Genomic DNA, 41,907 nt, shown 5'->3' on the forward strand with positions numbered 1-41,907 from the left:
CGAGGAATTTGCCGTCCTCATCGTGGACGATTCGGTGCTGGAAAAGGCGCATACCGACGCCAACGAGCTGATTTGCCCGCACTGGGACCATAGCCAGCAGCGCTACGTCAAGGGCCTCAACTTCGTCAGCCTGCTCTACCAGGCGGGTGATTTGGCCCTGCCCATCGCCGTGGAATTGGTCCGCAAAACCGTGCCCGTCTACCATCCCAAGACCCAACAAACCAGCTACCAAAGCCCCTTCACCAAGAACGAATACGTGCAACAAATGCTGCGCGTGGCCCAGCAGCAGGTAGCCTATCGCTACCTGCTGGCCGACAGCTGGTACGCCTCGGCCGAGAATATGACCCTGGTGCGGACCCTGGGCCATCACTTTATTTTCGCCCTGGAAAGCAGCCGCACCGTCGCCTTGAGCGAGGCGGCGCGGGCCCAGGGCCGGTTCCAAGCCGTGCAGACGCTGGTCTTTCCCGATACGCAGCCCCTGCGCGTCTATTTGCGCTCGGTCCAAGAGGCGGTGCTCGTAAGCAGACAAGTCTTGACAAACCAGGACGGGAGCCAGGGCGTGTTGTATCTGGTCAGCAGCGACACTGATCTGGATCAGGCCCGTCTGACCACAATTTATCAGAGACGGTGGAAAGTGGAAGAATACCATAAATCGCTCAAACAGAACGCTTCGATGGGCAAAGCGCCGACCAAAACCCTGACCACGCAAGCCACCCACTTCCTGGCCGCCGTACTGGCCTACACCAAGCTCGAAGTGCTCAAGGTCAAGTGCGGCATCGGCCATTTTCGCCTCAAAGCCCAACTCTACACCATCGGCCTCAAAGCCATGTATCAGCAACTCCGTCTACTTAGTGCGTAACATCAGTTTATAACTGCGCAGAGCTTCAACGAAGTGTCTCTACAGCCTCATCACAATGATGACTATTGCTGTTGTATAAACTGTGTAAAGACGCAGCACTTTGCACCTCGTTGTTGCCGAAGCTTTCAGCAAAGAGAAGCCTCAATCATTCAACAACGAGACGTGAAGTGTTTTTACACCGTCCCGCAACTAGCCTTGCAAGGGAAGGCTCAACAAGGTCAGCATGACCTTTTAGCAGACTTTGAGGACTCCGGTAGAGCGGCTACAATCACGTCCAAAAAGACATGTACCAATACAAGTCAACTCCGTGTAGCACGAGCCGACTAAATCTTAAAGCCTTATAACCAGCAGCTTCTTATTCTTTAACAAATTTCCTTATGCTGCGAACACCTGATGAAATAACTTCTATCTGATATAGACCTAATGGTAGGTTAGCGACACTCAGCGTTGTTGAACCCGTGGAAGCGACTCCCTCTAATATCAATTCACCAAGCATATTCAGCACCCGATAACGAGCATCTTTGGTCGAGGTAACTAGTTGTAATATAGTCTGAACCGGGTTAGGGTAAAGTATCAACACTTGTTTTGAGCTAACTGCCACTACAGGCGAAAAGGAATCCTTATCATCGTGGTCGAGCTGGCGCAGGCGGTAGTAGCTCAGGCCTGCCAGCGGCTGCGAGTCGAGGTGAGTATAGTGACGAGCACCAGTGCTTTGCCCTTGCCCCTCGACTGTAGCTAGCGTAGTGAAATGCTGACCGTTGGTGGAGCGTTGCACCTCAAAGCCTTCATTGGCTTGTTCACTTGCTGTTGTCCAGTGCAATAGCACCCCATCGGTATTTGGCTTGGCCGTAAAGCCAGTAAGCGTAACAGGCAACGGGTTCAGTGCGGGGTCAGGATCGGTGCTAGCCAGAACAAAGTCACTGAAGGATGTAAATGGGGCAGAGGTGAGAGTACCGGCTACAAACGCACCATTCATAGGAACACCAGTATTTGCTGAATGCCCAATATTTTCCCATACACTACCATTACTTTTCCCTATAACAAATGAAGCAGTTCTAGGATCTGTCACTTCATCATCTGGGCCGAAGCTCAACGTGATTTGGCCTGAAAAACCGGTCGGGGCTGCATTAGGCGTGAGCGTGTAATAACGAACCCGCGACACTCGCTTAATATTGCCCGAGAAGGTTTGAGCTACCAGACGGCCATTAACTTGCTCGGCTGTATAAGTGGTAGCACCAGTACCAAGGGCACTTATATTCAAGGTTAGCGGCCGATAAGCAGTGCCCTTGCCAATTGGAAAAACAATGGGAACAGCAGCATTGACTTCGCGAGTCAGTGGACCATTTACGAAGCTACTACTACTGCCACCGGTTATAACAGCAGTGGGCGCTAACGTCAATGAGTTAGTACTAGTTGTAGTAAGTGCTCCGTTCGTCAGAGTTAACCCACCGACTACACGTACCGGGCGAGCCAGTCTGACGCTAGTAGCATTGCTTATTTCAACTACACGATCAATAGCTACACTACCACCTGTGCCGTTTATACTTTGCACGCTCGTTCCTTCAAACTTGATAAGGGAAGTGGTTCCATTAAGTGCTATGCTACCTCCATTAACCGTTAAATTACCTCGAAGCACTATACTCGCCACATTGAGATTGATAGCGCCAGATGTAACAACTAAGTCATTGAGGACGGTTAACTCGCCAGTGCCAGTACCAGTAATGTTGTTGGTCGCAAATTCAAGAATACCGTACGTGCGATTGTTGACCGCGACCGTTGAAGCACCAGCAATAAATCGGCTGCCACTGTCGAACCTGGCTACGGACGAGGTGGCATCGCCAAATGGGCTTGCTCCGGATTGCTGCGCATAAGTTGAACCGCTTCGAAAAATAACTGAATTGATCGTACCCGTGCCAAACGCATTGCCAGCAAAGTTTGCGCCTGCAGTAAACAGACTGCCAGAAGCGAATTCCACTGTTTCGAAGCTGGTAGCTACCAAGCGGTGTACTCCGCCAGCAAAACCAAGATTGCCAGTTATCCTCCCTTGATTGTTGGCGGCCAAAGTAACAGTCAGCGGGTTTGCACCAGCAAACTGCACACTAGTTGGTGTACCACCAGCATTAACTCCTGAAACTTCGAACTCCGCACCAGCTAAGCTACCACTGAGCGCTAGCGTACTGCCACTAGCAATTGAAGAACTAAATACGACAGATACTCCATTCAGAAACCGGAGCTGCGCGACCGTCTGAGTAGTAAAATCTATTGTGACGGAAACGACGGGTGACGTGGCTGTTAGTAGAGCGGAAGGATCGAACACTAAAACGTCTGTGGTAGCAGGTAACGCACGGGCAGGTGTCCAATTAAGGGCATTAGACCAATTTGAGTTGGTGCCGCCGCCGGTCCAGGTATAGGTGATATTATTTTGTCCCTGTCCTACTACCGGAAGAAAGAGCAACACCAGAACGTAAATGGCTGCTAGTCGAAAAAGGTGAAAAGTGAATAGTGAGGTAGATTTTCTGTCCATAACAATGAGCATTACTTTCGTAAGTTAAATTCACTCATTGAATAATCAATATGCAATCAGATAAGTACAAATAAAAAAGCCCCCATCGTTTGGATGGGAGCTTTTAAATCAGAGAGATTAAGATAGTCCCTAGTTCTTTACTATCCGGCGCGTGACTTGCTGGTCACCAGCACCTACTGTGAGTAAGTAGGTTCCTGCTTTCAAGTCACTCAAATCAATTTCCCCATTTGCTGGCAAAGCAACTGCCTTAACTTCACGACCGCTCAAATCAGTTACACGAACTTTAGCAACAGTCGTTTGCTGTGTCTGAGGCAAATTGATGGTTAGCTTACCTGAAGTTGGGTTAGGGTAGAAAGTAGCCTCTGCCAAAGCAGCATTGGTAACAATCACTACAGGCGAATAAGCAAACTTACCATCGGCGTCGTTCTGCTTGAGGCGATAGTAGCTAACACCTGTTAGAGGCCGGGAATCGACAGCATCATAAGTAGAACGGCTGGTAGTACTGCCTTTACCTTCGCGCGTCAGAATGGTCTGGAATTCTTGCCCATTCTGGCTGCGCTGCACTTCGAATCCTTTATTATTCGACTCTGAAGCGGTTACCCAATTCAAAGCAACCTGGCCTTTGCGCAAAGCGGCGGTGAATGACACCAGTGATACTGGCAGCGGTCCACCCGGCGACTCAATGCCGTTGATAACATTGGGTACTGGCGGCGAGAGGTAATTTTCGGCACCCTGAACACTGATATTGAAGCTATTATCAATATTGTTGTATTCAAACGTGTAGAAATAATACGTTACTGTCGAGCTCAGGCCTTCTACCGTAGCTGTCTGGTTGGAACCAGAGTAGACCACAAAGTAACCAGGAGCAATTTGTGGGCCTTGGCCATAAGTTTGGTTACCAGTGGCATAAGCACTGCCATCCTGTGGCTGGCTGCCAGCGGGTAGGGTTGGGTTGGTACTAGCCACAATGATACGAGCCTCCCCAAAGCCTAGTGCAGCATAGTCTGGCGGCAGGTTGAAGCTCACCGTAGCGGTACTACCACTGCGCGTTACCGTGGCTGCACTGCGCAGTGTAGGTTCCGTATCGATGGAGTTAGCGGAAAGCTGATCGTTGACCCCGAACGACTGCGTTGCCGTATTAGTGAAGTCGTTGCTTTGGAACTGCAACGTTGCTTGTGCACTACCTAAATAGGTAGGCCTGTAACGAAAATAAATGGTTTGGTTTATGTCGTATGTTCCTTGGTTAGGCACCAGCATCAACGTATTGGTAAAATTTACATTGTCCAAAGAAAGCTCATACTGGCTGGTATTGCTTGGGTTGAGCGGGTTAGGTGCCAGCGCTTTCGAGATAGTGATGTTTTGTTGTACCCGTTCAGCTTTGATACTAAGTGCCTGAGATGCAGAAGTGGTACTGATAACGGTGTTGCTGATTACTTGAGGCGCTGTTAGTATCTGAATTGAAGGCTCACTAGTACCAGACACGGGTTTACCAACGGAAGTGGCAGGGTTACTAGCTATAAAAATCAAGGAGGACATTGTGAGAGCAGATGGCGGCAAGAAGCGCACATATATCGTTACAGGCGGATTTATATCGTTGCCTCCTGCGTTACGAGGTACCGTAATAGTATTGCCAGTACCTATAACGCCAGCGAAAGAGGCATCCAGCGAAACCTGAATATACTGAGGCGCTGTCACTGTTGCGTTTTGCAGTAAGTTGCTGGCAGATAACTGAAAAGATTGCACGGCCGAGGCAAGACCAGGCACGGTGGAGAACTGTGTAAGGTTGCCGGACGTGTTGAACGTGGATTCGCCGCCTACCGAGTTGTTGGCCGTGATGGCAACTACTTTGGCCGCGGCACCCGTGCTAGTTAGGGTGATATTCTCGTTGAATGTGCCATTGGAGACTGGCCCTACTAAGCGCACTTCGATGGTACGCAATGACACCGACCCGGCAACGGGATTGATAGTCAGAGGACCGGCTGTGAGGCTACCGCCAGCGGAGGCATCGCGGAAACGGATGGCTCCATTAGAGCCGGTCAGCACCAGTGGAGTTGTCAAGTTACCGGCACTAATCTCGAAAGTAAGTGTTTGAGCCGAACCACTGGTCGAAACGGTTTGGAAATCCAGAGAAGTTGGATTGGCCGTGATGTAAGGCCCCGTGGGTGGCGGCGTACCGGTGCCACCTACGTCTACCCCGGATGAGCTGGCACCTGAAGAAACTATCGGCATCGTGTCGTCATAGCGAACCGCTTGAGTGGGCACGAAGCGAACATCAATAGTTGCGCTTACTGAACCGTTCGAGGGCGTCAGCGTGATGCTGGCAGTACTAAACTGGTTTGTACCCTGGCGAATCTGGAAGCCCGCGGGAGGGGTGATAATGACTGGATTAGTCAGGTTACTACCCGATACGGTAAATGACTGAACGCTGGAAGTCAGGCCTACCTGCACTGAACCAAAATCAGCTAAGGCGGTAGGGGTAGCTGTCAGTACTGGCGCCGGCGCCTCGCCGTTGCCGGATACTGCTACAGTACGGGTTTGCGCATTCGTACTGGTAAGGGTAATAGTAGGATTATACTGCTGAACGGCTGTGGGGGCAAATACCACATCAATAGTAGTTGACGGAACCGAGCCACTAGTTTGCGCCAGGGCCAAGGACGAAGCATATGCATTGCTACCTGTGCGGATCAGAAAGCCGCTCGGTGCTGTCACAATAATGTTGTTGGTTAGGTTCTGCCCGCTTACGGTGATAGGCTGCGAGGCACTCTGAGTACCAACAGTAGTATTGCTAAAGATGAGTGTGGTAGGAGCTACCGTAATGGTAGGCGCCGCCGCCGCCGTCAACACTACATCGTCCAGACGGAACTGAGGAGGAAGCGTAGTACCCGCTTGGCGAGTGAAACGCATCCGCAGGTTGTTGACACGTGGAATATTCGACGTGATGGTGTATTGGTTGAATGCTAGACCTGAGTTAGCAGGATTCTGGGTGGTATTATTCGTAACTGCGGCGTAAGTTGCCGTAACATAGTTGGTACCATCGGTGCTGAATTCCACAGTGAACTGCGCGTTGAGCGTACTAATGGAGGATCCTGTTCGTGCATAAAGACCAAAAGTTATAGCGGGCGAAGTCAAAGCCGCCGTGTTGATAGTTCCAATCTGGAAATTATAGGGCGGTATATCGTTGCCAGTCGTAGTGGCGGGACCAAAAAATATCGTGCTTGCTCCGCTAGCCCCCGGGTATACATTGCCGTTGTTAGGTACTACGAAAGTGCTATTGGCTAGAACAGCAGTTCCAGAGTAAACAAACCCTCTTTCGATATCGTTGTTGAAGCCTCCTCTGTTGTAATAGGAGCTTATAGTTTCACGCGAGTTGGCTGTACTGCCCATATTCTCGGTGAAAGTTTGTGCCATGCCATTCGTTGCCACGGCGAGCAAAAAAAGCAGCAGCGTCAAAAGACGCTTACTCAACATTGAGCACAGCGGCCTTACCTGCTTAAGGTAGGGTTGTTTACCCCGGCGTGTGTACGAGTTTTTCATAAGATTATGGAAAGTTGAAAGTTGCGAGTGAAGTAAGAAACTTGAGCTAGGAAAAGTTCGATTATGGCGTCAGCATTAAATCATGTGGCCACATACGAGCTAATTGAATGATAGTAAGAATATAATTCTAATTTAAATTTGCATCTTTCTTATACTAATCAAACAGGCCTTGTTATACACAATGAGCACATACCATATATTGTGCCAACAGGATTACCGATTTTGGAGCATATAAGCTCTTTTTCAGGCATTACATTCTCTATGCGCTCCAAAGGACCAACAAATTTACACATATCCCATTCCTCCTAAGTGCCCTCTATACGGCACAAATTTGCATTTAAATTCTCGATAAACAATTATATAATAACAAGAAAAACATTCAAAAATATTTATCTATTAAAAGCCACGATAATACAATTAAAAATCAATGTTTAGTTTTCACTATGCGATGTTAGCTTACGTAAATGATCGGCGTGAACCTTGTAGACAAATTCAGGCTATATGCTATCCAAACATACAAGTCCATAGTGCTGCAAATCATGCAGTTACTGTATTACTTAGCATAGAGATTACAGCCAATCAGACTGTCAAAGCAGACTCTACCAACTAGAGTACTTATCTATTTGACCATTGTGCTTATTGACTGCTATTGCTCACAAGTTCTTAGCAGCTGTACATATAGCAGAACAGTAGATTTTCAACACACATGCAACTGGTATTCTAAGCACATCATGCTTAAAATACCAGTTTTACATTATCAGCATTATAATGCAAAAGGAAGTTACCATTACCCTATACCATCGCTAGCCATGAACATGCGGCTCTGTCAATCCTACTCTATTAAGTCCTATTCAATAGGCATGAGTAACTAGAGATGTTATAGCTGTAACCTTATTATAGCCGCTCTGTCAAATCCTGCTCATAACTACTTATTCCACAAATACATACGACCCTATTCAGTTATAAAAACCCGTCAAGAATTCTTATAAAATAACATGAGGTACAAATTCTGAGAGATTCGTGATGAACCCGGCTTCTCTACGGAAGCCGATGGCACAGGCAGCTCCGGCCCAAAATACCCCGGCTTGATAGCGGCGTCCTTGTGCGTCTTGTGGTAGCTCGGCAAAGCGCTGTCGTACTTGAGGTTGATGAGCAAAATCTCCACCTATTGACTGCCCGGTGCGTCCTTCGTTTACTTCTATTACATTTTGACCTTCTCGGCCTAGTAGGGGTTTGCGAACAAAGTGTCCGGGGAGGTCTTGCAGAGAAGCTTCGAGTAACAGCGGATGATGCGGGAAATTCTGCCACAGCCAAGCCAATATGCCTTTGCTTTGGAATAGAAGCGCATAGGGCGGATTGGCAATAACTAGGTCGCGGCTTTGTAGCAATTCTGTAAGGTCGGCGGTTAGTTCGGGTTCTTCGTCGGCCAATATTTCCCATGGAACTAGCTTGAACACGAAGGCGAAGCGCTGCCACTGGCCCGGTTCTATTTCCACCCAAGCGCCTCGCTCCTCCCCTTGTACCGATACCCGCATAGTGTCGACGGAACAGATATGCACCAACTCGAAACCCGCTTCGGTGGCGGCTTCGGCTACTACAGCGCAATTGGCTTCGTCTTCACTGCTGTCGGGAAGATGCACCAGGAGCAAGGTGGGTTCTAGGTCTTCGTTGAGTTCCAGCCAATGAATGAGTTGGTTGCGCAAACCTTCGAAGAGGCCATTGGCTTGCCGCTCGTCTTGGCCCTGGCCGGCGGCTACCAGGCTGGCCCACTGCACCACGGCGGTTTCGGGCAGGCTGGTGGCGGTGTCGGCGTTGAACTCGATGAATTTGGGACCATCGGGGGTGTCGGCCAGGTCGAAGCGGCCGTAGAGGTGCCAGTGCCGGTCATCGTTCCAGGAGTGGCGGATGGCGGCCCACAAGTTCTCGGGGATGGCCAGCAGGCGCAGCAGGTCGTCGGGAATGGCGTCAGGGATAGACTGCACCAGCATATCGTAGAGCGTGTCGGCGGCTTGCAACAGGGCATCGGCGGCAGCTTCGGGGAGTTGCACGGCTTCGCGGGCTACATAGTTTTGGCAGGCGTCTTCGATGGCCCAATCCCACCCGAGGCTGCGCACGGCGGGGCTGACGTCGCCGGAAAGCGGCAATAGATTTATCATCTTCAGTGAGTAGTAAGCAACGCGGAATGACCCATGAAGAACGTCCTGCCGAGGAAGCAAAGTCTCTCTACCACCAAACTAACATTTGACGCCAGCAACGAAGCAGGCAAGATATTCTCTCTTGTAAGCATGACAGCTAGTTTGGCAACGTCAGCACGCCAGGTCCATCGACAAGCGGACGCCAGATCAAGCAGAATGGCTTTTACTGCTTATCCTTCATTGCTCTTTCAAATAAAAATTACCCGCCGAAACCTCGGCTCCCCCCCCGGCTACCAAAACCCGAGCTACGCCCCGATGGCGCCGTGCTGCGCACACTGCTGCGGCCGAAGCCGGTGGTACGCGTAACGCTGGTACTTGGCCGGATACCTGCCGAGGGCGACGTGCGGCTGCCCGCAAAGCCTCGCCCGAAGAAGCCCCTACCTCGGCCCCGTTCCTGCGCGACGCGGCTGCGCCAGCCATTGTTCTGCTGCACCAAGCCTGGGTTGGCGTAGGCTCCTACGTTGGGCGTGAGGAAGCGGCCGGCCATGTAGCCGATGCCGCCCCACATCAGAATATCCATCATACCAGTGCCATTGGCGCGGTTTTCGGGGTAGGTGCGGCTGTAGTCCTGCATCTGCTTTTGCAGGGCCTGGCCTTGCAGGGTGTCTACTTTGCCATCGAAGTGCTTCAGCACGGCGGCTACTTGCTCTTTGCCCGCGGGGCGCTCGGCCGTGATTTTCCACTGGCCAGGCTGCACTTCGGTCATTTCGGTGATAACGCCCTCGGAATACGAATCGGAAGTATCGTTGCCGCTGGTCCAGTCGCCTTCCGCAGTGGCAGTTTCAGATTCGGAGTTGCTGGAACAGGCGGGCAGGCCGATGCCCAAGCTAGCCGCCGCGGCGACCATCAGCACGTTGCGACGCCAGTCGCCGATGCGGAAGTACGGTTTGTTCATGGCTGAGGGAGTGGTGGTTGCGGGTGGATGTTGTTGGCACTAACGAGAAATACAGGAATTTCAACTAAGCGGTTGAGGCATAAGCGAAAATTCCTTGCCGAACCTCGACGTAAATGTAGTCTTATAGCCGTTTCCAATTAGACGTAGCGCGAAGCTTTTGCTTCGCGTGTCGAGGAGAATAAGCATTGCTAGGTAGGAGCAACCACTCGTTCAACGATGTGCGAAGCGCATGCCTCGCGCTACACCTAACGGGTGACCGGCAATGACAATTTACGCTGCTGCCTTTCACTGCTACTCTGTGCCGCAGTAACATTAGGTGTGCTTATGAAATATGGTGCTTCAACAGGAGCAACAATGGTTGAGTACTTCGGTGCAGCAAATTTATGCCTCGGCCCAAACCGAAGAGCGCATTCCCGAAGCCAAGGCAGCCATCGTGCAGCTGCTTCGCCACCGCCACCGCCTGGCCACCGCCGCCGATGAAGACTTCCTGGTACGCACTCAGGCTGATATCAGCAACACCGCCAGCACGGTCACGAGCGCGCTTACCTCGCTGCTGGCCAGCATTGCGGGTATCCCGCTGTTGGTAGGCGGCATCGGCATTATGAACATCATGCTGGTTTCGGTGACGGAGCGCACCCGCGAAATCGGTATCCGGCTGGCCACCGGGGCCAAAGGCGGGGATGTGCTGCTGCAGTTCCTAATCGAAGCTGTGTTGCTGAGTGTAACTGGCGGGCTGTTTAGGTAGGCTTGGGTACGGCGGTGGCTCAATTAACTGGTAAGATGCTGGATTGGGAAATAACCGTTTCCGCTTCTTCTATGGCACTGGCTTTTGTATTTAGCTCGGCCATCAGTGTGTTTTTTGGCTGGTATCCGGCCCGCAAAGTCGCCCGCCTGAACCCCATTGATGCACTATGCTACGAGTAGGTTTTGAATGGTGGTACTTCATTCAGGCATGACAGCAGTCGAGTACTGCATAGCAAGGCCATGCGCTACCATGTCAGCCTTCTGTGCAGACTGCTACTCATTTACTTACCGATCCTCATGCCGCCGAAAGGGCGTAATGGTCTTACGAAGCCCTGCGGGCAATTTCAAGAACCTGACTGCCCCTGCGTTGTCTCCTTACTACAAACAACATTTAAAGTAACCGCTTGACGTTACCGTCTGCACCGATAGACAAGCGCTTCTGCTTGTCTTACTTTTTCCATGGGCTTACTTGATTCTTTGGCCAAGCAAGTGCTCAAGCGCGCCACTATCACCTGCGTAGCACCCATTGCCCAGCACACCTACCATCTCACGTTCCAAGGCCCCGACCTCGCTGATGTGCAGTATACGCCCGGCCAAACGCTGAATGTATTCTTCGACCTGAGCGGCCCGGAAGCCGCTTTGCGCAAGCGCACCTACTCCATTTGGCAGTACAATGCCGAAGCCCTGACCCTGGAGCTAGCCGTATGCACGTTCTCGAATGGACCCGGCGCCCGGTGGGCCCAACAGTGCCGCCCCGGCGACGACGTGTACTTCCATGGCCCCGGCGGCAAATTCATACTCGACACCCCCACAGCTTTCAGCTACTGCTTGCTCGGTGATGTTTCCGCGTTGTCGCACCTGTACGCTTTGCGGCGGCAGTTGCCTCAGGCACAGTCGGTTTTCAGCCTAGTACACGCCCGCACCGAGGCCGACTGTTTCCCCGACCTCGATGGCACGTACCCGCTACACTTCGCCATAGCCGACCAGCTGCCCGCCACCGAGGTTCTGGCCGAGGTGGCCGCACAAGGCTTGAGTTCGGCGACAAGTTGTTTGTTCTACATCGGCGGGGCACAGACGCTTTGCGTCGAAACCCGTCAGCTACTCCGCAAGCAGTGGCAGGTGTCAGCCAACCACCTCAAAGCAAAGCCCTTCTGGAAATAAGGAATGAGCCATAACGAACCGGGCCGGGTTGATCGTGGTGGTTGCCCCCCCAATTACCACTTGTTCGGGGCTACTAAGGGCGGGTGGAGCCAGCAGTAGTCCGTTGTTATCAATTTGCCGGCTAAGCACCGCGGTGCAGTACGATGTTAAAGAAAACGCATACGCCCCTTGGTCGAGGTTGGTGCGGGCGGACTGGCCGCGTTGGTAGGGAGCTATAATCTGCGTGCCGTCGGCGGTAGCCAGGGAGCCTAGGTTTTGATTACCGCGCCCGGCCAGGTAAATCGTGAGGCTGGACGGAGGTGAGAAATACGGGTTTTCGGCAGCTGAAACCGTTTCCAGCGTCATACGACGCGTGTACCGCCTAGCTCGCTCAGGTCCAGCAAATGCGGGATTTCTACTTTCGTTTGCAAGCCCAGGCCTCCTTGTATGTACGCCTCAGCAGCAGTCTGAGCGCTTGGCAGGGCTTTCGACGCCCATAATACGCCCGTTTCTTACTCCCACAGCAAGTAACTACACACTAAGCACAAGTAGTATAAACACACTTATTACCAGCAACATACAAAAACCGACCAAGATCGGCTCATAAGTAGTGGGGCGCTGAGTGGGGCGATTCTGAAAAGAGTATCTGCCGCCAGTCAGCGCCGCCCCACTCCTACCCCGCGTCCGTATTGTGTTCCTCCAGGTAGCGGCGCACCTCCATCCGGTCATGCCCAAGCAGCTCGATGACTTCCCAAAGCCGCTCTGATGTAATGTCAGGTCTGGTCGGAATGTAGGTTGACACGTAGCCGCGCACCATCCACAACTCTGTAATATCGACAGCATCCACGCTGTAAGGTCGGCGGTGCGGATTGTCGGAGAGCAACTGCACCGGCTTATTCATATCGACGATGCGGTGAGGAATGCGTTTGAGCAGCACGTTTTCGCTGGTCACCACTACATAGATTTCATCGGGCTTAAGCAAGCTCCATTTGTCCACGAACGAAGCCACCACGATGTCGCGGTGGTTTATCGTCGGCTCCATACTGTCGCCGCTGACCTCGAAAGCCCGGTAGGTGCCATGCTCAAAGCCCGGAATCCGGTAGGGCTTCATGTCTTGCAGAAACACCGCCTCGTTATGAGCCACTGAATACCCTGCCTGAGCTGGTATGGGAATGAGTACGGTGTTTTCCTTGCCCTTGTCATCTACCGTCACCACGATGACCCGGTCCCCGTCTACGACCTGGCGCAGCGCGCCCGATGGTTTGGCATCAGTGGCTGTGGTCCGTAACATATGGCCATTCCCAAGCATGAGCCAATCAGGGGAAACTTCAGGAAATTCCTTTAAAAAGTCTACCAGAGTAGGATAGCTAGGCTCGGCACCTTGTAAAATTTTGTACATTTTACTCGTTGTCGAGTATCCCAACTTATTTGTTACACTGTTGGCATTCAAGTCGTAATGCTGCAAAAGCAGCTTTATCCTGCCTGTGATGTTAGAATCGGAGTCCATAACAAAGTGTACTAAGGTGCAACAGTTGTTGTTTGGTGCGTGTATATTTGTGCTACTGGCATTTCAGTGTCAGAACAAATATAATAAACTACCACCAAAGTACACATGGATATGGAACAAAATACCAAAGAGCCTACCGAGCTGCAAAAGGTGCTCGATAAGCTAGGTCCCCGCCAGACCGTTGTGAAGGACGCCATTGCGGCCCTTGCTACTCAGGGAATCAAGGTTAGCAAGTCGGCCATGTACCAGGTTGTTACGGGCCGAAGTGCGCGCCGTGAACTGGTAGAGGCCTTTCTGGTAGCCGCCGAGGCAGAAGCCGAACGCCGGGAACTCGTCAAGCAACGCGCCGCCAAGCTCGCCTCCTAGCTGCCATGCAAGCCGTCCTCATCATCCCCGAAACCGAGTGGCGCGCAGTCGTTGGCCGGCTCGAACGGTTGGAGGCTCAGCAGCAAGCCGCGGCCGGACCCGCCCCTGCCCCCGACGACATCCTGACCACCGACCAGGCCGCCGAGCTCTTGGGTATCACGCCCGAAGCCGTGCGCTGCGCCCGCCGTGCCGGCCGTCTGCCCGGCGTACGCCGCAACGAGAAGGCCTTCGGCTTCCGCCGCTCCGTGGTCGAGGCCTACCCGCTACGCTACCAGCGCCCTGCCCTCTGATCTATGCAGACGAACCTAACCCACGGGGCCCTGTGCAACGGCATCGGCGGCTTCGCGCTGGCGGCCCGGCGCGCCGGCATCCGCACCGCCTGGACCTGCGAGATAGACCCGTTCTGCAACGCCGTCAGCCGCCGCCATTTTCCCGACGCCCACCAGTACCTGAACATCTACGATGTCTGCCATCCGCCCCGAGTTGACGTTATTTCCGCCGGCTACCCCTGCCAGCCGGCCAGCTACGCCGGGAAGCGCCGAGGCCCGGCAGACAACCGCTGGCTCTGGCCGGAAGTGCTTCGGCTTCTTGCACAGTGCCGGCCCCGCTGGTTTCTTGGTGAAAACGTTGCTGGACACCTCACGTTGGGGCTCGAAAGTGTGCTGGCTGACCTGGAAGCCGAAGGTTATGAAGTCTGGCCGCTTGTACTTCCAGCTTGCGCCGTCGACGCCCCGCACCGGCGCGACCGGGTTTGGATTGTTGCCCACGCCCACCACCGACAGCCAGTACAGCCGCCGCAAGCCTTATGCCCAGGGCGGGATGCCCCTGTCGCTGGCGGTGAAGCTGCTCCCTACTCCGATAGCCAACGATGCGGCCAACCCAGCTGCCTACTCGTCCCGCCTGCGGAAGGCGAAAGCCCCCGGCCTCGCGGCCGAGATTACGAACCGGCTTTCAACGGACCAGACCACGGAATGGGATGGGTATTTACTCAACCCCCGCTTTGTCCTGGAGATGATGGGCTTTCCCGCCACCTGGTGCGACCTGACGGAAGCGGAGATGCAGCAGGTGCGCCGACAGATTCGGGCTACCGGCAAAAAGACCCGCGCCATTGGGCCCGCAACACGCTTAAAGCCGCTGGCAACCGAAGGACAGCGCAAGCTAACGCCTTAGTACCTGACATCCCGCAACTCTTTTTTCAGTTTATCGCCGACTACGAAGCCGGCCGCCTCACCAGCACCACGGAAGCCGGGCACCCATGAATTTCATCCAGCACACCCGCGCCGCCCACGACCACCTGACCCGCCAGCCGGACGCCACGCCGCTTCACGTCAGCCTGTATTGGGCGCTGTTCTTCGCGTGGAACGCCCGCCGCTTCCCCGTGTCGCTGGACCTCGACCATGAGCAGTTGATGCACGCCGCCCACATCGGTAACCGCAAGACCTACCGCGCCACCCTCTACGACCTCGAAAATTGGGGCCTGCTCACCTACCAGCCCAGCCAGTCGCGCCACCAGCCCAGCCGCTGTTTCCTAGCCGATTTACCGGGGGCACTTCTGCCCCCGATAACCTCCCCTACCGAGGGCACAAGTGCCCCAGGTAAAACCGGGTTTACCGGGGGCAGAAGTGCCACAGGTAACCACGACTTACCGGGGCCAGAAGTGCCCCAGGTAAAAGTTTTATCGGGGGCAGAAGTGCCCCAACCACTCCTTATAGGTACTAAACCTTTCACTATGAGTAAACCTCATGTAGTAGTAAACAGCGCCGCCGCCACTGCAAAAAAAAAGGAAGGGCCTGCGGTGCTTCCCGACGAAGGGTTTTCAAAGGCGGAAGTGTTTAACCCCGACTTGCCAGCCGACGACCCAGGAGCATCCCCACAAAAGACGCCGCGAATCAAGCGGGGCGCGCCAAAGACAATGCGCATCAAGCATTCCGAAGGGGTACACGCCGAAACCATCCGCACAGCTGCTACCGCCGCCCTCAACGAGCCACGCCGGCGCGGCCCGCTCCCTGAGCTGCCATTCAGTGAGTCGGCTATTGCCACGCCCGAGGCCTTCGCCGCCGCTTTCGAGGGTACCGATTACGCCCTGGCCGACCTGCGCCACTACCACCAGTTAGTCGCCACCTGGCGCGATAAGAAAACCGGCCTCCCGCCCACCCGCAAAGATTGGATTGCCACTGCCTCACGCTTCATGCTCAACGATGCTCACGATAACCGCCTCAAACTTGCCCCCGGCACCCGCCGCGCCACCGCTACCGATGCCGGCTACCAGGACGCCGGAATCCCAACTACTGGCTACCGTTCAAGCCGCTACGACTAGCGCCCTGGCCCGCAGCTCCACCCCCGAGCTGCGCGAGATGCTGGCTGATATATCAGTCGGACTAACCAAACAGATAGCCCTGGCCGCTCCCAAAATCTTCCAGCTCAACCGCCGCCTCGGTTCGCGCGAAGTGGTAAAGCTGCTGGTCGTGGTGCTGAGAAGCTTCGTCGACTCGCTCCGCGTCAAGGACAAGCCCGATGCCGCCGACCTGATCGAGCTGGCCGACACCCTGGCCCAAACCTACACCCACGACAGTATCAAGGATATAATTCTGGCCCTGAAAGAAGCCCGCATGAACGGCACCAACTTCTTCCAGGCCCTCGACAGCAGTACCCTCTACCGGCTGATCCGGGACTACTTCGACCAGAAAGCCAGGTACCTGGAAAACCAGCACCTCGATCAGAAAGCCACCGGCGCCAGCTCCGACGCCGTGGGCATGCAGCAGTTGGGCGAGGCCGCCCCCAAACTGCTCGAAACCGTCACGCAACGCATCCCCGACGACCACCCCAACGCCGCTGGTATCCGCCGCAAGCTCAGCCTCATCAAGGCCCGCGCCAAGCGCGGCCTCATCACCCCCGAGCAAGCCGAGCAGCAACGAGCCGAAGCCCGCCAAGTCACGCACCGCAACCCGCGCCCCGACTGGCAGCCCAGCCCCGAAGCCCAAAAACAAATTAACCGCCGCCACCAGCTGGCCGAGCGCCGGGCCGCCCAGCAGGACGGCAGCCACAGTACCATCATTCAACTTGTCCCCGCCCCATGACTTCCACCACCTACTACCGCAACCCCGACGGCAGCATTCTGCGCGTGACCAGCACCGAGCACCGCCCCGGCAAGCCCCAGACCTACACTATTGCGCGCCGACTGCTCAGCAAAAAACTGTTCAGCCCCGACCGCCCCATCAGCGCCGACGACCTAAGCAAGCTGCTGAGGCCCGAGCCGCTACCCGAAATTCAGTGGCCCCTACCATGAGCAGCGTAGCCTACTACCGCGCCTTGTGTGGCAGCCTCTACCGCGTCACCACCACTGCCTCAACCCGCAGCACGCCCGCCAGCACCCGGCAAGCCCGCCGCAGCCTCTACGCCGCCGACTTCGGGCCTGAATATGCCACTCACCCCGAAGAAGTAGCCCGCCTGATTCGTATCGGCTCTTTCGTGCCCGAGCCCGCCCCCGAGCTGCAACCGCCAGCCGCTCCTATAACCTTACCACCAGCTTCGTTATGATAGCCAAGAAGCACGACCAGCTACCCCTGGACTTGGGCACCCTCAAAGCTGGCGAGATAACCAGCGCCATCATTGCCTACCTGCAACACCACGGCTACAGCGTCTGGCGCCAGAACACCAGCGGCATTTACGATCCGCAAACCGGCCGCTGGAAGGTAAACCCCCAAGGCAGAAGAGGCGTGCCCGACATTATCGGCTTCCGGAAGTCGGACGGTGTGTTTGTCGGAGTCGAAGTTAAAGCCGGCCGGGACGTGCTGCGGGACGAGCAAAGAGAATTCCTGAACGAGTTGAAGCAAGCCGGCGGCGTGGCCTTCGTCGCCTACGATTTCGCTCAGTTCCAACAATCATTCGAGGGCCGCGGCCTTCACCTACCGTCCACTCCTGCCTAAAATCCATTGCCCTTCCCCTCAAATTAATAAATAATCCCACACTGGCCGCCGGCCCTTTGCTCAGCTTCCGTACCTTCGCAAGCCTCGTTACTTTTAGCAAGGTTTTATAGTCCGGCCGCTGCTAGGATGCCCTGTTTGCCTATCGAAACAACAGTATAATGGCTAAAGAAGCGCAAGCCCGCCTTAAAATAAACTCCTTATTAGAAACAGCTGGCTGGCGCTTTTTCCCCTCCAGCGCTGGCGCGGCCACCATCAGTTGTGAGTACCGCGTTGGCCGGCGCAAAGTCAAATCCGAAGTGTTGGGCAACGACTTCGAGCACGCGCCAGAAGGTTACGTTGACTACTTGTTGCTCAATCCAGAAGGCCGTCCCGTGGCCCTGGTCGAAGCCAAGCGCGAAACCATTGACCCGCTGAGTGCCAAGGAGCAGGCCCGCATCTACGCCCGTCAACTGGCCATTCGCTACGTCTTCCTCTCCAATGGCAACCTGCATTATTTTTGGGATTTAGAAGAGGGCAACCCCACCCGCATATCGCATTTCCTCAGTCCCACCGAACTCGGCAAGGCCCAGGTTTGGCAGCCCAATCCCAAGGCACTGACCGCCGTTGTGCTGGACGACGCCTACATCGCTGTTTCCCAGGAGCCCCGCTGGCCGTCGCTCACGCCTGCCGAGCGCCTGGCGGCCCAGGAAGACAAAAACGTGCGCGTCCTGCGCGACTACCAGCTCGAAGCCGTACAGGCACTGCAAACCGCTTTTGGCAAAGGCAAGCGGCGATTTCTGTTCGAGCTGGCCACTGGCACCGGCAAAACCTTGTTGAGCGCTGCCGTAGCCAAGCTGTTCATTCGCTCCGGCAACGCCGACCGCATCCTGTTTCTGGTCGACCGCATCGAGCTGGAGCAGCAGGCCTGGAAGAATTTCAAGGCCTACCTCGAAGCCGACGCCATTCGTACCGTCATCTACAAGGAAAGCCGCGACAACTGGCAGGGTGCCCAGGTGGTCGTCACCACCATCCAGAGCCTCACCCGCGACAACCGCTACCTAACCCGTTTCTCACCCAGCGACTTCCAGCTGATTATTTCCGACGAGGCCCACCGCACCATCGGCGGCAACAACCGCGTCATTTTCGAGTACTTCATCGGCTCCAAGCTTGGCCTCACCGCCACGCCCCGCAACTACCTGCGCGGCATTGCCGATGACCTTGCCGATACCGACCCCCGCCAGTTCGAGCGGCGGATGCTGCTCGATACCTACCGCACCTTCGGCAGCGACGACGGCCAGCCCACTTACCAGTTCAACCTGCTGAACGCGGTGCAGCACCAGCCACCCTACTTAGTCAACCCGCGCACCTTCGACGCCCGTACCACTGTCACCACTGAGCTGCTTTCCCTGCAAGGCTGGCACCAAGTGCTGGCCAGCGAAGACGGCGAAGAGCAGGAAGACACCTACTTCAAGCGCGACTTCGAGAAGAAGTTTTTCTCGCCGGAAACCAACCTAGCGTTCATCCGCACTTTCATGCGGCATGCCCAGCGTGACCCGCTCACCGGCGAAATCGGCAAAACCATTCTGTTCGCCGTCAGTCGTCGCCACGCCACCAAGCTCACCCAGCTGCTGAACGAGGAGGCCCACCAGCTATTTCCCGGCAAGTACCAGTCCGACTTTGCCCAGCAGATAACCTCCGACCTGCCCGGTGCCCAGGCTGCCACCACCGGCTTTGCCAATAACAACCTCGGCGGCACCTCGCGCTTTGCGCCTACCATGCTCGGCTACGAAACCTCTCGTACCCGCGTTTGCGTCACTGTGGCCATGATGACCACCGGCTACGACTGCACCGACCTACTCAACGTGGTGCTGGCCCGCCCCATCTTTTCGCCCATCGATTTCATCCAAATCAAAGGCCGCGGCACCCGCTTGCACACCTTCCGCCACCGTGGCGCCGACGGGCAGGAGCGGAAAGTCAGCAAGCAAACCTTCTACCTGTTCGACTTTTTTGCCAACTGCGCCTACTTCGAGCACGAGCACGATTACGACGAGCGCATCAACCTGCCCCAGCCCGGCCAGCCCCGGCCCGCCGGCCCGCCACCTCCGCCGCCCATCGGCGGCTATTCCTTCACCGGCCCCGACGACCTGCACGACCTGGTCGAGGAGCAAATCGGCGAGTACGGCATGCGCGTGGACCGCGAGTATGCCAGGGGCTTCGAAAACGCCACCCGCGAGCGAGTGCAGCAGGACGCCGCCGCCGCTGCCGCCGTCACCCGCAAAGATTGGGACATTGTCGAGGAATTCGTGAAGCGCAACCTCTTCAACATGCCCACCGAGTACTGGACTACCGACAAGCTGCGCGAGGCCTATAATGTCAACCGCCGCATCTCCCTCACCGAAATCCTACAAAAGATATTCGGCGACATCACAGACTTCAAAACCCGCGAGCAGCTGGCCGACGAGTATTTTAACCAGTTCCTCAGCGTCGAGGGCGTCGACGGCTCCAAAGTAGAGGAACTCCGTGCCCTCTTCCTCTGCTACCTCTTCGACCCCGAGCTGCGCGCCATTCTAACCCGCAAGCAATACAGCCTGCTCAACACTAGTAACTGCATCACCACCCACGAGCTAAAAATTCTCAAAGAGCCCCAAATCAACTTTACCATTAATTATATCAACGACTACATCAGCCTGAACCAGTTCCAGGCCTAGCCCCACCAGTCGCCCACAATTAGAAGTAGCCTAACACGCCTCCGTGGCTCCCATCTCCCTTGGAGAGGGTTCGGGGGTGAGGCCCCCGCCAGCCCAACCCACTATGCTGACCAAAGAAATAAAACAACGCATCGACCGCGCCCGCGACATTCTCGTGGGCCAGCTGCCGCTGCCCTCCGACCAGATTGAGCTGATTACCATCGCCATGATTTACAAATTCATGGACGATATGGACGAGGATGCCCGCTCCCTCGGCGGCGTGCCCTCCTTCTTCATCGACGACCTCCGACCCTTCGCCTGGCCGGCCCTGCTTTCCAACCAGCTCAGCAGCGCCGACCGGGTCCTGCGCTTCACCCAGGCCATCGAGCACCTGCAGAAAGCCCAGCACATTCCGGCACTGTTCCGCAGCATCTTCCAAAACACCTTCCTGAAGTTTCGCGACGGCCGCATCCTCAAGATGTTCTTGGACGAAATCAACGGCTTCACCTACGACAACTCCGAAGACCTCGGCAACGCCTTCGAGTACCTGCTCATGAGCATGGGCACCCAGGCCGAAAACGGGCAGTTCCGTACTCCGCGCCACCTTATAGATTTCGTGGTCGAAGTCGTAGAGCCCGAGCTGACTGACTCGATTTTGGACCCAGCCTGCGGCACCGCCGGCTTCCTAATTTCGGCCTTCCAGTACCTCATCCGCCTCCACACCCGCGGCCTCGAAGACTACCGCGTCAGCCTCGGCAACCGCACCGATGCCGAGCTGGCCCGCGTCAAGCGCGGCGACAAGCTCCGGCCCGAGGACCGCGACAAGAAAGGCCTCAACCCTGTGGGCTACGACATCACGCCCATGATGGTGCGCCTCTCCCGCGTGAATCTCTACCTGCACCGCGTCGCCAACCCCCAGATTCACGAGTACGACACCCTCAGCAACGACCACCGCTGGAACGATAAGTTCGACTGCATTCTGGCCAACCCGCCCTTCATGACGCCCACCGGCGGGGTGCAGCCGCATTCGCGCTTCCGCCTCAAAGCCAACAAGGCCGAAGTTCTCTTCGCCGACTACATCCTCGAACACCTCGACCCCTACCGCGGCAAGGCCGGCATCATTGTGCCCGAGGGTATTATCTTCCAGAACAGCCGCGACTACGTACAGCTCCGCCGCTGGCTGGTCGAAGAAGCCGGCCTGTGGGCCGTGGTCAGCCTGCCCGCTCATGTCTTCCAGCCCTACTCCGGCGTGAAAACGTCCATCCTGCTCATCGACAAGGAGCTGACCCGTACCGGCAGCCCCACCGCCGAGCGCACCCGCGCCGGGTCCAACATCCTGCTGGTCAAAATTGACAACGACGGCTACTCCCTCAACACCAACCGTACGCCCGTCGCCGCCAACGACCTACCCGCTGCCTACCAGCTGCTCCACGCCTGGAAGCACGACCAGCCTCTGCCCGCCGATGCCGGCGTGGCCCACCGCGTGGTGCCCCGCGCCGACTTTGCTCGCCTCGACCCCTACCGCGCCGCCACCACCGCCCTCGATGCCGTGCGCAAGCCCTTCCGCACCCTCATCAAGCCCGGCTCCGAAGCCACCCGCCAGCGCCGCATAGCGGCCTTTTGCGAGTCTGTAGGCCTCGACCACCTACCCGCTTCCGAAGCCGACCTCAAAGCTTGGTTTGATGAGCACCTTCGCGCCGCCGCCGTGGCCTACGGAGCCGGTGATGAAGCTGCTGAGCTACCGGAAGAGCTAAAAACCACCATGCGCGAAGCGCGCGAATACAGTTTAAGCTATGACCGCTACGGAAACGAGGATGTTACCCCTGTCAACAGACACTGGCCAATGGTGGCACTGCACGAATTATGCTTGCAGATTTTAAGCGGCGGCACGCCTACCCGTGAGAAACCAGAATTTTGGGAAGGCACGATTCCGTGGATTTCCAGCGCTGATATTATCAATCGCCACACCATTCAGCTAAGGCGTTTCATTTCTGCAGCGGGGGTAGCATCTTCCGCTACTAACGTTATTCCAGCAGATAACATAATTGTGGTTACCCGCGTCGGCCTTGGGAAACTAGCTCGAAACACAACGGCCGTCGCTATTAGTCAGGATTGCCAGGGTTTAGTCATTAACCGCTCCCTTATTCATCCAGAGTTTTTGTTGCATTGCCTTGAAAAAGAGGTGCAGATTTTTAAGGAAATTGGCAGAGGGGTTACAATCAAGGGAGTAACTAAAGCAGAGTTACAATCCATTGAAATTCCCTTGCCACCGCTTGAGATTCAAATACAGTTGGTTACGCAGATTGAGACTGAACAAGAAAAAATTAAACAGTTCGAATCAGGCATAGAGCTAGCTAAGAGCAATATAACTTCACTGGTGAATTCGTTATGGAGCGAGGTTGTTAGCGAGGATTCTATCATTGATGCGCCTGTTCTTTTAGCTGCGGAACCTAAAGTTGAAATGCTACTTAAAATGCCTGTAAATGGCCGTGCAGAGTAGGTTATGGCTACTAAAATAGCATTTGCCCCTGTTCGGCGTCAATTCGGCTCCCTGGCCTGCAAAGTGTGGGACGATTTAGGCGGGCGCCATAGTTTCAATATGCATTGGGATGAGCGGGGCATAACCGATGAACTTGTCTATCAACTTCTAAAGCGCCGTTCGCCTCATATTCAAGTCTTCAAGGCCATCAGCGAGAAAACCTATGGCCACGACATCGACCTGTTTATTGAAGCTGATGAAGCAAAACCCGACCAATACATTTGGCTCTGCTTACAGGCGAAAGTCATGTATGAAGCCCCGCGAGCAGTTTACAATGCCATCGACCATGAAGTAACTGACCCGGACGATAAAACGAAACAGATTTATCAATGGGAGCTGCTCGGCCGTCACCCCACCGACCGCATTCCGTTCTACTTGTTCTACAACGGCTTTACAGAAGCTAATTATAGGGCAGCAAAGGGTGGGTCACGCGGCCGTATTCCCCGCAGATTTGGATGCACTGCGCTTTTCCTGCCTCATTTTTGGGAAAAGTTTATTTCCTCACCTAGCTACACCCTTAAAGGCAGGAAAAGTGACGTTAATTATAAATCCGTAAATGAGTCCGGAGCCATGGATGCATTTCCCTGGCAGGATTTATTCAACATTGGCCGATTGGAAAAGCTGATGAAGACTCGCGGCCTTGAACTCATGTACCATCCAGCTAAGGACAAGGTAAAAGTAGGAAAAAAGGATTACCGGAAAATCGAATTAGTGACGCATTACCTCACAGCGGATAACGACCCTGATTTCAGCGGAGTAGCTCCAGCGCATTTTCAGGAGGAAGGTGAAGTGTACCAGCCCCGCTACAAAGTTTATATAGGTAGGACCGAGGCCGAAAGGTTGAAAGCCAAGCTTCGTTTATTGAGCGAAGAGTAAGGCGCTGGCATAGCAGCCATTAAGCACCCTAACTTGTTATGGAGCCTCATTCTATAGCCATGCAAGCGCCTTCAACTTAGCGGCTCACTCGTCTACAGAAGCCTTTCACCTTCGGAATTCCCTCCGCGTTGCTTCTGGCTTAACAAGGCCTATGATGCGCCACTAATATAAATTAGTGGCGCATCATAGGCCTTGTTTTCTTTCACTACAACTAAGAATTAACTCTTCCGTACCATAACCTATGATATGCCACTAATTCAAAATAGTGGTACATCTTTGCTCAATGGAAGAACAAGAGGAAAGCGCGCCTAAAGCGTTGAAGTGGCTGGAGCTGCGCAATAACTTTGCGCATCAGCCCGAGCTAACCCGCGCCCAGGTTCTCGATTTCTATCGCCGCCACGAACCTGAAGCAAAGCAGACTACGGTGGACTGGCGCATATATGAATTAACAAGGCGCGGTCTGCTCGTCTCCCTAGGGCGTGGTCGCTACTCGTTGGCCGGCGCCGCGCAGAAGCACTTCAGTTACCTGCCTGAGCTGACCAGCACTGAGCGGAACATCTGGCGTACCCTCGTTAAGGAGCTGCAATTGCCTGAAGGTTGCCTCTGGTCCACCGCTTGGGCCAATGAATTCAGTCTGCACCAGGCTGCCCGCAACTTCCTAATCGTGGAAGTCCCCCGCGACTACGTACAGGCAGTTTTCTACGTCCTCAAAGACCGGCATTCCCACCGTGTATTTCTGCGTCCCGACCCCGAAATACTTACATACTACGTGGCCGAAACCGACAAGCCGATAATTGTCATGGCTTTCGTTAGCCGTGCTCCCGTGCAGCAGGTTAACCAAGTGCCTGTGCCTCGCCTAGAAAAGATGCTTGTTGACCTTTTCAGCAGCCCCAATTTATTTGCTGCCTATCAAGGTCGCGAGTTAGAAATCATTTTCGGCAACGCCCGCCGCTACTACACCCTCGACGAGCGCACTCTACTAAGCTACGCGCAGCGCCGCCACAAAGCACCCGAGTTGCGCCGCTTTCTTAGCCGGTTACCCGACTGGCCTCATTCAAGCAATTTGCAATGATTACTCCCGAAACATTCCAACCCGAATGGCTGGAACAACTGCGCGTTCGCCACAAGAATATGCATCCCAATATCGCCGAGAAGATGATATTGGCACTAACGCTGGTTGAACGCTTGGCTCAGGAACCTATACCTTTTGTTTTCAAAGGAGGCACCTGTTTGGTGCTGTTATTAGGCAAGGCCCGCCGTTTTTCCGTCGACGTAGACATCGTGACCGAAATGTCACAAGGAGAGTTGGAAGCTGCGCTGAGCCGCATTGTGGAGCAGCCCCCGTTTTTGCGCGTCGAGTACGATGAAAAGCGCAGCACTAAGGACAACATTCCTCGCGGCCATTATTATCTGTATTACACTTCCATCCTGAATCAGAAACGTTCGGCCGACCATCCGCACCCATATATCGCCCTCGATGTACTATACGAAGCTCATGGATACCCTGAGTTGCGCGAAGTACCTGTTGAATCTGACTTTCTTGTGGCCGACGGCTTGCCCCAATTGGTGAAAGTGCCCAGCGTCGAGTCCATTACTGGTGACAAGCTCACGGCCTTTGCCCCACGCACCACTGGCATCCCTTATGGCAAAGAGAAAGAGGTGGAGATTGTTAAGCAGCTATTTGATGTGAGCGTTTTATTCGATGAAGTACAGAATGTTGAAGCTGTTGCTAAGTCCTATGCGGCCACGGTAGCCAAAGAGCTGGTTTATCGTCAGCTGTCACAAACTCCCGCTGAAGTTCTGCGCGACACCATTCAAACTGGTTTGGTGATGGCCCAGCACAAAATTAATCCAACTAAAATACTTGACAAAGAAGGCATTCAGGAGTTAATGGTAGGTATTCAAGGCTTCGCCAATTTCTTAATTGGTACACGCTTCAATATCGACAACGCAGTTACGGCTGCAGCTAAAGCTGCATATCTAGCGGCCCGCTTAATAGTAGCGGACTACTCCGCATTGCCTCGCTATAATAACCAGCCCGTTGCTGGCTTGCGTGTCACCGACGACCCGCAACTCATCTTTCTCAACAAGCTACGCAGCACTCCCGAAGCCATGTTCTTCTGGCAGCAAACCGTGCAACTCCTCACTCAACACAACCAATTGGCTGTTCTAACGCCATCAACAGGCAATAGCCAACCAATTGAAACCTCAAAAACGCCAGACCCAATGAGTACCGCCATCGACATCACTACACAACCCGACCAGCACTTACTAATTGCCCGTTGGAATGGCCCCGGTATCAAAGAAGACTTTACTTATGACAACCGGGCCATGTTGCGCAAAGCTGAAGAAACTAAATGCTGGCGCTGGTTGGTAGACCTTCGCGTCCACGGCGATACAACGGCACACAATGCCCAGGACCTTTTCAAAACTGTATTACCTGATACTGCTCGTCGGTTTGCTACCGGCATAACACTTCGGGTAGCTGTGCTCATACGTCCCGACTTTGCCGTCATTCCTGAAGAGTTACCAGATGCGGATTTTCAGAAGCGCCGAGGCTACGTAGCCAAAACTTTCACCGACGAAGGACAGGCGATGCAGTGGCTATTAGAAGAGTAACCAAGCTCAGCCCTACACCTCAAAATGCGGCCTGTCCTTGAAATTCGGCCAGTCGCCGCCCCAACGCACCCGCGCATCAGCCGCCTTCATCAGCCGCGCAAACTTGCTCAGCAGCAGCCCCGACCATGACACTTCCCCGTCAGGCAGCAGAAAGGCCACGTCCAGCGCCGGCGTAGGCAGCTTGTTGTGGTTGGACTCGCCCCCACGCTTATAGGTCACGATGGGCCCCGGTTTGCTTCTGCCCTGCTCGTAAAGCTCATTCTGACGCTCAGGGCTCCGATAGCACTCGGTGATGATGGGCAGCGCCAGTAGCCGCAACGCCGGGTCACCGACCCAGCGGGCCAGCGCCTGGCTGTAAGCCGCCCGCAACGGAGGCACCGCCTGCGCCAGCCGCGCCGCCTGAATCTTCAGTCCAGCCGACATCAGCATCGGCGCGACCCGCACCGGCTTGGGGGCACGAACAGCCCCCGCGGCAACAGGCTTAGCCGGCGACATGAGCAGAGTCGGTAGGGCTAGACTCAGCAGAAGCAGCCTGCGACGCCGATGGAGCGACTACGGCTCCCACTGCCGGCAGCTTGACCACCGTTTCCGGCTTCTGGAACATCTTGCGTACAGTGGCATAAATCGTCACCACCCCCACTACTACCTGAATTACAACGTGGACGAAAGTCTCGATTTCGTTGGCTGTAGGTGGGGTAAAGGCCGAAGTACTTATTTCCCAAACTGCGCCAGTACTAAGTATCTGGCCGATATGACCGAGTTTTGAGCTGCTGAACAACATGGCTTACTGAAGTAGAATTTTAAATATACACTTTAATGCAAATCTACGTAAGTACCGCCTACTTGAGCCACACCTTATTATTTATCTAATAATTGTATTTTTCAGGGCGCACCCCCTCCGCTTCCGCTGGTCGCTCCGGGGGTCGGGCTGTACGCCACTTCGCTTCGCTACGGCCCTTCGGGCACCTCCCGCTGGTCGGTTGGCTCCCATCCCTTGCGCATTCCTTCCGCGACTTAGTGACACGCCAGCCACAAACCGCCAACGGGACAGGCAGCGCCGGAAAACGGCGCAGCCTGCCCCTGCCGATACCCACCGCCCGCGCCGGCCGCGGCTTCTCAACGGGACTACGATGCCCTTCGTTCGTTCCTTCTCTCCCGCTGGTCGTTCCATCACTCACTACGGGCACTCCGCCCCGCCGCTCCGCCCCGTCCCGCGCTCTGCCTCCCCGCCTACTCCCGACACAGCGAAGCTGCAGCACCACCGCCTACGGGCCGGCCCGCTTCCCGCTGGTCAGCCAGCCGCCCCTACCGAAGCCTACCGCTCCGGCCCGCCTTCCGTTGGTCGGCCAGCCTCTCCCCACACGCCATCAGATACTCGGGCAACAGCCGAAACACCGCCAGCGGGCCGCCTAGCCTTCCGATGGTCGGCCCGCCGCCCCTACCGCAAACCCGCGCCCCAGCCCGCCTCACTCCACGCCGGGCAGCCGGACTGCGCTCCGTACCTCCGCTTGCCGGCCACCCGCCGTTGCGTTCGGCCAGCCTCTACCTGCCCACTTACCGATATGGTGCCCTTCGGGCCAGTGTCCATTGGGGAGTCCCCCAAACCCCCGTATTGCCCTCCGCTTCGCTCTAGGCTGCCTCGGCTTCCGCAGCCAGAAAAAGGCTGCTACATCCTCATAGGGTGCCCTTCGGGCGCGTTGTGCGGCTACGCGCGCACCGGGGGCCTCACGGCCGGCCCCCGCTCCCCCTGGCCGAGGACATTTAAGGGTTTGTTAGGGTAGGGGCCGGGCCAGCGGCTACTGGCAGCTGCTACCGTTGCGGGCAGTGGTGGCCACCGCCGTCAGCGGCAGCGGCAGCGGGCTTCACAGTCCTAGCCCGCCCGGCACCGGCACAGCTGCCGGCGCAGGGGCCGCCAGCCACTCGCAGCGCCGGCCCAGGGCCGCAGCGGCGCGGGCGGCACTTAGCGCCCCCCGGCTTTGCCCGTCCCACGCCACCAGCACCACATCGGCCGCGGCTACTATCGCCCGGTTCCGCACATGGGGCGCGGCCGGGCCGTGGGCCTGGTAGTCGGGCCGCAGCACCCGCAGCGGCACCCCGTTGGCCCGCGCCCATTCAGCGGCCAGCGTGTCAGCTCCGGCCGCGCCACCGCTCACCACCTGGTCGGGGGCCAGCTCCGCCAGCCGGGCCAGCAGCGCCGCGCACCGCGTCACGCTCCGGCTGCCTACCACCGCCACCACCAGCCCACCAGCTGGCACAATCTTATTTTGCATATTTCCCATATCACAAGTTACAACATATAGGCGTATTTCAGTGTATATTGTAGATAAGTATTTACCTATTATAGTGTATATTATTCTACTTTAGTGCGTATATTTGTAAGGTAGTCGGGGGAGAGGCCCCCGGCGCTTCGCGCTAGCGGCGCGTGCAGGGCCCGGCCCGCACCACTCGCGCACTTCACCGCCTAACACTTACAGGCCATGCTCACCGCTTTACAATTCTCGCAGCTTGTCGCCGCCGCTTGGTCGGGCCCGGCCGTTGCGCATTTCGCCACTATCAGCTGCTATGTAGCGCCTGGTGGCTATTCCACCACGCAGTACCAGGCTTCCTACCACATCATCACTCCCACCGGCCAGCCAGAAGGGTGCTACATGCGGCAGTCTGAGTGCCCTTTGCAGGCTATTTCGGAGTCCGTAGCCGCCGCCTACCTAGCCGGGGTGCCTGTTTCTATGCCCCGCACAGCCCGCGTATTGCAAGAGGCCGCCCGTCAGCTGGCCGGTGCCAGCCACCGCGCCGGCTTACCCGGCTTCGCCTATCGCTGCCTCCGCCACCGTTGCGCCCGGCTTCGCCATGCGTAGCGCTATGCTCACCGTGCCGGCCGCTCCCCTTGCGGGGGCGGCTCCGGCCCTGAGTGTGCGCCAGCAGTTGTCCCGTACGCAGGAGGCCTTGTTCGATGCGCGGGAAGTCTTGCTTGCCCTGCGCGACGAGTACCCGCTTCGTCCCGGCCGCTTTACCCGGCTACGCGCCGCCATTCAGCGCAAGCAAGCCGCCCGCGCTGCCTTTCAAGCTGCTGCCAGGGCTTTTCAAGCTAGCCCGGAAGCTGAGCTAATCCACCGCTTGCGCTGCAAGTATGGCCAGTTCTGAGGCCTTACAGGCAGGCCGCTGGTACGCGGCCTGTCTGTACGCTGGCTTCCACATGTGGGCCGTGGTGCGCGACGTAGCCCAACCCGGTACTCGCTTCGGTGGCCCCGGTCATTACCAGCAAGAGGCCGCTCCCGGAGCCTACGCCACCCACGAGCAAGCCCAGGATGCCGCCGATGAGTTGAACCGCAACCAGCAGGCTCCGCACCTGCGACCCGCTGACCGCTACGGTATGCTTCCCGCGCCGGCCGACGACTACCACCCGCACCCGTGGGACCTGAAATAAACCGTCAATTAGTCCGCGCCGCAAAGGTGCGGGCCTACCCCCTTTCACACAATGCCTCTTACCGCTACTACTTACCAGCCCCATTTACTAGACCCCACCAGCGCCGACCCGCAGCCTGTCAGCCCCGGCAACGGCCACAGCTTCAAGCTCGAAGAACTGTACGAACTGCTCGACTGTCAGCGCGTCGACGTGGTGCGCCTCTCGCCCGAGCTGATTCTGATTATCGACGACGAAGGCAAGTTCCGCAACCCGGCTTACCTCAATCTGCTGGCTACCTACCTCTGGCACCGGCACCAGCCCGAAGCCCGCGGCATCGACTGCATAGTAGGCCGCGCCATCCTGTGCCACGACCAGCAATTCAGATAACCACTTAGGGGCCGGTCCACCACGCCGGCCCCGCTTATCCGCTCCCGCATGAAAGCCCCGATTTTCCGCGCCTACGTCCGCCGCGACACCCTAGCCTACGGCTCGCCCTACGTGTGGCAAATGCGCCAGCCGTTCAGCGCCACCACCGCCAACGACTTGCACCCGACCAGGCAGCAGGCCATCAGCGCCATTATCCGCGATGCGCGGCACTTCCAAACCATTCACGAGAACCCCGACCCCCGAAAGGGCTGACCGCATACGGCACCGGGGCCGGCCGCCAACGGGCTCCACCACTACCCAATCACCCCTTATGTCGAAAGTAAAAGAACACGCCGAAGCATTTGAGGCCGCAGTTGGCCGTGTCGCTCAGGTGCTAGGCTTCGCACACCCAGCCGAATACATCCATGACCGAGGCACCAACTCACGAGGAGCCAGATTCCTGGCCGTGGAGGTGCTGGCTGAGTTGCGTGCTGCCGGGTGGGAATTGACCTACCGGGACGCAGAAGATGCCGCCTAGCGGCCCCCAACAACCTTGAAACAGAACACGGCGCCGGGGCCGGCCGACAACGGGCCCCGATTTTTTTATCCCAATCACCGCCCACATGGCAACTACCAAAACTACCGCCGCAGGTGCCGCAGCCGCCGCGCACGCCGTAACCCTCACCACCCCGCAGCCCAGCCGCGCCTACCTCACGGCCACCGTGGACGAGGACAGCGGCGAGCTGACCGAAACCAGCCGCTTCCGCTACCTGGCCGGCCACCCGCGCCAGATTCGTTTCGACGCGAAGGCGGGCCAGTTCAACATCGGCGGCGTTACCCCGCTCGGTAACTCGCTGGAATTCGTGCCGCTGGCCTGGCGCATCTTTCAGGATAATATTCTGAATATGGGCCGCAAGACGTGGGCCGAGCTGTTTTTTGTCGATGCCAAGGGTGCCGTTTGCGCCGTGCTGTTTCACGGCTACAGCGTCGAGAACCTGTATCGCCTCATCGAGCCGCTGTTTTACGACGATCTGACGTTGGCCGATGTGAAGGTGAAAATCACCGCCGAGAAGAAGCAGACCACCAAAGACGGCAAGGCGGCCACCTACTACATCGCGCAGTTCAGCTACACCCCCGCCGACCCGGCCGAGGTGCAGGCCCTGCGCGAGTTCGCCGAGGACTTCCCCATCTGGCGCGAAGAAACCTACACCGGTCTGGCCGAAATCAAGACCAGCGCCGGCTACGCCGCTCCCCAGGCCGACGAGCAGCCGGCCCTGTTGGAAGCCACCGAAGCGGCGCCGGCTGCCGAATAGCCCACCGGACGGGGCCAGCACCGCCACAGCTGGCCCCGCCCGAATCGGCGGCAGGCTTCGACGACACCGCCAGAACCGACAGGGCTAAGCCCGATTCCTCTCCGCTTCTTTTTTTCCATTCCCGTGCTACAACTCCCCGAACTCCGCCAGGAGCAGAACCCAAACTCCCCCGACGAGGCGGCCCGCCTCACGGAGCTGGCCCAGCTGCTCGCCACCACCGCCCCGCTACCCGATTTGCGCGACCTGGCCCCCGCCGTGCGTCAGCTTTTCCCCGAACCGGCTTATCTGGTCGGCTGCGGCGGCTCCCACATCTGGCTGCACCGCGCCGACGAAGCCGGCCGCTTGGCCTGCATCATCGACCAGCACCAGTAGCCCCGGCTACCGACTGCTGATTGCTCACTGTTAACTGTTAATTGACAAATGTTCACCAACCACCGCCACCACGCCGGCCTCACCCAGGAAGCCTACCGCGCCCTGCCTTTCCTGTCCAACACCGACCTGACCGAAACCAAAAACCAGGCCCTCGGCATCACGCGCCAGCCTAACCCGCAGGCGCTGCAATTCGGCAGTCACTTCCATACCGCCGTGCTGGAGCCCGAGCACTACCAGCGCACCACGGAGCGCCTGCCGTGGCAGCAGATTGAGGATTTGGCCGCCGCCGTGCGCCGCCAACGCTTCTGCCGGGACTTGCTTTACCGGGGCCAGGCCGAGCAGACCCATACGGCCACCCACGAAGCCACCGGCCTCACGGTGAAGGTACGCCCCGACCTGACGATCACCAGTTCCAAAACCGGCCGTGTGGTGCTCGTGGACTTCAAGCCCACCAGCGCCCAGGATTACGCTCACTTTTGCGGCGCCATCGAGTTGTACGACTATGACCGCCAAGCCGCCCTTTACTCCGACCTGTTAGGTGCCGCCCGCTTCATCATCATCGGCGTACGGAAGGAAAGCCCGTTCGAGGTGTGGCAGTTCGAGGCGACGCCGGCCCCCGGCCTCATCGAACAGGGCCGCAAGAAGTACGAGCGGCTGCTGAAGGTGTACGCCCAGCAGCCCCGGCCAGTAGTGCCCACCGTGTCGGTGATGCCGGCGCAGACGTGTATTCCAACATACAGCCGGGCATAGACCGTGGCCGCGAAATACCACTTATGGCGCATTCAGCACTAAAAAATGCCTAAACCTGCACTGATGCCTATCCCAAACCAGCCTTCCTTTTGGTAAATCCAATCATTAGAGTATTTACCTAAGCTTTTGTCGAAGCCATAAGCCAGAACGAAGCCTAGGTTATTTCTTGCTAATGTTAAGCTAGCTCCATACGACAGTGCCACATTCGTCTGTGATTTTGAGGTACCGTACAAAGGAGTATCCGCTTTAACAACGCCGTTTTTAATCTCGGCTCCGGAAATACCACCAAATACTCCTAATGTGGCTGAAACATTGGTGATAGCTCTATTAGTGATAATTGACCTTCCTCTTGTCAAACCTACGGTTAAGGCAATATCGGGCCGAGGCGAGATAACGGTTGTTTCGGATTTTTCAGTAGGGCTGATTTCTTCTTTGAATCTGATGCGTGCCGGAATAGTGGCTATTCCGAAACCAAGTGCTCTAAATGGGACGGATAGAACTTTGGTTGGTTCTCCAATTTTTGTTCTTCCATCAGTAAGCTTTATTGGAAAGTCAACATTTATTGGTGTGTCACTATTGACGAAAGCATCTTGGCCTTTATAGCTGTCAGAATCTGGCATTAATCGCCAAAAATCTACTAGGATATTGCCTTTGCTATCAAGTTTTATTACGCAACTCCGAGTAGCGAAATCTGGAATCCTAATCAATCTGTACTTTTTATCCGCAGGATTCGATGTGTCATAATAATTAAGGGTGAAACCTGCACCGTCTATCTGACTTTGACTAAGTCTATGCTTGAAATTTATTCTGTTTTGTCCAAAGGATACAACCGGAACTAACAGCAAAAAAGCTGATACATATACGTGTTTCATAAGTAAGTCTTTAAAAAAGAGAAACTAGCGTGAAAGCACAATACTCTTTGAACTCCCAAAAGAAGTAGGTAGCAAGTCTGTTTGCCACCGTGCCAGCACTGAATTTTAAAAAGCCCCACAAGTGCAAGAATGTATGTATTGCAGGTTACTCAATCCATTTCACATTCTATTCAGAACCATCATAGTCACCGCGTGGCAGTGCTAATTGACCACTCCGGCATGTTCGCCACCTTACTGCTTTTGCTTATTGTGAATGCGTCCCTCTAACCTATCACCCTCAACCAACCCGCTCTTGACCACACATTAGCTCATCCCCATGCTTACCCACCTACACATCATCCAGGACCAGCGCGGGTATACCGTCACCGTCAGCACCACCCACCAGACCCATGCCGGAGCCCTGACCTACTTTACCGAGCTGCTGGCCCAATTCACCCGCGACCATTACCACGCCGCCGCCATCTGCACCGCCCAGGTCGCCGCAGCCGGTGCTACCGTGCTAACCGAGACAATTCCCCTCGTAACTGTGGTAGGACTTACGCAGTTGAACTTTAAAAACCGCCTCTATTGGCAGCAATTGACGTTTTGAATGAGGCTAAGTCTCTTTTGCCGCTTTCGTAACGCGCTGATTTACAGTTTATTGATTTCAACTGCGTAAGTCCTATGTGGTTACAACCGCCGAAGCTGACGAGGGTGCAGCGTGTGCGCCAGCTCAGTTATTCCAATTCGGGCCAAAAGGCAGCCGCAAATCAGGGGGCGAGAACCCGCCATTCTGAACAAATAACAACTAAAAAGGCCGGCCTTTTGTGGGGCCGGCTGCCAATGAAATTGGTGATAACGCTTGTGCTGTTCCAGCTAGGCAGCAACTACGTTACGCCGTTTCACCGAATCTATTTTCTGACCGATTTCCTTTCCAAAATCTTTTAGGGCCAAGTAACAGTATGATTGCGGCGGATTAAGTAGAATCTGGTCGTTTCGTAGGTCTGCCAAGCTAATCGGTTCGGCAAACCGGGCAGCCTCACTGATATGAATTGCAAAAGCGTGCTCGGTCCCATGATAATACTCATCGAAGTCATCCTTCGATATCTGCGCCTCCCTCGCATACTGCGCCCAAACTTCCGATGGACTAGACCGTGTGATTTGGCTGATGAATGCGTAGCCCGTTATTGCTTTCACTGGCGAGCTTTCATAAATAAGAATAACCTCGGATTTATCCAAGTTTGGGGCGACCCGACGAAGCTCAACGGTCTTACTACCTAGTATGATTTTCTCGGCATACTTCGGCTTGATAGACATCAATATTACTTGCATACTAACAAAGTTAGCAGGTTTCGGCATAAATCTTCATGTACAACTCGTGGCTTATCTCGACAGGAGATACAATCTGGTTAGGTTTTCTGTTATGCGCGACTAATATTTTTTGCACGTCACCAAAGCTCATCGGCTTAGTTAGAAGCTCAGTATCTGCAAACTCAAAGCACATGATTGACGCATTGGCATCACCTTTTGCTAAAGATTTAATGTCGCACCACTTGTATATGCCCAGGCCCTCGTACTTACGAAAAAGGCTCTTGGCACTCGATATTGTCACTCCCTCTACATAGGAAGCAGCACGTATCTCGCCGTACTCCTTGCCGCCTTTGCTCTTGGAAACGTACCAGAGAATGCGTCCCTCTTTCGGCAAACGCGGGGAAGCGGCCCGATAGTAAACGTTGCGTCGGCTGAATAGCAGCGTAGAGTCGAAGCCGAAGATATCGGCCTCGCTCATCCGCTCGTCAAAAAGATTTCTAGCCCAGCGGTGCTGAATAGGCACTATGTAGCAAGGCACTTTGGCACCGTCCAATTTAACGGGCCACAGGCACTTTTCGGCATTGAATAGGCTTATTGTATCAGTTTCACCTTTGACAAATACTTGGTTTAAAGGTTCAAGTAGTCCGCCGGCGCTACTTAAATCGTCGCCAACGAGCTTCTTCATGTCTGCGACGCTCACGATGCCGGACGATAGAAATCGATACCAACAGTCGTCACTCGAATCCCGAAAAAAGTTGTATTCGGTCAACGCCTTACGGACAGTGTCCGATACGTATTGGTCGGAGACCCTAACGTAATTTAACCCCTGATTCGAGGCGTCCAGAATAAGCTCCTTGATTTTCCTTTCCGCCAATCTGCTGTGGTTACTCTTACATCTCAACAGCGAAACATCTAGTCCCCTATCCTCAACGCGCCACACGATTACTGCGTGCTGCACCACCTCGCTTCTGTTCGCCTTCCAGACTTCCGCATGATACCGCTCAGGGGTTGCGACAAAAGTCCGCAGCTTGGCCCGCAAGTCGTTGAGTTTCTCTCGGCCTTCGTGAGATACAAATGCCTGTGCGATTAAAGTTATGTTCTCTGCTTTTATTGGAGCAAACGAGGTTTTATGTTCTACAAACCTGGACTCTACATATTTATTATTGTTTTTCAGTTCATCAATATCTACGACTAGATCGACTGGCCGCCTGACGAGCAGACCGTATTTATCGAAAAGCACCTCGCCTTCCTCAATAACAGCGACATCCTGCGTAATAAAGTACCTGGCCTTGGCTGCAATTGCATTCGCCAAGTGAGTTAAATCAGAGTTGTTTCGTTCTGATTCGGAGCGTTTAATGATGTTTTTTATATCCGTCAGAATGTTATCCCTGTTGGTTTTATCATAACGTCTTTCCTCAAACTTGCGAACCTCTTTTCTATTTGCCTCCCGAATAGCACGGTTCTGGTTTCTGTTTATTTCATGATATATCTCATCCGTAACACAGAGCGAGATGTCATCCAGCAACCAGTCGGCAAGAAGTGAGTGGGACTCCTTCGGCGAGGTAGCGTCTTTCGCATTGCACAAGTCATAAAATACATTGGCGTCAATCACTACCCGTAGCTTATCGTCGTCCTCTTTCTCCCCAAAAAGCTCGAGTTGATTGTTGGACAAATAGTACCACCTGGTTAGCGGCTTCCCATCTAAGCTGCGGCCCGTCACCTCGTCTCTAGGCACAAAGCCTAACCTGTTCCAGAGCCGGTTCGCATGCTTATAGTCCCGTCTACATTTCAATGTAATTGCGGAAACGCCTTTCACGACTTTTTTCAGACAATCGAACAGTTGTTCAGGTATTCGCTTACCTCTAGCCGCCTCACTCACGCACAAATGTGTTATCGCAGCGCTGTATTTCGTCTTCACCCGGCGAAATAGTATGTAACCTAATAGGTTGTTGTCTTGCAGGGCCACGATAATATTGCCGCTCTTGGCAAACGGCCCGAATGCCTGAGCAGGCATAAAGCCCAGTGAATTCCGGTTGTCGTCGGCCAGTTCAATCACCTGCTTCAACAAGTCGGTGTTATCCGCATGAAGTAAACGAACCTCTGCTGTCATAGAATCCGGCCATTTAAGGAGTTGCAAACGTCGCAAATAAAGACGTTAGGAATTAATTACTTTGAACTAGCCAGTAACGTCTAGTTGAAAAAGAGCCGACCCCCTCATTGGGAGCCGGCTGATTCTAGTGTTTTTGGCTGACAGAAGCAACAGCAGACCACAACTCTCCGCCATTAAGTCGAAACTTCTTTTTCATTCGCCAAGGTCGCGTCCCTAGGCTTACCTGGATTCTCAGCAGCTAGAGGGCCACGTACTCGCCCCGGACAGCCAGTCTCGCCTGTTCTTAAACTTGCCCTCGCTACCCTTGGGACCCAGTGCCGCCAGCTGCACCGTTCCGTGCCCAAAACGCTCATTAAGCCCGTCCAGCGCCGCCATCATCTTCGCCCCCGGTTCCCGGCCGCGGGCACCGCCGCCGCTGGCTGCGCCTCCCCGAACAAGTCCAGCTGCTGACCGAGGCCGGGCGGCTCCAGCCCCGCCAGCACCACGCCCGCCTTCACATAAATAGCTCCCAGCTCCCAGAGCCGCGCGAGCAGTTGGCTGGCCCGTACCGTTAGCTCCCGCGTGTTGCTGATTGGCACCGGCAGCGTCAACACCGCCGAGCGCGAGTGCCCGGCAGCGTCCGGGCCGAACCTGTTTTTGCTAATGAACACCGCTAGCACATGAGCCAGGTCACCTTGTCGCCGCAGCTTCTCGGCGGCCCGCGCTACGAACGCCGATACCGCCCCCAGCACTGATTCTTTTTCGCGTAACGGCCGCCCGAACGTGCGCGAGCAGCTGATGCTTTGCCGACGCAACGTTCCGTCTTCACTCGGAGCCAGCCCCGCGCAGGGATAGCCTTGCAGCTCCCGCACCAGCCGCGCCCCCACCACGCCGCCCAGGTGCTTGCGCGCCCAGGCTTCCGACACCCGCGACAAATCGGCCGCCGAGTCGATACCCGCCCAGCACAAAGAGCGTCACCCCGTCACCGGCCTGATCCACCGCACCAACGTCTACTACCTCGACAATGGCTATTGGAACTGCTACCGCGAAGATGAATTGAGGACGCTCAACCAGTCACTGTAATTTGCTAAACAGCTGTTCGCTGTGCTTATCTAAGAGCACCAGATTCACCGTCTTCTATTCTATATACAGCATAGAGGGCTGCAACTAAAGAAGTACTGAAGGCGCAGATAGTGCCCACGAAAAATAGAACCAGTCCTATGTGGCACAGTGCTATAGAATTAGTTGTCCAAGCACTTTTTGCCTGATAGTCCACCTCTACCATTGTAGAGTTACAGTCGAAGTTGGCAGCAGGATAATCAGTATTAGCAGCAAAGCCCTTCAAATAATACTTATCATTATCACAATAACATGTACAGTTATGGTACACAAAAATCAAGAATAACAAACCAAATACTCCCAAAGCTAAACACCTTAGTGACAGGTTTTTGTATGAGATTTTACTTATACGGCGTCCCCTTACCTCAAATAATGTAAGTATTAGTATAACAACAATAAACGTTGACAGTTTTTGCATGCCCTTAACTTCAGCAGGCATATTCAATGCCATAGGCAGCACGAATCCCGCTACTGTTGCTACTACCCAAGTCCCGCGTGTTGCGGCTTTGGTCCATGCTTTCTCGAACATGCTCATAAAGGGCTAACGAGGAGGGGTTAAGTCGATAGGACCTTGGTCAGCACCCCCAACAGTCTTTTCTTCCACCCGGCCCACCTTACCACTAGTAGTAGAAACGCACCAAAATTTATATACGCCTGGCAGGAGCCCGCTCTGAGTTACCGATGGTGGCGCAATAAGAGAACCATCCGGTCTAACCCTGGCTTCACAATGCCGACTAAAAGTCACAGGGTCGCAGCCAGCTTTGGCATACCATATCTGATATCCGCTTTTCCCATCCCAACTTGACCTAGGTATTCTTACTGTAACCTTGATGGGGTCAAAAGGCGCTTGCGGGTTGGTGGTATAGTTCGAGACTTTAACTACGAGGTCGGCAAATTCACTCCCCAAAACAGAACCAACCCCCCTCTTAATAATTTGGTCGTCCTGGTACCTTACCAGTGCAGTTGTTACGGTTGCAACTGTAGCTGTCGAACACTCGACGTTGGCAGCATATGCAACAGAAACGCGCATACCGAACACATCAACTAAATTTCGCAAGAATTCAGTATTAGAAATCGCTCTGTCAATTAATTGAAGATTTCTGTAAAGATTGCTCTGAAGGGTAATCGAATCAAGAAGAATATTTTTCGCCATTGGCCTCCCTCTTTGTAGGCTGGCATATTTGTTCTTAGCATTCGCAGTATACTGGAGGCGCTCTTTTAGCTTTTTAAGCTCTGCGCTCAAGTCCGTAAAAACTTTACTGGCTTCCGCGCAGGCATTCGTGTTGTTCTGAGAATATCCTGTTAGACTGGTGAATACGAAAAGAATAGTGAAGAAATGTTTCTTTCGTGGAAGTAAGCAGCGCATTATGAGAGAATGTAAAGTTGGTAGCTGCTTATTTTAAGCCTCTATACCTTCATTTGACAAAAGGGAGCATTGAAGCAAGTAGATATTCTATGACGGCATTTGCATCAGTGCTAACACTGAATTCAACGGTGTCTTTTCCAAAGCCAAGTCAAACGCCACTTGTGCTGGTGGAGCAATGCCAAACCCTCGTTCAAAAAGCATGATTGGATGGCTTGCTCACCACTTCCATCTAGCAATTGATAGCAAAGCATCCTTTCCTCACCGGACGCACTCCGCATAAGAATACCCTCAACTTTTTCTGTCCGCTGTCGATGTAGAGCGCCTGCGTGCCCTTAACGCAAAAGGCCAGCCCCACTAGCGGGGCTGGCCTCTCTCTTGCCGATGGAAACGGACTATTCCAGTACTAGCGTACGCTGTAGCGTCACTTGGCTATTTATTGAATCTGTGAACGTGAAATTCACCTGCTGCCCCGCTTGCATGTCGAAGAAGCTGAAGCTCATTTCATTCTGATTCTGGAAGTCGTAAGCGTAGGGCAGCACGTCATTGACTAAGTGGTAGGAGCCCGATGGCGAGCTAGCCTGCACCTGTACATTCCAGGTTGTCTCATCGACGCGCACGGCTCGCAGCTTGCTCACACTGATAGCCGCCGTGCCGCCGCCATTCGTGGGGGTGACAGGAGTGGAGGGCGGAACGCTGCCCGCCGCTACCGGCTCTCCAAATACCGCCTCATTGGCCAGCAAAGCGCCTTCGTTGCGGTTAACGGCCGGATTAAATAACTGCACCTCCTCGCCGGGTCCGCTGGCCGCCAACAGATTCGCCAGCTGCTCCCCCAGGCCTGCCGTGCGTACGTCGTGCGCGAGCAGAGTTTCCGTGGAAATGTCCACTCCGTAGAGCAGATTGATCCGGTCCAGACGGGCTTTGGCGTCAGCAGCGTTAACGAGCGCTGCTACCAGCGCAACCGCGTACTTTCTCACTTTCGCATCGGCGCGGGCCCGCAGCCGCAGGGCTGTGCGCGTACGGCTGTCGGCCTGTTTTTGATAAGCACTTCTCGGCATAAGTTGAAAAACAGAAGTTAGAATCTAGAACTTAGAAATCAGAATCCAGCGGGGTATAGTCAAAAGCAAAAGGGGAGAGCTTATCCCCGGAACCGTTACCCGATTCTTGGTTTTAAGCTCTCACCTCTACCTTCTAAACTACCCCACGGCCACCACGCTCAGGGCGTTGTAGGCGTTGCTGTTGAGTGGGTACAGCTTACTATTGATCTGCTGATAGAAGTCCACACCCACGGCCACGATCAACGCATCATCCGCCGCGGCTGCCCGCACGAGCTGCAACGTCTCGGCCGGGCGTACCAGGTTGCTGAGCGGCAACTCCGGCGTACTGATTTCGGTGCTGGCTACCGCGCCCGTCTCGAAGTTGATAGCGCCGATGGCCGCCGTGATGCGGTAGTGCGTTGCGCCCTGTGGAGCGGCAATGTCGCGCGAAGGGTTCAGTTCCGACAAACTCACTACGTGGTTGCCCGTGGCTCGGTCCAGCTGCGGCTCGATGCTACCGTAGTACGTACCCGAGAAAGCCGAGCCCGAGTTGAAGTCGAAGCCCACCAGCGCGGTCAGATTTTCCGGTAGGATCTGGCGCCCGCCCCGGTCACTGTCTTCATCAAGGTTGAGAATGAACTTCATCTGCTGCGCCAGGCGCGAGACCATCAGCCTATCCGAGGCCAACGATACCACCCGACGCAAGGCATCGCGCACCAACTTGCCGGCCTTAGCCGCCGTGCCGAACTCCGAGGCGTTTTCGCGCACCCGCTGCATGGAAGCCGACGAATTGAATTGGCTCTTGTTGGAGCTTTGTTTTTGACGCACCGTGCCGTCCTTGGCGAAAACCACGCCGCCCACGGTGCCACTGATTTGGATTACGCCGGTTTGACGTGCCATAGTGGTAAGAAAGAAAAGTGAGGAATAGATTGATGGCTGCTTGCATTACCGACTCCTACCAGGTGCAGCCACCCCGGTACAGTTGCTTGACTTTTGCATTGAACCCGCGCCAGATATGGGGCGGCACCGGTTCCGCCGTACCGCACTTCCACAGACCCAGCCCACGCTGTTGCGCGCTGAGCTGCTCAGCGTATAGGCGGGGGCGTACCCGCCGCTCATCCGCCGCCCAGGCCCATCCCCGGCTGACAAGCAATGAATCCAGCGGCACCGGGCGGCCGGCCGCCGTTGTCGTACCCGTCGGCAGCAACACCGTGCCCAGCGTCCGCCCGTACAGATCGTACCCCGACTTGGCAACCAGCACCACCCGGCCCGCGCGCAGCACCCGGCCCACCGAATCCATTGCCTGCTTGCCGAAGGGCTGCGTCGTTTCCGGCGCGTCCACTCCCAGCAGCCGCAGCCGATACGAGCTGGCCCCCACCATCAGAATGTAGGTATCGGCATCCACCACCCGCACGACCCGCGCCGCCTGCGCTGCCGCCTCGGCTCGCGCTGCAAACGAGGACACCGGCACGTCCACCTCTCCCAGACTGATACAGCCGGACAAAAAGCAACCGAAAACCAAGAGCAGCAGAGTAGGACGGAA

General features: G+C 55.4%; 47 protein-coding genes. 28 read left to right on the top strand and 19 right to left on the bottom strand.

Annotated elements, in window-relative coordinates; genetic code table 11:
- On the top strand, positions 1-859 hold an 859-nt coding region (locus VF639_RS22930), incomplete at its 5' end, for a transposase (RefSeq protein ID WP_331148288.1).
- 355 nt (positions 860-1,214) lie between these two features.
- Here the strand turns inward: VF639_RS22930 and VF639_RS22935 are convergent.
- The 4 genes from VF639_RS22935 to VF639_RS22950 form a co-directional block, all read right to left on the bottom strand.
- Positions 1,215-3,383 carry a T9SS type A sorting domain-containing protein gene (locus tag VF639_RS22935; protein ID WP_331148289.1) on the bottom strand — a complete coding sequence of 723 codons (2,169 nt, stop codon included), beginning with the start codon at positions 3,381-3,383 and terminating at the stop codon, positions 1,215-1,217.
- A gap of 129 nt (positions 3,384-3,512) precedes the next feature.
- Positions 3,513-6,434: a T9SS type A sorting domain-containing protein gene (locus VF639_RS22940; protein ID WP_331148290.1), complete on the bottom strand. Its 2,922-nt coding sequence runs from the start codon at positions 6,432-6,434 to the stop codon at positions 3,513-3,515.
- Between the two features lie 1,466 nt (positions 6,435-7,900).
- Positions 7,901-9,073 carry a glutathionylspermidine synthase family protein gene (locus VF639_RS22945; RefSeq protein WP_331148291.1) on the bottom strand — a complete coding sequence of 391 codons (1,173 nt, stop codon included), beginning with the start codon at positions 9,071-9,073 and terminating at the stop codon, positions 7,901-7,903.
- 238 nt (positions 9,074-9,311) lie between these two features.
- On the bottom strand, positions 9,312-10,007 hold the full coding sequence (locus VF639_RS22950; RefSeq protein WP_331148292.1) for a Cj0371 family chemotaxis-regulating polar lipoprotein: 696 nt from the start codon (positions 10,005-10,007) through the stop codon (positions 9,312-9,314).
- A 331-nt stretch (positions 10,008-10,338) separates the two neighbouring features.
- Here VF639_RS22950 and VF639_RS22955 point away from each other — a divergent pair, with 331 nt between their 5' ends.
- Together VF639_RS22955 and VF639_RS22960 are read left to right on the top strand one after the other, a co-directional pair.
- Positions 10,339-10,752 carry an ABC transporter permease gene (locus VF639_RS22955; RefSeq protein ID WP_331148293.1) on the top strand — a complete coding sequence of 138 codons (414 nt, stop codon included), beginning with the start codon at positions 10,339-10,341 and terminating at the stop codon, positions 10,750-10,752.
- A 458-nt stretch (positions 10,753-11,210) separates the two neighbouring features.
- Positions 11,211-11,912 carry a siderophore-interacting protein gene (locus VF639_RS22960; protein ID WP_331148294.1) on the top strand — a complete coding sequence of 234 codons (702 nt, stop codon included), beginning with the start codon at positions 11,211-11,213 and terminating at the stop codon, positions 11,910-11,912.
- Here VF639_RS22960 and VF639_RS22965 read toward each other — a convergent pair.
- Entirely contained in the window at positions 11,874-12,257 is a 384-nt protein-coding gene (locus VF639_RS22965) for a hypothetical protein (protein WP_331148295.1), read from the bottom strand. The two genes, VF639_RS22960 and VF639_RS22965, sit on opposite strands and share 39 nt — an antisense overlap.
- A gap of 307 nt (positions 12,258-12,564) precedes the next feature.
- Complete coding sequence (locus VF639_RS22970; protein WP_331148296.1) at positions 12,565-13,182, bottom strand: S24 family peptidase; 618 nt, start codon at positions 13,180-13,182, stop codon at positions 12,565-12,567.
- Positions 13,183-13,503: 321 nt separating this feature from the next.
- Here VF639_RS22970 and VF639_RS22975 point away from each other — a divergent pair, with 321 nt between their 5' ends.
- The 13 genes from VF639_RS22975 (at position 13,504) to VF639_RS23035 (ending at position 26,390) form a co-directional block, all read left to right on the top strand.
- Entirely contained in the window at positions 13,504-13,764 is a 261-nt protein-coding gene (locus VF639_RS22975) for a hypothetical protein (protein WP_331148297.1), read from the top strand.
- 5 nt (positions 13,765-13,769) lie between these two features.
- Complete coding sequence (locus VF639_RS22980; protein WP_331148298.1) at positions 13,770-14,054, top strand: helix-turn-helix domain-containing protein; 285 nt, start codon at positions 13,770-13,772, stop codon at positions 14,052-14,054.
- A 3-nt stretch (positions 14,055-14,057) separates the two neighbouring features.
- Positions 14,058-15,023 carry a DNA cytosine methyltransferase gene (locus tag VF639_RS22985; protein WP_414654783.1) on the top strand — a complete coding sequence of 322 codons (966 nt, stop codon included), beginning with the start codon at positions 14,058-14,060 and terminating at the stop codon, positions 15,021-15,023.
- Positions 15,020-16,081, top strand: coding sequence for a hypothetical protein (locus VF639_RS22990; RefSeq protein WP_331148300.1), 1,062 nt, complete (start codon positions 15,020-15,022; stop codon positions 16,079-16,081). Before VF639_RS22985 ends, VF639_RS22990 begins: the two co-directional genes overlap by 4 nt.
- Complete coding sequence (locus VF639_RS22995) at positions 16,020-16,841, top strand: hypothetical protein (RefSeq protein ID WP_331148301.1); 822 nt, start codon at positions 16,020-16,022, stop codon at positions 16,839-16,841. Before VF639_RS22990 ends, VF639_RS22995 begins: the two co-directional genes overlap by 62 nt.
- Positions 16,838-17,050: a hypothetical protein gene (locus tag VF639_RS23000; protein ID WP_331148302.1), complete on the top strand. Its 213-nt coding sequence runs from the start codon at positions 16,838-16,840 to the stop codon at positions 17,048-17,050. The genes VF639_RS22995 and VF639_RS23000 overlap by 4 nt, the downstream gene beginning before the upstream one ends.
- A complete protein-coding gene (locus VF639_RS23005) occupies positions 17,047-17,301 on the top strand; it encodes a hypothetical protein (protein WP_331148303.1) in 255 nt (84 codons plus the stop codon). The genes VF639_RS23000 and VF639_RS23005 overlap by 4 nt, the downstream gene beginning before the upstream one ends.
- Positions 17,298-17,690, top strand: coding sequence for a VRR-NUC domain-containing protein (locus tag VF639_RS23010; RefSeq protein WP_331148304.1), 393 nt, complete (start codon positions 17,298-17,300; stop codon positions 17,688-17,690). The genes VF639_RS23005 and VF639_RS23010 overlap by 4 nt, the downstream gene beginning before the upstream one ends.
- A 158-nt stretch (positions 17,691-17,848) precedes the next feature.
- Positions 17,849-20,377 (top strand): DEAD/DEAH box helicase family protein, encoded by a 2,529-nt coding sequence (locus VF639_RS23015; protein WP_331148305.1) that lies wholly within the window; start codon positions 17,849-17,851, stop codon positions 20,375-20,377.
- A gap of 103 nt (positions 20,378-20,480) precedes the next feature.
- Positions 20,481-22,856 (top strand): N-6 DNA methylase, encoded by a 2,376-nt coding sequence (locus tag VF639_RS23020; RefSeq protein ID WP_331148306.1) that lies wholly within the window; start codon positions 20,481-20,483, stop codon positions 22,854-22,856.
- A 3-nt stretch (positions 22,857-22,859) separates the two neighbouring features.
- Positions 22,860-23,771 carry a DUF6615 family protein gene (locus VF639_RS23025; protein WP_331148307.1) on the top strand — a complete coding sequence of 304 codons (912 nt, stop codon included), beginning with the start codon at positions 22,860-22,862 and terminating at the stop codon, positions 23,769-23,771.
- Between the two features lie 283 nt (positions 23,772-24,054).
- Positions 24,055-24,843 carry a DUF6577 family protein gene (locus tag VF639_RS23030; RefSeq protein ID WP_331148308.1) on the top strand — a complete coding sequence of 263 codons (789 nt, stop codon included), beginning with the start codon at positions 24,055-24,057 and terminating at the stop codon, positions 24,841-24,843.
- Positions 24,840-26,390: a nucleotidyl transferase AbiEii/AbiGii toxin family protein gene (locus tag VF639_RS23035; RefSeq protein WP_331148309.1), complete on the top strand. Its 1,551-nt coding sequence runs from the start codon at positions 24,840-24,842 to the stop codon at positions 26,388-26,390. Before VF639_RS23030 ends, VF639_RS23035 begins: the two co-directional genes overlap by 4 nt.
- Before the next feature lie 12 nt (positions 26,391-26,402).
- Here the strand turns inward: VF639_RS23035 and VF639_RS23040 are convergent, their stop codons facing one another.
- On the bottom strand, positions 26,403-26,813 hold the full coding sequence (locus tag VF639_RS23040; protein WP_331148310.1) for a M15 family metallopeptidase: 411 nt from the start codon (positions 26,811-26,813) through the stop codon (positions 26,403-26,405).
- A 58-nt stretch (positions 26,814-26,871) separates the two neighbouring features.
- Positions 26,872-27,171, bottom strand: coding sequence for a hypothetical protein (locus tag VF639_RS23045; protein WP_331148311.1), 300 nt, complete (start codon positions 27,169-27,171; stop codon positions 26,872-26,874).
- A gap of 349 nt (positions 27,172-27,520) precedes the next feature.
- Between VF639_RS23045 and VF639_RS23050 the strand changes: the two genes are divergently transcribed.
- A complete protein-coding gene (locus tag VF639_RS23050) occupies positions 27,521-28,171 on the top strand; it encodes a hypothetical protein (RefSeq protein WP_331148312.1) in 651 nt (216 codons plus the stop codon).
- A gap of 81 nt (positions 28,172-28,252) precedes the next feature.
- Here VF639_RS23050 and VF639_RS23055 read toward each other — a convergent pair whose 3' ends face one another.
- Entirely contained in the window at positions 28,253-28,660 is a 408-nt protein-coding gene (locus VF639_RS23055) for an SLOG family protein (protein WP_331148313.1), read from the bottom strand.
- A 207-nt stretch (positions 28,661-28,867) separates the two neighbouring features.
- On the opposite strand from VF639_RS23055, the gene VF639_RS23060 reads away from it, so the two are divergent.
- From VF639_RS23060 to VF639_RS23100, 9 genes are all read left to right on the top strand, one after another.
- On the top strand, positions 28,868-29,245 hold the full coding sequence (locus VF639_RS23060; RefSeq protein WP_331148314.1) for a hypothetical protein: 378 nt from the start codon (positions 28,868-28,870) through the stop codon (positions 29,243-29,245).
- Complete coding sequence (locus tag VF639_RS23065; RefSeq protein WP_331148315.1) at positions 29,238-29,531, top strand: hypothetical protein; 294 nt, start codon at positions 29,238-29,240, stop codon at positions 29,529-29,531. The genes VF639_RS23060 and VF639_RS23065 overlap by 8 nt, the downstream gene beginning before the upstream one ends.
- Positions 29,518-29,814, top strand: coding sequence for a hypothetical protein (locus VF639_RS23070; protein ID WP_331148316.1), 297 nt, complete (start codon positions 29,518-29,520; stop codon positions 29,812-29,814). Before VF639_RS23065 ends, VF639_RS23070 begins: the two co-directional genes overlap by 14 nt.
- 51 nt (positions 29,815-29,865) lie before the next feature.
- A complete protein-coding gene (locus VF639_RS23075; RefSeq protein WP_331148317.1) occupies positions 29,866-30,180 on the top strand; it encodes a DUF3846 domain-containing protein in 315 nt (104 codons plus the stop codon).
- 48 nt (positions 30,181-30,228) lie between these two features.
- Positions 30,229-30,432: a hypothetical protein gene (locus VF639_RS23080; protein ID WP_331148318.1), complete on the top strand. Its 204-nt coding sequence runs from the start codon at positions 30,229-30,231 to the stop codon at positions 30,430-30,432.
- A gap of 58 nt (positions 30,433-30,490) precedes the next feature.
- A complete protein-coding gene (locus tag VF639_RS23085; RefSeq protein ID WP_331148319.1) occupies positions 30,491-30,697 on the top strand; it encodes a hypothetical protein in 207 nt (68 codons plus the stop codon).
- Between the two features lie 85 nt (positions 30,698-30,782).
- Positions 30,783-31,472 (top strand): hypothetical protein, encoded by a 690-nt coding sequence (locus tag VF639_RS23090; protein WP_331148320.1) that lies wholly within the window; start codon positions 30,783-30,785, stop codon positions 31,470-31,472.
- Positions 31,473-31,595: 123 nt separating this feature from the next.
- Positions 31,596-31,844 (top strand): hypothetical protein, encoded by a 249-nt coding sequence (locus VF639_RS23095; RefSeq protein ID WP_331148321.1) that lies wholly within the window; start codon positions 31,596-31,598, stop codon positions 31,842-31,844.
- A gap of 48 nt (positions 31,845-31,892) precedes the next feature.
- A complete protein-coding gene (locus VF639_RS23100) occupies positions 31,893-32,594 on the top strand; it encodes a PD-(D/E)XK nuclease-like domain-containing protein (protein ID WP_331148322.1) in 702 nt (233 codons plus the stop codon).
- A 38-nt stretch (positions 32,595-32,632) separates the two neighbouring features.
- Here the strand turns inward: VF639_RS23100 and VF639_RS23105 are convergent, their stop codons facing one another.
- Positions 32,633-33,466: a hypothetical protein gene (locus tag VF639_RS23105; protein WP_331148323.1), complete on the bottom strand. Its 834-nt coding sequence runs from the start codon at positions 33,464-33,466 to the stop codon at positions 32,633-32,635.
- Positions 33,467-33,782: 316 nt separating this feature from the next.
- Here VF639_RS23105 and VF639_RS23110 point away from each other — a divergent pair, with 316 nt between their 5' ends.
- The gene (locus VF639_RS23110; RefSeq protein WP_331148324.1) at positions 33,783-34,055 is read left to right on the top strand and encodes a hypothetical protein; all 273 of its coding nucleotides are present in this window, start codon (positions 33,783-33,785) and stop codon (positions 34,053-34,055) included.
- A 266-nt stretch (positions 34,056-34,321) separates the two neighbouring features.
- Here VF639_RS23110 and VF639_RS23115 read toward each other — a convergent pair whose 3' ends face one another.
- The 4 genes from VF639_RS23115 to VF639_RS23125 form a co-directional block, all read right to left on the bottom strand.
- Positions 34,322-34,777 carry an ASCH domain-containing protein gene (locus tag VF639_RS23115; RefSeq protein WP_331148325.1) on the bottom strand — a complete coding sequence of 152 codons (456 nt, stop codon included), beginning with the start codon at positions 34,775-34,777 and terminating at the stop codon, positions 34,322-34,324.
- A 10-nt stretch (positions 34,778-34,787) separates the two neighbouring features.
- On the bottom strand, positions 34,788-36,902 hold the full coding sequence (locus VF639_RS23120) for a GNAT family N-acetyltransferase (protein ID WP_331148326.1): 2,115 nt from the start codon (positions 36,900-36,902) through the stop codon (positions 34,788-34,790).
- A 195-nt stretch (positions 36,903-37,097) separates the two neighbouring features.
- Positions 37,098-37,244 carry a DUF4113 domain-containing protein gene (locus VF639_RS25445; protein ID WP_414654786.1) on the bottom strand — a complete coding sequence of 49 codons (147 nt, stop codon included), beginning with the start codon at positions 37,242-37,244 and terminating at the stop codon, positions 37,098-37,100.
- The gene (locus VF639_RS23125) at positions 37,241-37,771 is read right to left on the bottom strand and encodes a DinB/UmuC family translesion DNA polymerase (protein ID WP_331148327.1); all 531 of its coding nucleotides are present in this window, start codon (positions 37,769-37,771) and stop codon (positions 37,241-37,243) included. Before VF639_RS23125 ends, VF639_RS25445 begins: the two co-directional genes overlap by 4 nt.
- Here VF639_RS23125 and VF639_RS23130 point away from each other — a divergent pair.
- On the top strand, positions 37,749-37,928 hold the full coding sequence (locus tag VF639_RS23130) for a hypothetical protein (RefSeq protein WP_331148328.1): 180 nt from the start codon (positions 37,749-37,751) through the stop codon (positions 37,926-37,928). The genes VF639_RS23125 and VF639_RS23130 overlap by 23 nt on opposite strands.
- A 25-nt stretch (positions 37,929-37,953) precedes the next feature.
- On the opposite strand, the gene VF639_RS23135 is transcribed toward VF639_RS23130, so the two are convergent.
- From VF639_RS23135 to VF639_RS23155, 5 genes are all read right to left on the bottom strand, one after another.
- Positions 37,954-38,499: a hypothetical protein gene (locus tag VF639_RS23135; RefSeq protein WP_331148329.1), complete on the bottom strand. Its 546-nt coding sequence runs from the start codon at positions 38,497-38,499 to the stop codon at positions 37,954-37,956.
- A 6-nt stretch (positions 38,500-38,505) separates the two neighbouring features.
- Complete coding sequence (locus VF639_RS23140; protein WP_331148330.1) at positions 38,506-39,330, bottom strand: hypothetical protein; 825 nt, start codon at positions 39,328-39,330, stop codon at positions 38,506-38,508.
- A 392-nt stretch (positions 39,331-39,722) separates the two neighbouring features.
- Positions 39,723-40,385: a hypothetical protein gene (locus tag VF639_RS23145; protein ID WP_331148331.1), complete on the bottom strand. Its 663-nt coding sequence runs from the start codon at positions 40,383-40,385 to the stop codon at positions 39,723-39,725.
- Between the two features lie 138 nt (positions 40,386-40,523).
- Positions 40,524-41,264 carry a hypothetical protein gene (locus VF639_RS23150; protein WP_331148332.1) on the bottom strand — a complete coding sequence of 247 codons (741 nt, stop codon included), beginning with the start codon at positions 41,262-41,264 and terminating at the stop codon, positions 40,524-40,526.
- Between the two features lie 55 nt (positions 41,265-41,319).
- Positions 41,320-41,907, bottom strand: a 588-nt coding sequence (locus VF639_RS23155; protein ID WP_331148333.1) for a thermonuclease family protein, incomplete at its 5' end; no start/stop codon positions are given.

It is taken from the genome of Hymenobacter sp., assembly GCF_036387835.1.
Taxonomy (GTDB): domain Bacteria; phylum Bacteroidota; class Bacteroidia; order Cytophagales; family Hymenobacteraceae; genus Hymenobacter.

Bases quoted from the DNA above. Each gene is read 5' to 3' on its own strand.
- VF639_RS22935 (WP_331148289.1), bottom strand. From the start codon at position 3,383: ATGGACAGAAAATCTACCTCACTATTCACTTTTCACCTTTTTCGACTA.
- VF639_RS22945 (WP_331148291.1), bottom strand. From the start codon at position 9,073: ATGATAAATCTATTGCCGCTTTCCGGCGACGTCAGCCCCGCCGTGCGC.
- VF639_RS22950 (WP_331148292.1), bottom strand. From the start codon at position 10,007: ATGAACAAACCGTACTTCCGCATCGGCGACTGGCGTCGCAACGTGCTG.
- VF639_RS22955 (WP_331148293.1), top strand. From the start codon at position 10,339: ATGGTGCTTCAACAGGAGCAACAATGGTTGAGTACTTCGGTGCAGCAA.
- VF639_RS22960 (WP_331148294.1), top strand. From the start codon at position 11,211: ATGGGCTTACTTGATTCTTTGGCCAAGCAAGTGCTCAAGCGCGCCACT.
- VF639_RS22965 (WP_331148295.1), bottom strand. From the start codon at position 12,257: ATGACGCTGGAAACGGTTTCAGCTGCCGAAAACCCGTATTTCTCACCT.
- VF639_RS22970 (WP_331148296.1), bottom strand. From the start codon at position 13,182: ATGTTACGGACCACAGCCACTGATGCCAAACCATCGGGCGCGCTGCGC.
- VF639_RS22975 (WP_331148297.1), top strand. From the start codon at position 13,504: ATGGATATGGAACAAAATACCAAAGAGCCTACCGAGCTGCAAAAGGTG.
- VF639_RS22980 (WP_331148298.1), top strand. From the start codon at position 13,770: ATGCAAGCCGTCCTCATCATCCCCGAAACCGAGTGGCGCGCAGTCGTT.
- VF639_RS22985 (WP_414654783.1), top strand. From the start codon at position 14,058: ATGCAGACGAACCTAACCCACGGGGCCCTGTGCAACGGCATCGGCGGC.
- VF639_RS22990 (WP_331148300.1), top strand. From the start codon at position 15,020: ATGAATTTCATCCAGCACACCCGCGCCGCCCACGACCACCTGACCCGC.
- VF639_RS22995 (WP_331148301.1), top strand. From the start codon at position 16,020: ATGCCGGCTACCAGGACGCCGGAATCCCAACTACTGGCTACCGTTCAA.
- VF639_RS23000 (WP_331148302.1), top strand. From the start codon at position 16,838: ATGACTTCCACCACCTACTACCGCAACCCCGACGGCAGCATTCTGCGC.
- VF639_RS23005 (WP_331148303.1), top strand. From the start codon at position 17,047: ATGAGCAGCGTAGCCTACTACCGCGCCTTGTGTGGCAGCCTCTACCGC.
- VF639_RS23010 (WP_331148304.1), top strand. From the start codon at position 17,298: ATGATAGCCAAGAAGCACGACCAGCTACCCCTGGACTTGGGCACCCTC.
- VF639_RS23015 (WP_331148305.1), top strand. From the start codon at position 17,849: ATGGCTAAAGAAGCGCAAGCCCGCCTTAAAATAAACTCCTTATTAGAA.
- VF639_RS23020 (WP_331148306.1), top strand. From the start codon at position 20,481: ATGCTGACCAAAGAAATAAAACAACGCATCGACCGCGCCCGCGACATT.
- VF639_RS23025 (WP_331148307.1), top strand. From the start codon at position 22,860: ATGGCTACTAAAATAGCATTTGCCCCTGTTCGGCGTCAATTCGGCTCC.
- VF639_RS23030 (WP_331148308.1), top strand. From the start codon at position 24,055: ATGGAAGAACAAGAGGAAAGCGCGCCTAAAGCGTTGAAGTGGCTGGAG.
- VF639_RS23035 (WP_331148309.1), top strand. From the start codon at position 24,840: ATGATTACTCCCGAAACATTCCAACCCGAATGGCTGGAACAACTGCGC.
- VF639_RS23040 (WP_331148310.1), bottom strand. From the start codon at position 26,813: ATGTCGGCTGGACTGAAGATTCAGGCGGCGCGGCTGGCGCAGGCGGTG.
- VF639_RS23045 (WP_331148311.1), bottom strand. From the start codon at position 27,171: ATGTTGTTCAGCAGCTCAAAACTCGGTCATATCGGCCAGATACTTAGT.
- VF639_RS23050 (WP_331148312.1), top strand. From the start codon at position 27,521: ATGCCCTTCGTTCGTTCCTTCTCTCCCGCTGGTCGTTCCATCACTCAC.
- VF639_RS23055 (WP_331148313.1), bottom strand. From the start codon at position 28,660: ATGCAAAATAAGATTGTGCCAGCTGGTGGGCTGGTGGTGGCGGTGGTA.
- VF639_RS23060 (WP_331148314.1), top strand. From the start codon at position 28,868: ATGCTCACCGCTTTACAATTCTCGCAGCTTGTCGCCGCCGCTTGGTCG.
- VF639_RS23065 (WP_331148315.1), top strand. From the start codon at position 29,238: ATGCGTAGCGCTATGCTCACCGTGCCGGCCGCTCCCCTTGCGGGGGCG.
- VF639_RS23070 (WP_331148316.1), top strand. From the start codon at position 29,518: ATGGCCAGTTCTGAGGCCTTACAGGCAGGCCGCTGGTACGCGGCCTGT.
- VF639_RS23075 (WP_331148317.1), top strand. From the start codon at position 29,866: ATGCCTCTTACCGCTACTACTTACCAGCCCCATTTACTAGACCCCACC.
- VF639_RS23080 (WP_331148318.1), top strand. From the start codon at position 30,229: ATGAAAGCCCCGATTTTCCGCGCCTACGTCCGCCGCGACACCCTAGCC.
- VF639_RS23085 (WP_331148319.1), top strand. From the start codon at position 30,491: ATGTCGAAAGTAAAAGAACACGCCGAAGCATTTGAGGCCGCAGTTGGC.
- VF639_RS23090 (WP_331148320.1), top strand. From the start codon at position 30,783: ATGGCAACTACCAAAACTACCGCCGCAGGTGCCGCAGCCGCCGCGCAC.
- VF639_RS23100 (WP_331148322.1), top strand. From the start codon at position 31,893: ATGTTCACCAACCACCGCCACCACGCCGGCCTCACCCAGGAAGCCTAC.
- VF639_RS23105 (WP_331148323.1), bottom strand. From the start codon at position 33,466: ATGAAACACGTATATGTATCAGCTTTTTTGCTGTTAGTTCCGGTTGTA.
- VF639_RS23110 (WP_331148324.1), top strand. From the start codon at position 33,783: ATGCTTACCCACCTACACATCATCCAGGACCAGCGCGGGTATACCGTC.
- VF639_RS23115 (WP_331148325.1), bottom strand. From the start codon at position 34,777: ATGCAAGTAATATTGATGTCTATCAAGCCGAAGTATGCCGAGAAAATC.
- VF639_RS25445 (WP_414654786.1), bottom strand. From the start codon at position 37,244: ATGATGGCGGCGCTGGACGGGCTTAATGAGCGTTTTGGGCACGGAACG.
- VF639_RS23135 (WP_331148329.1), bottom strand. From the start codon at position 38,499: ATGAGCATGTTCGAGAAAGCATGGACCAAAGCCGCAACACGCGGGACT.
- VF639_RS23140 (WP_331148330.1), bottom strand. From the start codon at position 39,330: ATGCGCTGCTTACTTCCACGAAAGAAACATTTCTTCACTATTCTTTTC.
- VF639_RS23145 (WP_331148331.1), bottom strand. From the start codon at position 40,385: ATGCCGAGAAGTGCTTATCAAAAACAGGCCGACAGCCGTACGCGCACA.
- VF639_RS23150 (WP_331148332.1), bottom strand. From the start codon at position 41,264: ATGGCACGTCAAACCGGCGTAATCCAAATCAGTGGCACCGTGGGCGGC.